This is a genomic window from Streptomyces sp. NPDC043861 (assembly GCF_056435905.1).
In genome coordinates this window covers 123,181-180,539 of the sequence record NZ_JBWKDP010000019.1, presented here as the reverse complement: position 1 = coordinate 180,539, position 57,359 = coordinate 123,181, and the positions used below count along the sequence as shown (strand labels likewise).

50 protein-coding genes and 1 pseudogene (1 of these 51 running past the window's edge) are annotated in these 57,359 nt (G+C 70.9%); 19 read left to right on the top strand and 32 right to left on the bottom strand.

Annotation, left to right across the window (positions count from 1 at the left end):
• Positions 1-36: 36 nt before the first annotated feature.
• The 4 genes from sigJ to AC068D_RS33050 all read right to left on the bottom strand — a co-directional run bounded on the left by sigJ (position 37) and on the right by AC068D_RS33050 (position 2,599).
• Positions 37-918, bottom strand: coding sequence for an RNA polymerase sigma factor SigJ (gene sigJ / locus AC068D_RS33065; protein WP_478826814.1), 882 nt, complete (start codon positions 916-918; stop codon positions 37-39).
• A gap of 130 nt (positions 919-1,048) precedes the next feature.
• Complete coding sequence (locus tag AC068D_RS33060; protein WP_478826813.1) at positions 1,049-1,606, bottom strand: hypothetical protein; 558 nt, start codon at positions 1,604-1,606, stop codon at positions 1,049-1,051.
• Between the two features lie 55 nt (positions 1,607-1,661).
• The gene (locus AC068D_RS33055; RefSeq protein ID WP_478826812.1) at positions 1,662-2,051 is read right to left on the bottom strand and encodes a peptidase; all 390 of its coding nucleotides are present in this window, start codon (positions 2,049-2,051) and stop codon (positions 1,662-1,664) included.
• Positions 2,052-2,284: 233 nt separating this feature from the next.
• Positions 2,285-2,599, bottom strand: coding sequence for a peptidase (locus AC068D_RS33050; RefSeq protein ID WP_478826811.1), 315 nt, complete (start codon positions 2,597-2,599; stop codon positions 2,285-2,287).
• Positions 2,600-2,727: 128 nt separating this feature from the next.
• Here AC068D_RS33050 and AC068D_RS33045 point away from each other — a divergent pair, with 128 nt between their 5' ends.
• Positions 2,728-4,884: a protein kinase domain-containing protein gene (locus tag AC068D_RS33045; RefSeq protein WP_478826810.1), complete on the top strand. Its 2,157-nt coding sequence runs from the start codon at positions 2,728-2,730 to the stop codon at positions 4,882-4,884.
• Between the two features lie 74 nt (positions 4,885-4,958).
• Here AC068D_RS33045 and ilvD read toward each other — a convergent pair whose 3' ends face one another.
• From ilvD to AC068D_RS33025, 4 genes are all read right to left on the bottom strand, one after another.
• Entirely contained in the window at positions 4,959-6,812 is a 1,854-nt protein-coding gene (ilvD, locus tag AC068D_RS33040; protein ID WP_478826809.1) for a dihydroxy-acid dehydratase, read from the bottom strand.
• 217 nt (positions 6,813-7,029) lie between these two features.
• Positions 7,030-7,641 carry a TetR/AcrR family transcriptional regulator gene (locus tag AC068D_RS33035; RefSeq protein ID WP_478826808.1) on the bottom strand — a complete coding sequence of 204 codons (612 nt, stop codon included), beginning with the start codon at positions 7,639-7,641 and terminating at the stop codon, positions 7,030-7,032.
• A complete protein-coding gene (locus AC068D_RS33030; protein WP_478826807.1) occupies positions 7,638-8,489 on the bottom strand; it encodes a sugar phosphate isomerase/epimerase family protein in 852 nt (283 codons plus the stop codon). Before AC068D_RS33030 ends, AC068D_RS33035 begins: the two co-directional genes overlap by 4 nt.
• Before the next feature lie 53 nt (positions 8,490-8,542).
• Positions 8,543-9,475: a Ppx/GppA family phosphatase gene (locus AC068D_RS33025; RefSeq protein WP_478826806.1), complete on the bottom strand. Its 933-nt coding sequence runs from the start codon at positions 9,473-9,475 to the stop codon at positions 8,543-8,545.
• Between the two features lie 40 nt (positions 9,476-9,515).
• Between AC068D_RS33025 and AC068D_RS33020 the strand changes: the two genes are divergently transcribed.
• Positions 9,516-10,388, top strand: a complete 873-nt coding sequence (locus tag AC068D_RS33020) for a DUF3109 family protein (RefSeq protein WP_478826805.1) — start codon at positions 9,516-9,518, stop codon at positions 10,386-10,388.
• A 358-nt stretch (positions 10,389-10,746) separates the two neighbouring features.
• On the opposite strand, the gene AC068D_RS33015 is transcribed toward AC068D_RS33020, so the two are convergent.
• Complete coding sequence (locus AC068D_RS33015; protein ID WP_478826804.1) at positions 10,747-12,483, bottom strand: BACON domain-containing protein; 1,737 nt, start codon at positions 12,481-12,483, stop codon at positions 10,747-10,749.
• Between the two features lie 295 nt (positions 12,484-12,778).
• On the opposite strand from AC068D_RS33015, the gene radA reads away from it, so the two are divergent.
• A complete protein-coding gene (gene radA / locus AC068D_RS33010; protein WP_478826803.1) occupies positions 12,779-14,188 on the top strand; it encodes a DNA repair protein RadA in 1,410 nt (469 codons plus the stop codon).
• Between the two features lie 324 nt (positions 14,189-14,512).
• A complete protein-coding gene (disA, locus tag AC068D_RS33005) occupies positions 14,513-15,646 on the top strand; it encodes a DNA integrity scanning diadenylate cyclase DisA (RefSeq protein ID WP_478826802.1) in 1,134 nt (377 codons plus the stop codon).
• Positions 15,647-16,085: 439 nt separating this feature from the next.
• Here the strand turns inward: disA and AC068D_RS33000 are convergent, their stop codons facing one another.
• Positions 16,086-16,892, bottom strand: coding sequence for a hypothetical protein (locus AC068D_RS33000; RefSeq protein ID WP_478826801.1), 807 nt, complete (start codon positions 16,890-16,892; stop codon positions 16,086-16,088).
• 434 nt (positions 16,893-17,326) lie between these two features.
• Between AC068D_RS33000 and AC068D_RS32995 the strand changes: the two genes are divergently transcribed.
• From AC068D_RS32995 to cseC, 5 genes are all read left to right on the top strand, one after another.
• Positions 17,327-18,259 (top strand): HhH-GPD family protein, encoded by a 933-nt coding sequence (locus AC068D_RS32995; RefSeq protein ID WP_478826800.1) that lies wholly within the window; start codon positions 17,327-17,329, stop codon positions 18,257-18,259.
• A 185-nt stretch (positions 18,260-18,444) separates the two neighbouring features.
• The gene (locus AC068D_RS32990; RefSeq protein WP_478826799.1) at positions 18,445-19,059 is read left to right on the top strand and encodes a SigE family RNA polymerase sigma factor; all 615 of its coding nucleotides are present in this window, start codon (positions 18,445-18,447) and stop codon (positions 19,057-19,059) included.
• Positions 19,047-19,739 (top strand): hypothetical protein, encoded by a 693-nt coding sequence (locus tag AC068D_RS32985; RefSeq protein WP_478826798.1) that lies wholly within the window; start codon positions 19,047-19,049, stop codon positions 19,737-19,739. The genes AC068D_RS32990 and AC068D_RS32985 overlap by 13 nt, the downstream gene beginning before the upstream one ends.
• A 160-nt stretch (positions 19,740-19,899) precedes the next feature.
• A complete protein-coding gene (gene cseB / locus AC068D_RS32980) occupies positions 19,900-20,604 on the top strand; it encodes a two-component system response regulator CseB (RefSeq protein WP_478826797.1) in 705 nt (234 codons plus the stop codon).
• On the top strand, positions 20,601-21,926 hold the full coding sequence (cseC, locus tag AC068D_RS32975) for a two-component system sensor histidine kinase CseC (protein ID WP_478826796.1): 1,326 nt from the start codon (positions 20,601-20,603) through the stop codon (positions 21,924-21,926). The genes cseB and cseC overlap by 4 nt, the downstream gene beginning before the upstream one ends.
• Positions 21,927-22,054: 128 nt before the next feature.
• On the opposite strand, the gene AC068D_RS32970 is transcribed toward cseC, so the two are convergent.
• Positions 22,055-23,632: an MDR family MFS transporter gene (locus tag AC068D_RS32970; protein ID WP_478826836.1), complete on the bottom strand. Its 1,578-nt coding sequence runs from the start codon at positions 23,630-23,632 to the stop codon at positions 22,055-22,057.
• 148 nt (positions 23,633-23,780) lie between these two features.
• Here AC068D_RS32970 and AC068D_RS32965 point away from each other — a divergent pair, with 148 nt between their 5' ends.
• Positions 23,781-24,344: a TetR/AcrR family transcriptional regulator gene (locus AC068D_RS32965; RefSeq protein ID WP_478826795.1), complete on the top strand. Its 564-nt coding sequence runs from the start codon at positions 23,781-23,783 to the stop codon at positions 24,342-24,344.
• A 3-nt stretch (positions 24,345-24,347) separates the two neighbouring features.
• On the opposite strand, the gene AC068D_RS32960 is transcribed toward AC068D_RS32965, so the two are convergent.
• Entirely contained in the window at positions 24,348-24,965 is a 618-nt protein-coding gene (locus AC068D_RS32960) for a M23 family metallopeptidase (RefSeq protein ID WP_478826794.1), read from the bottom strand.
• A 537-nt stretch (positions 24,966-25,502) separates the two neighbouring features.
• On the opposite strand from AC068D_RS32960, the gene AC068D_RS32955 reads away from it, so the two are divergent.
• Positions 25,503-28,394, top strand: coding sequence for an NACHT domain-containing protein (locus AC068D_RS32955; protein ID WP_478826793.1), 2,892 nt, complete (start codon positions 25,503-25,505; stop codon positions 28,392-28,394).
• A gap of 109 nt (positions 28,395-28,503) precedes the next feature.
• Here AC068D_RS32955 and AC068D_RS32950 read toward each other — a convergent pair whose 3' ends face one another.
• Positions 28,504-31,032: an ATP-dependent Clp protease ATP-binding subunit gene (locus tag AC068D_RS32950; RefSeq protein WP_478826792.1), complete on the bottom strand. Its 2,529-nt coding sequence runs from the start codon at positions 31,030-31,032 to the stop codon at positions 28,504-28,506.
• A 429-nt stretch (positions 31,033-31,461) separates the two neighbouring features.
• On the opposite strand from AC068D_RS32950, the gene AC068D_RS32945 reads away from it, so the two are divergent.
• Positions 31,462-32,109, top strand: a complete 648-nt coding sequence (locus tag AC068D_RS32945; RefSeq protein ID WP_478826791.1) for an SCO3374 family protein — start codon at positions 31,462-31,464, stop codon at positions 32,107-32,109.
• Here the strand turns inward: AC068D_RS32945 and AC068D_RS32940 are convergent.
• The 10 genes from AC068D_RS32940 to AC068D_RS32895 all read right to left on the bottom strand — a co-directional run bounded on the left by AC068D_RS32940 (position 32,088) and on the right by AC068D_RS32895 (position 40,860).
• Positions 32,088-32,423: a histone-like nucleoid-structuring protein Lsr2 gene (locus tag AC068D_RS32940; RefSeq protein WP_384242891.1), complete on the bottom strand. Its 336-nt coding sequence runs from the start codon at positions 32,421-32,423 to the stop codon at positions 32,088-32,090. The two genes, AC068D_RS32945 and AC068D_RS32940, sit on opposite strands and share 22 nt — an antisense overlap.
• A gap of 239 nt (positions 32,424-32,662) precedes the next feature.
• Complete coding sequence (locus AC068D_RS32935) at positions 32,663-33,202, bottom strand: amino-acid N-acetyltransferase (RefSeq protein ID WP_478826790.1); 540 nt, start codon at positions 33,200-33,202, stop codon at positions 32,663-32,665.
• Between the two features lie 78 nt (positions 33,203-33,280).
• Complete coding sequence (locus tag AC068D_RS32930; RefSeq protein WP_478826789.1) at positions 33,281-33,733, bottom strand: BlaI/MecI/CopY family transcriptional regulator; 453 nt, start codon at positions 33,731-33,733, stop codon at positions 33,281-33,283.
• Between the two features lie 141 nt (positions 33,734-33,874).
• The gene (locus AC068D_RS32925; protein WP_478826788.1) at positions 33,875-34,060 is read right to left on the bottom strand and encodes a hypothetical protein; all 186 of its coding nucleotides are present in this window, start codon (positions 34,058-34,060) and stop codon (positions 33,875-33,877) included.
• A gap of 14 nt (positions 34,061-34,074) precedes the next feature.
• Positions 34,075-34,731: a hypothetical protein gene (locus tag AC068D_RS32920; RefSeq protein ID WP_478826787.1), complete on the bottom strand. Its 657-nt coding sequence runs from the start codon at positions 34,729-34,731 to the stop codon at positions 34,075-34,077.
• A 467-nt stretch (positions 34,732-35,198) separates the two neighbouring features.
• Positions 35,199-35,996 carry a type III pantothenate kinase gene (locus AC068D_RS32915; RefSeq protein WP_478826786.1) on the bottom strand — a complete coding sequence of 266 codons (798 nt, stop codon included), beginning with the start codon at positions 35,994-35,996 and terminating at the stop codon, positions 35,199-35,201.
• Between the two features lie 4 nt (positions 35,997-36,000).
• On the bottom strand, positions 36,001-37,035 hold the full coding sequence (nadC, locus tag AC068D_RS32910; RefSeq protein WP_478826785.1) for a carboxylating nicotinate-nucleotide diphosphorylase: 1,035 nt from the start codon (positions 37,033-37,035) through the stop codon (positions 36,001-36,003).
• A complete protein-coding gene (locus AC068D_RS32905; protein WP_478826784.1) occupies positions 37,032-38,834 on the bottom strand; it encodes an L-aspartate oxidase in 1,803 nt (600 codons plus the stop codon). Before AC068D_RS32905 ends, nadC begins: the two co-directional genes overlap by 4 nt.
• A complete protein-coding gene (gene panC / locus AC068D_RS32900) occupies positions 38,831-39,925 on the bottom strand; it encodes a pantoate--beta-alanine ligase (RefSeq protein ID WP_478826783.1) in 1,095 nt (364 codons plus the stop codon). The genes AC068D_RS32905 and panC overlap by 4 nt, the downstream gene beginning before the upstream one ends.
• On the bottom strand, positions 39,922-40,860 hold the full coding sequence (locus AC068D_RS32895; protein WP_478826782.1) for a Rossmann-like and DUF2520 domain-containing protein: 939 nt from the start codon (positions 40,858-40,860) through the stop codon (positions 39,922-39,924). Before AC068D_RS32895 ends, panC begins: the two co-directional genes overlap by 4 nt.
• Positions 40,861-40,995: 135 nt before the next feature.
• Between AC068D_RS32895 and AC068D_RS32890 the strand changes: the two genes are divergently transcribed.
• A complete protein-coding gene (locus AC068D_RS32890) occupies positions 40,996-42,282 on the top strand; it encodes a threonine aldolase family protein (protein ID WP_478826781.1) in 1,287 nt (428 codons plus the stop codon).
• Positions 42,283-42,436: 154 nt separating this feature from the next.
• Here AC068D_RS32890 and AC068D_RS32885 read toward each other — a convergent pair whose 3' ends face one another.
• Complete coding sequence (locus AC068D_RS32885; RefSeq protein ID WP_478826780.1) at positions 42,437-42,664, bottom strand: hypothetical protein; 228 nt, start codon at positions 42,662-42,664, stop codon at positions 42,437-42,439.
• Positions 42,665-42,756: 92 nt separating this feature from the next.
• Between AC068D_RS32885 and AC068D_RS32880 the strand changes: the two genes are divergently transcribed.
• The gene (locus AC068D_RS32880; RefSeq protein WP_478826835.1) at positions 42,757-43,866 is read left to right on the top strand and encodes a DUF5937 family protein; all 1,110 of its coding nucleotides are present in this window, start codon (positions 42,757-42,759) and stop codon (positions 43,864-43,866) included.
• A 314-nt stretch (positions 43,867-44,180) separates the two neighbouring features.
• Positions 44,181-44,481 (top strand): annotated as a pseudogene (locus tag AC068D_RS32875) (NF041680 family putative transposase); the annotation flags it as partial.
• Here AC068D_RS32875 and AC068D_RS32870 read toward each other — a convergent pair.
• The 3 genes from AC068D_RS32870 to AC068D_RS32860 are packed head-to-tail and all read right to left on the bottom strand — an operon-like array spanning position 44,478 to position 46,999.
• Positions 44,478-45,080: an AAA family ATPase gene (locus AC068D_RS32870; RefSeq protein WP_478826834.1), complete on the bottom strand. Its 603-nt coding sequence runs from the start codon at positions 45,078-45,080 to the stop codon at positions 44,478-44,480. The pseudogene AC068D_RS32875 and the gene AC068D_RS32870 overlap by 4 nt on opposite strands.
• A gap of 7 nt (positions 45,081-45,087) precedes the next feature.
• On the bottom strand, positions 45,088-45,762 hold the full coding sequence (locus tag AC068D_RS32865; RefSeq protein ID WP_478826779.1) for a response regulator transcription factor: 675 nt from the start codon (positions 45,760-45,762) through the stop codon (positions 45,088-45,090).
• Positions 45,763-45,799: 37 nt separating this feature from the next.
• Complete coding sequence (locus tag AC068D_RS32860) at positions 45,800-46,999, bottom strand: sensor histidine kinase (protein WP_478826778.1); 1,200 nt, start codon at positions 46,997-46,999, stop codon at positions 45,800-45,802.
• A 96-nt stretch (positions 47,000-47,095) separates the two neighbouring features.
• Between AC068D_RS32860 and AC068D_RS32855 the strand changes: the two genes are divergently transcribed.
• Complete coding sequence (locus AC068D_RS32855) at positions 47,096-48,106, top strand: SAM-dependent methyltransferase (RefSeq protein WP_478826777.1); 1,011 nt, start codon at positions 47,096-47,098, stop codon at positions 48,104-48,106.
• Positions 48,107-48,913: 807 nt separating this feature from the next.
• Positions 48,914-50,056 (top strand): NADH-quinone oxidoreductase subunit D, encoded by a 1,143-nt coding sequence (locus AC068D_RS32850; protein ID WP_478826776.1) that lies wholly within the window; start codon positions 48,914-48,916, stop codon positions 50,054-50,056.
• A 99-nt stretch (positions 50,057-50,155) separates the two neighbouring features.
• Here the strand turns inward: AC068D_RS32850 and AC068D_RS32845 are convergent, their stop codons facing one another.
• From AC068D_RS32845 to AC068D_RS32830, 4 genes are all read right to left on the bottom strand, one after another.
• Positions 50,156-51,121: a hypothetical protein gene (locus tag AC068D_RS32845; protein WP_478826775.1), complete on the bottom strand. Its 966-nt coding sequence runs from the start codon at positions 51,119-51,121 to the stop codon at positions 50,156-50,158.
• Between the two features lie 568 nt (positions 51,122-51,689).
• The gene (locus AC068D_RS32840; protein WP_478826774.1) at positions 51,690-52,673 is read right to left on the bottom strand and encodes an ABC transporter substrate-binding protein; all 984 of its coding nucleotides are present in this window, start codon (positions 52,671-52,673) and stop codon (positions 51,690-51,692) included.
• A 28-nt stretch (positions 52,674-52,701) separates the two neighbouring features.
• Positions 52,702-53,397, bottom strand: a complete 696-nt coding sequence (locus AC068D_RS32835) for an ABC transporter permease (protein ID WP_478826773.1) — start codon at positions 53,395-53,397, stop codon at positions 52,702-52,704.
• The gene (locus tag AC068D_RS32830) at positions 53,397-54,080 is read right to left on the bottom strand and encodes an ABC transporter permease (RefSeq protein WP_478826772.1); all 684 of its coding nucleotides are present in this window, start codon (positions 54,078-54,080) and stop codon (positions 53,397-53,399) included. The genes AC068D_RS32835 and AC068D_RS32830 overlap by 1 nt, the downstream gene beginning before the upstream one ends.
• A 244-nt stretch (positions 54,081-54,324) precedes the next feature.
• Between AC068D_RS32830 and AC068D_RS32825 the strand changes: the two genes are divergently transcribed.
• A complete protein-coding gene (locus AC068D_RS32825) occupies positions 54,325-55,542 on the top strand; it encodes an ABC transporter ATP-binding protein (RefSeq protein WP_478826771.1) in 1,218 nt (405 codons plus the stop codon).
• Between the two features lie 39 nt (positions 55,543-55,581).
• Here AC068D_RS32825 and AC068D_RS32820 read toward each other — a convergent pair whose 3' ends face one another.
• On the bottom strand, positions 55,582-56,694 hold the full coding sequence (locus AC068D_RS32820; RefSeq protein WP_478826770.1) for an alpha/beta hydrolase: 1,113 nt from the start codon (positions 56,692-56,694) through the stop codon (positions 55,582-55,584).
• A 159-nt stretch (positions 56,695-56,853) separates the two neighbouring features.
• Here AC068D_RS32820 and AC068D_RS32815 point away from each other — a divergent pair, with 159 nt between their 5' ends.
• On the top strand, positions 56,854-57,359 hold the beginning of the coding sequence (locus AC068D_RS32815; protein WP_478826769.1) for a phosphatidylglycerol lysyltransferase domain-containing protein. 1,330 nt of this gene lie beyond the right edge of the window; the window shows 506 of its 1,836 coding nt (coding positions 1-506); the start codon lies at positions 56,854-56,856; the stop codon falls past the right edge of the window.

Genomic DNA, 57,359 nt, shown 5'->3' with positions numbered 1-57,359 from the left:
CGACACAGGCTCCGGAAGTGTGACACCGCCCCCGGGTCAGGTGTCCGTACTGGCGCCGAGGCCCAGGTGGCGGAGCTTGTCGGGGTTGATGACGGCGTCGATCTCGGTGATCCGGCCGCCGTGCACCGTGAACGCGTACACCCCGCCCTGCCCGCTCACGGGGTCGACGAGGACCAGCCCCGGAGCGCCGTTGACCTCCCGCACGAACATCTGCATCGCCGCCGCGTCGAAACCACGCATGAGTCGCTGGACGAAGCGTGCGACCTTCTCGTTGCCGAGTACCGGCAGCCGTGCGGCCATGATCTTGCCGCCGCCGTCCGACCGCCACACCACATCGGGGTCGAGGATCTCCAGCAGCCCGTCGAAGTCGCCGCCCATGACGGCCGTGAGAAACGCGTCGACGGCCTTCCGGTGCTCGCCGCGGTCGACCGACCTGCGGGGTGCCTCCGCGCGGACACGGCGGCGGGCCCGGGAGGCGAGCTGCCGTACGGAGTCGGGAGTGCGGCCGACGGCGTCGGCGATCTCGTGGAAGGGCACGGCGAACACGTCGTGGAGGATGAAGGCGGTGCGTTCGGCGGGGGTGAGCCGTTCCAGCACGGTGAGCATCGCCATGCCGACCGACTCGTCGAGCGTCACCCGGTCCTCGGGACCGTCCTCGCTGATCACCGGCTCGGGCAGCCAGGGGCCGACATACGCCTCACGACGGGCGCGGGCCGAGCCGAGCTGGTCGTAGCAGATCCGGCTGACGACGGTCGTCAGATAGGCGCGCGGGTCGCGGGCCTCCCCGTCCGGCAGGCCCTGCCAGCGCAGCCAGGCCTCCTGCACGGCGTCGTCGGCGTCCGCGACCGAGCCGGTGATGCGGTAGGCGATGCCCCACAGTCGGTCGCGCTGCTGCTCGAAGAGCGTGAGCTCTGCCATGGTCGGTTGCTCCTCCTTGGTGCGGGCGTGCGGGCCCGTAACGGCCCTTCTGGAGGAGACGTCGGGTGGGCGCCGAATGTGACAGTCGGATCGCCGTGCATTCCGGCGCCGACCGGCCGCGGGCCGGTCCTCAGCGGCGGCGGGGCTTCGGCTTCTTGCGGGCCGCCGGATTGCCGGTGCGTGTGGTGCGACGCTTCTCGTACTGCTCGAGCGCCGTCTCGTACTCACCGCGCAGCAGCTTCTCCCCCGGGGCCTCGGTGAGGGACCGGAGGGAATACGCGAGGAGCGAGCCGATGAAGCCGATCGCCTTCAGACTGCGCAGGGACTCGTCACGGGCGGGGTCGGCGGAACGGCGGGTGAAGCCCTCCCAGGTCTTGCGGAAGGCGATCGCACTGCAGATCGCGAACGTGACGATCACGAGCGTGTTGACGAAACCGCCGACCTTCGCGGTCTCCAGGCCCTGGTAGCCGAACCGGAGCACGAGGCACCCGGCGGCGGCCGCGACGAGCGATCCCACGGCGACGGCTGCACGGCGCAGCGCATAGCCCCCATCATGGCCGACCCAGGTGGTGCCGAAGAAGCGGATCGGCTCGGGCTGGGGCCCGGTGCGGCTGCCGGCGCCAGTGCCTTGACCGGCACCGGTGCCGGCGCTCTCGTCGTCCGGGGTCGCTGCGTGGTTCGCGCTCACGGGTCGATTATCCCCGTGCGCTCTCCCCGTGAGCCCCCGAGCCCTGCGTGAACCGTCAGGAGCAGCGGATGGTGACGTAGCCGTCACTGCCCGTCCGTACGAACGCATCGGAGACGAACTGGCCGTTGCCGATGTTGTCCCAGATGTTCGAGGTGCCGTAGGGACCAGTGACCGTCTCCCCCGGCTTCTGGCAGTTGATCGGCACGCTGGAGCCGTACGGCAGCATCCTGATGAGCTCGTACTGGGTACCCGGGCCACTGCGGACGTTCAGCCGGACATCCGGGGCCACCGGGTACCGCTTCGACCCGAGGAGCGGCGCGACCGCGGTCGCCGAGTCCGCAGCGGCTGCGGGGGCCGCCGCCGACGCCGCCGAGGCGGAGCCGACCACCAGCAGGGTCGCGATTGCCGCCCCACCGAGTGTCCGGGACCAGGTTCCGTCCTTCATGACCTGCATTGCTGTGCTGTCCTCCCTATTCCGCTTCATCGGGAACAACGCGGGGCGACGTCTCCGTCGGCGCCCGCTTTCACCTCTGCGCCCGCCGAACCCGTCGGCGCAGCCGTCCCGGCTTTCGTGGTCCCGGACCGGCCGGCCACCGGCCTCCCCGGCTTCCGGCATCGGCCCGGAACCTCGACACCGGTACGGCGCAGTGTCTTCCTCCCCGTTCCCGGGTCGCGCCCTCAGGCGCAGCGCACCGCGACGTAACCGTCGGTGCCCGTCTTCACATAGGCGTCGGAGACGAACTGGCCGTTGGCGATGTTGTCCCAGAGGTTCGTGGTCCCGTACGGACCGGTCACCGTCTCCCCCGGCTTCTGGCAGTTGATCGGCACTCGCGCGTCGTACTGCAGCACTCTGACGACCTGGTAGTGGGTGCCCGGCCCGCTGCGGACGTTCACCCGGTGGCCGGGAGCGATCGGATAGCGCCTCGTCGCGCGCGGCTCGGCCGAGGCCTCGACCTCCGCCCGTTCCGCGCTCCCGGTTTCTTCAACGGCCATGGCAGGCCTCCCCCGTCAGTACGAAAAACATTGCGCCGCGCAGGCTAGCAAGCCCCCCTCGGTCTCGTGCCGGCCATCGACTAGGCTCCGTGAGTCGCGCTTGCGGACAGACAACACGGGGGTGGGCGATGCCGCCGCTGCGCAGCACCGGGCCGGTCCCGGAAGCGGAACATCCGGAACACGCGGGGCAGTACCGTCTCGAGGAGACTCTGGGCTCGGGTGGGATGGGCGTCGTCCACCTGGCCACATCAGCGTCCGGGCTGCGCCTCGCCATCAAGGTCGTCCATGCGGAACACGCCAAGGATCCCGAGTTCAGGGCGCGCTTCCGGCAGGAGGTGGCCGCCGCCCGCAAGGTGAGCGGTGTCTTCACCGCACCCGTCGTGGACGCCGACCCGGCCGCCGCGCGCCCCTGGATGGCGACCCTGTTCATCGACGGGCCCACCCTTGCCGAACGCGTCAAGCGGAACGGGCCGTTGGGCCTCGATGAGCTGCGCAGGGTGGGTGCGGGGCTCGCCGAGGCACTGCGCGACATCCACCGGGCAGGGGTCGTCCACCGCGATCTCAAACCGAGCAATGTGCTGCTCGCGGCCGACGGTCCGAAAGTCATCGACTTCGGCATCTCCCGCCCCTCCGACAGTGATCTGCGCACGGAGACGGGGAAGTTGATCGGCACCCCGCCGTTCATGGCGCCGGAGCAGTTCCAGCGGCCGCGGGACGTCGGCCCTGCCGCCGATGTATTCGCGATGGGCGCGGTCCTCGTGCATGCGGCAACGGGGCGCGGGCCGTTCGACTCCGACAGCCCGTACATCGTCGCCTATCAAGTCGTCCACAGTGAGCCCGACTTGGCGGGAGTTCCCGCCGAGCTCGCACCGCTGCTGACCCGCTGCCTGGCCAAGGACCCCGACGACCGGCCCGCGCCGGGCGAGGTGATGGCCGAACTCCGCGCCCCGGCCGGGGAGGTGGCGACGGCGTTCATACCGCTGCAGCGGACGGCCGCGGGGGAGCGGGATACGGGCGACGCCGGCGCAGCCCCCGCGGACGAGCAGGAGCCGGACCCGACTGCCCGGCCGCAGCGGCGCTTTGTGCGGTACGCCGCCCTGGGCACCGTCGTCGCCAGCCTGCTCGCGGGCGCCTACACCGGTATCCGCGTGGCAACGGTCGACGACCCCCGCCCGGCGGGTGACCGGGTCGCCAGCAGCGAGCAGGCTTTCACACCGTGGCAGGCCGCCCTCTCGAACGGCACCGACGCGCAGCGGACGCCTGCGTGTTCCTCCCACGGCGAGGAGCTGTACTGCACGGCGCCGGGCACCATGGCCACCCGCCTGGGCGCGGTCGACGGCAAACCCCTGTGGACGCGCAAGGCCGTCGGCAACGGGACCGCCGCGGCGCCCGGGGGAAGCGAGGGGTACGGGGCAAGGCCCCCCGTGCTCTCCGGCGGGCTGCTGCACGTCACCACGGCCGACGGGCGGCGCCTCGAAGCCCTCGATCCGGAGTCGGGCGCCACGCGCTGGGGAGTGGATGTCGGCGCGTACACGGCGGTCAGCCACGCCGAAGGGTGCGTCCTCCTCATGAGCGCGGACGGCAACGTCCGGGCGCTGGACAGCACGACGGGCGAGGAGCGCTGGCGGAAGCGGCGCGGCGCGACGGGCACGCAATGGGTGCCTGGCCCGGACGGCTCGGGAACCGCCTTCGCAGTCACGCCGGGAGCCAACGGCGCCGGCACACTCGTCCGGGCAGTCGCCACCCAGGACGGCAGCGTGCGCTGGGAAAAGCGTCTGAACGGCTCGCTGTCGCCCGTACCTTCGGTCTCCGAGGGTTCGCTCTTCCTGCTGGCGGCCGATTCCGACGACTTCACGACCGCCGTCGTACGCCTCGACACCGCGACCCGCGAGGTCCGCCGGTTCCCCCTGCCGGTCGACGTCGACCAGGCCCAGGCCGCGGTGAGCGGAAGCACGGTCTACCTGGCGGGGACGGGAGGTTCGCTGCTCGCGCTGGACACGGCGGGCGGCGGCCAGCGGTGGCGGCTGGAGACGTATGTGGCCCAGTCCTCGCGGCCCGTGATCGACGACGGCCGGGTGTACCTGAGCGGAGCGGACGGGAGGCTGCTGGCCGTCGACGCCGAGCGGGGTGTGCAGCTCGGCCAGACGGACCCTCGGATGAGCAGGGGACGCTTCACCTACATGTCCTCGCTGCCGGCCCCCGTCACCGCCCCCGGCAAGGTCCTCGCCACTGCCCCCGACGGCTCCGTGTTCGCCGTGGACGCCGCCGACCCGGCGCGCTGGTAGACCGCTCGAGTACGGCGAAGCCCCGGCGGGGGATCCCGCCGGGGCTTCGCACGGCCGGGACGACCGGGGCGCACTCAGCCCAGCCGCGACACGTCCCGGACCGCACCCTTGTCGGCGCTCGTCGCCATGGCCGCGTACGCACGCAGAGCCGCCGAGACCTTGCGCTCGCGGTTCTTCTTCGGGGCGTACACGCCACCCAGCGCCTCGCGACGGGCGGCCAGCGTGGCTTCGTCGACGACGAGTTCGATCGAACGGTTCGGGATGTCGATCCGGATGAGGTCGCCGTCCTCGACCAGGGCGATCGTGCCGCCGGACGCCGCCTCCGGGGAGGCATGGCCGATGGAGAGGCCGGACGTGCCGCCGGAGAAGCGGCCGTCGGTGACGAGGGCGCAGGCCTTGCCGAGGCCGCGGCCCTTCAGGAAGGAGGTCGGGTAGAGCATCTCCTGCATACCCGGACCGCCCTTCGGGCCCTCGTAACGGATGACGACGACATCGCCCTCCTTCACGACCTTCGAGAGGATCTTGTCGACCGCCTCGTCCTGGGACTCGCAGACCACCGCCGGGCCCTCGAACGTCCAGATCGACTCGTCGACGCCGGCCGTCTTCACGACGCAGCCGTCCTCGGCGATGTTGCCCCTCAGCACGGCCAGGCCGCCGTCCTTGGAGTACGCCTGCTCGACGGAGCGGATGCAGCCGCCCTCGGCGTCGAGGTCCAGCGACTCCCACCGCTCGGACTGGGAGAAGGCTGTCGCGGAGCGGACGCAGCCGGGGGCCGCGTGCCACAGCTCGACGGCCTCGGCGGAGGGGGATCCGCCTCGGACGTCCCAGGTCTTGAGCCACTCCGCCAGCGAGGCCGAGTGCACGGTGTGGACGTCCTCGTTCAGCAGCCCGCCGCGGTAGAGCTCACCGAGGATCGCGGGGATGCCGCCGGCACGGTGCACGTCCTCCATGTAGTACGTGCCGCCCGGGGCGACGTTCGGCGCCACCTTGGCCAGGCAGGGGACACGGCGCGAGACGGCGTCGATGTCGGTGAGGTCGTAGTCGAGCTCGGCCTCCTGGGCGGCGGCGAGCAGATGGAGGATCGTGTTGGTCGAACCGCCCATGGCGATGTCGAGGGCCATGGCGTTCTCGAAGGCCTCACGGGTGGCGATGTTGCGGGGCAGAACCGACTCGTCGCCCTGCCCGTAGTAGCGCTTGGTGATCTCGACGATCGTGCGGCCGGCGTTCTCGTACAGGGCCTGGCGGGCGGTGTGGGTGGCGAGGACCGAACCGTTGCCGGGGAGGGCGAGTCCGATCGCCTCGGCCAGGCAGTTCATCGAGTTGGCGGTGAACATGCCGGAACAGGAACCGCAGGTCGGACAGGCGTTCTCCTCGATACGGAGGACGTCCTCGTCCGACACGTTCTCGTTGACGGCGTCCACAATGGCGTTGATCAGGTCCAGTTTGCGGACCGTGCCGTCGACCAGGGTGGCCTGGCCGGCCTCCATCGGGCCTCCGGAGACGAAGATCGCCGGGATGTTCAGGCGCATCGCGGCCATCAGCATGCCCGGGGTGATCTTGTCGCAGTTGGAGATGCAGATGAGGGCGTCCGCGCAGTGCGCCTCGACCATGTACTCCACGGAGTCGGCGATCAGGTCGCGGGACGGGAGGCTGTAGAGCATGCCGCCGTGGCCCATCGCGATTCCGTCGTCGACGGCGATGGTGTTGAACTCCCGGGGCACTGCACCCGCGGCCAGGATCGCGTCGGAGACGATCCGGCCGACCGGGGCGAGATGGGTGTGGCCCGGCACGAACTCGGTGAAGGAGTTGGCGACCGCGATGATCGGCTTGCCGATGTCCGCGCTCGCTACGCCCGAAGCCCGCATAAGGGCGCGGGCGCCCGCCATGTTCCGGCCGTGGGTGACTGTGCGGGACCTCAGCTCGGGCATCGTCGCTCGCTCCTTCAGACAGTTCTGGCTCTGGTCGAGCCTACGCCGCCGCTCCAAGATCTGGACGTCTGGTCCGGAATGCGGGACGGGGTTCCGCGTTTCGGGCAGCCCGGGCCCGGCCTTCGCGGGACCCGCCGTCGTGCCCCGGACCCGGGGCGGGACCCGCCGCCGTCCCCGACCCGGGCGGGGACCCGCACCCGGGCACCGGGAGGATGTCTCAGCCTTCCGTGAGGTACCGCTGGAGCGTCGGAGCGACCAGCACGATGATCTCCTCCGGATCCGCCGAAGCCAGCGGCTCCACACGGATCACATAGCGCAGGACCGCGATGCCGATCATGTGCGAAGCCGCGAGTTCGGCCCGGAACTTCGGATTCGGTACGTCGAGATCCGCCGCCACCCGCTCGAGCACCCGCCGCAGCACGAACCCGCGCAGCACCTTCGCCGCCGCCTCGTGCGTCAGCGCGGAGCGGATGATCGCCAGCAGCGGGGCACGGGTCGCCGGGTTCTCCCACACGCCGATGAAATAGCGGGCGAGCCGTTCGCCGATGCCTTCCGGGCCGTCACCGATCACCGCCGGAACGATGAGCTCGGGCTCGAACGACATCTCGATCGAAGCGGCGAAGACTTCGTCCTTCGTACCGAAGTAGTGGTGCACCAGGGCGGGGTCGACGTCCGCCGCCTTCGCGATGCCACGCACCGACGTCTTGTCGTAGCCGCGCTCCGAGAACTCGGCGCGGGCAGCCTGGAGGATGCGCTCACGGGCGCCGGGGCCGGTGTCCGCCTCCGCACGGGCGGGCCGGCCGCGCCGCCGCGGCGCCGCGGGGGTCATGAGCCGCCCGCGGTGTCCGCGGGACCGCCCTGGGCGGACACGTTCACCGATGCCAGGTGCAGCCTGGTGAACGCGAGCGCCTCCGCGAGATCGGCCTCACGCTCCGCCGCCGACATGGCCCGCCGTGTATTGACCTCGATGACCACGTGCCCGTCGAAGCCGGTGCGGGCCAGACGCTCGAGCAGCTCGGCGCACGGCTGGTCACCGCGTCCCGGAACGAGGTGCTCGTCCTTCGCGGAGCCCTTCCCGTCAGCGAGGTGGACGTGCCCGAGCCGGTCACCCATCCGATCGACCATGGCCAGGGTGTCCGTACGGGACGTGGCCGTGTGCGAAAGGTCGATCGTGAAGTGCCGGTAGTCCTCTTTGGTGACGTCCCAGTCGGGGGCGTAGGCGAGCATCTCGCGGTCGCGGTAGCGCCACGGGTACATGTTCTCGACGGCGAAGCGCACATCCGTTTCATTCGCCATCCGCCAGATGCCGGAGACGAAATCACGGGCGTACTGCCGCTGCCAGCGGAACGGAGGATGCACGACGACGGTCGACGCACCGAGCTTCTCGGCCGCCGACTGCGCGCGTTGCAGCTTCACCCACGGGTCGGTCGACCAGACCCGCTGGGTGATCAGCAGACATGGCGCGTGCACCGCCAGGATCGGCACCTCGTGGTAGTCGGAGAGCCGGCGCAGCGCCTCGAGGTCCTGGCTGACCGGATCGGTCCAGACCATGACCTCGACACCGTCGTATCCGAGGCGCGCGGCAATCTCGAAGGCCGTCGCCGTCGACTCCGGATAGACGGAAGCCGTCGACAGGGCGACCTTCGCATCCGGGATGCGCACCACTGGTTCTGCCACGAGGGACAGCGTACGGGCCTTGCGGGGCGGCATCAGGGGGTGGGGAGACGGCATCAGTCGGTGGGCAGGTGGTCCAGTCGCCGGAGGATCACGCCCTCACGCAGCGCCCACGGGCAGATTTCGAGATCGTCGACGCCGAAGAGATCCATGGCACCCTCCGCGACCAGGGCTCCCGCGAGCAGCTGCGCCGCGCGGCCCTCGGACACGCCGGGGAGCAGGGAGCGCTGTGCGGCGCCCATGGCGGCGAGCTTGGGGACCCACTCCTCCAGCGCCGAACGGCTCAGATCCCGCTGCACGTACAGCCCCTCGGCGGAACGCGCGGCCCCTGCGATACGCGCGAGCTGCTTGAAGGTCTTGGACGTGGCGACGACATGGTCGGGCGGGCCGAAGCGGCTGAACTCATGGACCGTGCGGGCGATCTGCGCCCGCACATGGCGGCGCAGCGCGCGTACGTCGTCCGTCTCGGGCGGGTCGCCCGGCAGCATCGCGGCCGTCAGCCGGCCGGCGCCCAACGGCAGGCTGACGGCGGCGTCCGGCTCCTCGTCGATTCCGAGGGCGATCTCCAGCGAGCCGCCACCGATGTCCAGGACCAGCAGCCGGCCCGCGGACCAGCCGAACCAGCGGCGGGCGGCGAGGAAGGTGAGCCTGGCCTCCTCCTCGCCGGTGAGGACCTGGAGATCGATTCCGGTCACGGTCCTGACGCGGTCGAGCACGGCGTCGACATTGGTGGCCTCGCGGACCGCGGACGTGGCGAAGGGGAGGACGTCCTCGCATCCCTTGTCCTCGGCTGCCTGCTGCGCGTCCTCGATGGTGGCGATGAGCCGGTCGACGCCTTCGACGCTTATGGCACCGTCCTCGTCGATGAGTTCGGCGAGGCGCAGCTCCGCCTTGTGTGAATGGGCGGGAAGGGGGCGCGCACCGGGGTGTGCGTCCACCACCAGCAGGTGCACCGTGTTCGAACCGACGTCGAGGACTCCGAGTCTCATGTACGGAACGCTACTGCGGCCGCGCGCATACCCTTGACTCGTGCCAAAGACGAAAAAGACGAAGCCGGGCAAAGCTGTCCGAGAGAAGTCCGCGCAGAAGGCGGCGGAGGCGGCGGAGGCCGCCGGCACCGGCTCCGGGCGCGGCGAGCCCGACGAGAAGGGGCTGGACTTCCCCCGCGCCTGGGTGGAGTTCGCCGACCCCGCGGACGACGAACAGATCTTCCGCTGCGATCTGACCTGGCTGACGTCGCGCTGGACCTGCATCTTCGGCAGCGGCTGCCAGGGCATCCAGGCGGGCCGCGCCGACGACGGCTGCTGCACGCTCGGGGCGCACTTCTCGGACGAGGACGACGAGAAGCGGGTCGCCGGGCATGTGGCACGGCTCACGCCCGATCTCTGGCAGTTCCACGATGTGGGGAAGGAGTCGGGCTGGGTCGAGGTGGACGAGGACGGCGACCGCCAGACGCGCCGCTGGGACGGCTCCTGCATCTTCCAGAACCGTCCGGGGTTCGCGGGGGGCGCGGGGTGCTCGCTGCACATCCTGGCCCTGAAGGAGGGGCGCGAGCCGCTCGAGACGAAGCCCGATGTGTGCTGGCAGCTGCCGGTGCGCCGCACGTACGACTGGATCGACCGTCCGGACGACACGCGAGTGCTCCAGATCTCGATCGGTGAGTACGACAGGAGGGGCTGGGGCCCGGGTGGCCACGACCTCCACTGGTGGTGCACGTCGGCGACCTCGGCGCACGGCGCGGGCGAGCCGGTGTACGTGACGTACCGCCCGGAACTCACTGAGCTGATGGGCGAGGCGGCGTACGAGGTCCTGGTGGAGCTGTGCGAGGCGCGTCTGGCCTCGCAGCTGCCGTTGGTGGCTCCGCACCCGGCGGATCCGGTGGGTCCTGCCTCAGGGCTGTGAGCCGGAGGACCACAGCACCAGGGACCCCAGGAGCGACGGGTCCGGGACCGGGACCGGCCCGGTCATCGTCCCGCCCGGTGCCCTCGCCCGTGCTGACGGGAAGGATCGCCGGCCGTGGCTCGGGCGGCGCTCGCGTGACTCCGGCCGTGCAGCGGGGCGCGGGTCGGCCTCGGGTCCACGCGGCGCCGCCGGCGGCGCTGCTCCCGGGGTCTCGCAGCACCGTCAGCCGCTCAGCACCTCGTGGCCATGCAGCCACAACACCTCGCTCGGGGTGCCGGGGCACCTCATGGCGCCGGTGCGGCGCTTCCGGCGTGTGGCGAGACCCCGGAAGCACCGCCTGGTCGGGAGAAACGCTTCCTCAGCCCGTCGACGCGGGCGGCGGCTCCGCGTCCGCGGGCGGCTCCGGTTCCGTGGGCGGCTCGGAGGGCTGCGGAGGTTCCGGGGACGGCGGGGGTTCCGTGGGTGGAGGCGGTTCGGTGGCGGGCGGAGGTTCCGCGGACGGCGGGGGCTCGGACGGCGGATCGGACGGGGCGGGCTCGGTGCCGTTCCCGTTGAGCTCCAGAACCGCGCCGGAGGGGTCGACTCCCACGCGGGCGGTCCATGGGCCGGCCGGTTCCACGGTGTGGTCGACGAACACCTGGACCGTGACGGACTCGCCAGGGCGAAGGACGCCCGAGGTGATGCTCGCGTAGAGCCACGGCGCGTCGGTCCACAGTGACCACGAGACCTGAGAGCCGCCGGACGCGGTCAGGGTGATCGTCGTGGTGTCGCCGGACGGCTGTGCCTCGACCGTGAGGTGGCCGCGCCCCCTGCCCGCGGAGGCCCCGGTCGGCCGCAGCCCGGGGCTGATGATCTCGACCGAGACCGCTCCTCCCGCTGCCCTCGCGCCGGCTGGACTCCCGGGCCTCCGGCTTCCCGCGATCACGCGCGCACCGGGGTCCCTGTGGGCGCTGCCCGCGTTCTCGTAGTGGTCGTACGGGTCCCCGTCCATTCCCACCGGTCCGGCGGCCTCGTTCGCGGAGACCGAGGAGCCGTCGTGGCCCTCGCCGATGACCGGGGCGCCGCGGTAGGCCGCCCAGAGTGCCAGCACGGGCGCCGCGACCACCGTCGCCACGACGGTCGTGGTGATGGCCCTGGTCCGCAGACGCTCGCGCCGGGCCGCGTGGTCCTTGGGGTCCATGGGGAATCCGTCGCGCCCGAACCGCGGCGCCCCCGCGCGCGCCCGCGGGACCTGCAGCATCGCCACGTAGGCCGCAGCGCGGGGCGCCGGCACGAGCGGCAGCCGGCCGTCGCCTTCCCCGGGCGCGGCGGGGGTGACGGACGAGCCCGGCCAGGGCGCACCGGCCCCGGCGCGCTCGGCGGTCCGGCGGCAACGGGGGCAGTCGTCGACGTGCCGCACCAGCTCGCGCCGCAGGGTGGCGGAGAGCAGCACCTGGTGGTCGCCGGTGAGCCGGGCGACGGAGGGACAGCTGCCGGTCTCGACCACGGCGAGCGCCGCGCGTGTGCGCTCCACCTCGCAAGCCGCGGTCGCGAGCAGCTCACGCGCGCGTGCGGAGTCCATGCCGAGGACGGCGGCGACTTCACGCGGGGCGAGCCCGTGCCGTACCGCGAGCTCCAGGGCCTCGCGCTGCTCGGGGGTGGTGCCCGCGGCTTCCGGCCAGGCCAGCCGGGCCAGTTCGGCACGGTGCTGCTCGGCGGCTTCGGACGACACCGGGGGGCCCGCCTCGTCGGGAACGGGACCGGACCGCCGGCCGTGGGCGCCTCCGGTCCCCTGGCGCCTTCGGCGCTTCTGTTCGCCCAGCTCACGCAGACAGGCCCAGCGGGCCACCGCGTACAGCCAGGCCTTCCGCTCGGACTCGCCCGCGGGGCAACGCCCGTGGTGCCGCTCGGAGATGGCCAGCACGTCGCCGAGCACGGCCGTCGCCGCGTCGTGGTCGCAGAGCGCGGACAGGCAGTACGTGAACAGCCCGTCCAGATAGGCCTCGTACCGGGCGGGCGGGGTCTGCCCGAGTGTGGGCCGATGGCCATGTGCACGGCGATGCGCCCGATGTGCACCGGTGGTGTGCGCGGGAGGCTCCAGCATGCTGCTCGTCACCCCGCGACCGTAGGCAGTGACAGGCACACCCATCGTGCCACTTGAGCGCATTTACTCCTTACGGGTGAACGTATCCCTCAAAAGGGGACAGAGGCTCTTGCTTCCTCCCGGGTGGCTGTGCTCGTGACGGTCGCCACGAGCGGTCCGGCTCCGGCGCCCGTCCGGCTGTGCGCGCACGGCGCCGCCCGGCGCCGTGACCCGTTCCCGTGGCCGCGTGGGCACGGCGGTCGACGGCGCCCGCACAGTGGGCACCGGCGCCCGCACGGGTGTCAGCGCCGCCCGCTACGGTTTCCGCATGGCTGCCCGTACGAAATCCGCCAAGGACAGGCCGTCCTACCGCTGCACCGAATGCGGCTGGACGACCGCCAAATGGCTCGGCCGATGCCCGGAGTGCCAGGCCTGGGGCACGGTCGAGGAGTACGGCGCACCCGCGGTGCGCACGACCGCCGCGGGGCGGGTCACCAGCGCCGCGCTGCCGATCGGGCAGGTCGACGGCCGACAGGCCACCGCACGCACGACCGGCGTCGACGAACTGGACAGGGTCCTCGGCGGGGGGCTGGTGCCGGGCGCGGTCGTGCTGCTGGCGGGAGAGCCGGGCGTCGGCAAGTCCACGCTGCTGCTCGACGTCGCGGCGAAGGCGGCGAGCGACGAGCACCGCACGCTCTATGTCACGGGCGAGGAGTCCGCGAGTCAGGTCCGGCTCCGGGCGGACCGGATCAACGCGCTGAATGATCATCTGTATCTCGCCGCCGAGACCGACCTCTCCGCAGTCCTCGGCCATCTCGACGCCGTCAAGCCCTCGCTGCTGGTCCTGGACTCCGTCCAGACCGTGGCCTCCCCCGAGATCGACGGGGCACCCGGCGGGATGGCGCAGGTGCGCGAGGTCGCGGGCGCACTGATCCGCGCGTCCAAGCAGCGCGGGATGTCGACGCTGCTGGTGGGCCATGTCACCAAGGACGGTGCGATCGCGGGACCGCGACTGCTGGAGCATCTCGTCGATGTCGTGCTGCAGTTCGAGGGCGACCGGCACGCCCGGCTCCGGCTCGTACGGGGTGTCAAGAACCGTTACGGGACGACGGACGAGGTCGGCTGCTTCGAGCTGCACGACGAGGGCATCACCGGTCTCGCCGACCCCAGCGGGCTGTTCCTGACCCGGCGCGACGAGCCGGTGCCGGGCACCTGCCTCACCGTGACGCTGGAAGGCCGCCGCCCGCTCGTCGCCGAGGTGCAGGCCCTCACCGTCGACTCGCAGATCCCGTCGCCCCGGCGCACGACCTCGGGGCTCGAGACGTCCCGGGTGTCGATGATGCTGGCCGTGCTGGAGCAGCGCGGCCGCATCAGCGCGCTGGGCAAGCGCGACATCTACAGCGCGACGGTCGGCGGTGTGAAGCTCTCCGAGCCCGCCGCGGATCTCGCGGTCGCGCTGGCGCTGGCCTCCGCGGCGAGCGACACCCCGCTTCCGAAGAACCTGGTGGCGATCGGCGAGGTGGGCCTCGCGGGCGAGGTCAGACGGGTCACGGGCGTGCAGCGGCGGCTTGCCGAGGCGCACCGGCTGGGATTCACCCATGCCCTCGTTCCGTCCGATCCGGGCAGGATTCCCGCTGGTATGAAGGTCACAGAAGTCGCCGACATGGGTGACGCTCTGCGGGTGCTCCCCCGGGGCCGCCGGGCGGAGGCCCCGCGGGCGGACGAGGCCCGGCGATGACGGCACCGTCCGCCCCGGGGTCCGGCCGACCCGGGACGGCGGACGGTGAGGGCTCGGGCCGTGAGGGCCGGATCACGCGGTGGGCGACGGCCGGACGCGGCACCACCGGGACAGGCCGGCCCATGGGGAGCAGCTGGATCCGGGGGTCCGCGGGGCGGAGGGGAAGTCGGTGAAGGGCCGGGGCGACGGTTGGCGCCACGGCTCGGACGAAGTCCCGGGCGAGGCTACGGGCGGCAGCCATCGTCGTACGACGCCGCCCGGGCCGGGCCGGGGTCGCTAGACTTTGCCCTGGTCTCGCCCATCCGTACGAGCCGGAGGAGTGCAGTGGCAGCCAACGACCGGGGCTCAGCACCCGGAAAGTCCGGCGGAGGCTCCGGGGGATCCGGCAAGGAGTGGCTGATGCGCGCCTCTCTGAGTGCGGTCGCCCCGGGCACCGCCCTGCGCGACGGCCTGGAGCGCATTCTGCGGGGTAGCACCGGCGGTCTGATCGTCCTCGGCATGGACAGGACGGTCGAGTCGATGTGCACGGGCGGCTTCGTGCTGGACGTGGAGTTCACGGCCACGCGACTGCGCGAGCTGTGCAAGCTCGACGGGGCCCTCATCCTCGACAAGGACATCACCAAGATCCACCGGGCCGGCGTGCAGCTGGTTCCTGATGCGTCCATCCCGACGGAGGAGACCGGCACCCGGCACCGGACCGCCGACCGGGTCTCCAAGCAGTGCGGCTTCCCCGTCGTGTCCGTTTCGCAGTCGATGCGGCTCATCGCGTTGTACGTGGATGGGGAGCGACGGGTCCTGGAGGAGTCCGCGGCGATCCTGTCCCGCGCGAACCAGGCGCTGGCGACGCTCGAGCGTTACAAGCTGCGGCTGGACGAGGTCGCCGGAACGCTCTCCGCGCTGGAGATCGAGGACCTCGTGACGGTCCGCGATGTCACGGCAGTCGCTCAGCGGCTGGAGATGGTGCGCCGAATCGCGACGGAGATCGCCGAGTACGTGGTGGAGCTGGGCACGGACGGCCGGCTGCTCGCGCTTCAGCTCGACGAGCTGATCGCGGGTGTCGAGCCCGAGCGGGAGCTGGTCGTCCGCGACTACGTCCCGGAACCGACCGCGAAGCGCTCCCGGACCGTCGACGAGGCGCTCGTCGAGCTCAACGCGCTGACGCACGCGGAACTGCTCGAACTGCCCATCGTGGCCCGCGCCCTGGGCTACAGCGGCTCGCCCGAGACCCTCGACTCCGCGGTCTCGCCTCGTGGTTACCGGCTGCTGGCGAAGGTCCCCCGGCTGCCGGGCGCGATCATCGAGCGGCTCGTCGAGCACTTCGGCGGCCTCCAGAAGCTCCTCGCCGCGAGCGTGGACGACCTCCAGGCGGTCGACGGCGTCGGCGAGGCGCGTGCACGCAGCGTCCGCGAGGGGCTGTCGCGGCTCGCGGAGTCGTCCATCCTGGAACGCTACGTCTGAGCCCGCGCGGGAAGGGCGGGGGACGGCTCCGCGCCCGGCCCCGCTCGTCCCGGCCCGCCTCGTCCTGTCCGGGGGCCTCCGGGAGTGACGGCTGCCCGGGCCCTGCCGGGACGCTCAGCGGAGGGGAAGGCCGCCGAGAGCGCGCCCGCTCACGGCTCACGGCGCCGAGCACCCGGCGCGCACCCGCCACCGGCATCGCGCACCGCGCCCGCTCACGGCTCACGGCGCCGAGCACCCGGCGCGCACCCGCCACCGGCATCGCGCACCGCGCCCGCTCACGGCTCACTCGCGGCGACTCCCCGTCGCAGGTCTGCCCACCGCCCACAGCGCTATCGGGCCCTGCAGCTCCCGGGTCCGGGCCCCGGACCGTGCCGCTGCGCACTTCTTCACTGCTTCTTCAGCTGCCCAGTGCCTTCGCGGCGTGCTTGCGCAGTGCAGGTCAGTCCTTGTCCAGGCGGAACGACGCCGGCGTCACGGTCGTGCCCGGGAAGGCGGCTTCGACCAGGTAGGTGCCGGGCGGAGCCTGGGACGCCGGAGGGGTGGCGCACCGGGGGGCGCTGCTACGACGGTCCCAGTCGACGGTGTGGGTGACTGTCGATTGCGCGGGGATACGCAGCAGCAGGCCGTCCGTGTCGCGCGGGCAGTCCTTCGAGGACCAGACCTCGTCGTCCTTGCTGTCGCTGATCGTCAGAACCGCGGCCTTCGGACCGAAGTCGGCCTTGCAGGCGGCGGTCGACGTGTTCTTCGCGATGAGCTGGAAGCGGGGCTTCTCGCCGGGAGCATAAGCGACCTTGACGCTGCGCAGCGTCAACTGCAACGCGGTGGAGGGGCAGTTCGGCAACGGGGATCCGGCGGGAACCTGCTGGCCCGCGGTTCCTCCGCCGTTGGACGCGCCGCCGGCGGCCGGGTCGCCGTTCTTGCCGGTGCCGTCGGAGCCGTCCGTGTCACCGGTGCCGTCGCTCCCGCCCGCGCCCTCCGGCCCGCCCGTCTCGTCCGACTCGTCGCGTCCGCCCGGCCGTTCGCTGATCGCGGGACCCGAGGGGTCGGCGCCCGGGGTGATGGAGGACGCGGGTCCTGCGCCGTTCGGCTTGCCGTCGTCACCGGTCCTGCTCCCGCCCCCGCCGCCCGAACCGACGGCCCATGCGATCAGCAGCGCGAGCATCGCCAACAGGGACAGCGCGACTGCCCTCCGTCGCCAGTAGATGGAGGAGGGGAGCGGCCCGACAGGATTGCGCAGAGATCCCACGCACCGAACTGTACGAGAGATCGGAGGCAACTCCCGCCCCACCCGCCGCCCATGACGCGCGATTTTGTCGATCATCATCACGGGTCGTACGGATCAGCCGCTTCGGGCAGACCGGTTGGCACCGATTTCGTCGGTGTGTTCGCAGTCGTCCGGGCCAGTGCCCCTGCCTGCCACACGCGTAGGGTCCCTGGTCCTGCGGTCCCGTCCATGCGGTCCCGTTCACGCGGTCCCGCTCATGCGGTCCCGTTCGTCGCACCGCACCCTGATCGCACTGCCCCGGCCGCACGGTCCGGGGCAGTGCGCGTGCGGCCGCTGCCGGCCGTGGCGGCTCGCGCTTCCGTGCCGCGGTCACGGTGACATGTACGCCGCCACGGCCCGCGTCACGGAGCGTATGCACCGCGCACGCCCCTGAACATGCCAGGATCGGACGTGCCATGACTGCGACCGAGATCCCCTCCCCCGCCGTCGACGTCTCCCTCGACGCGACCGAGCACGCCGCCGTCCTCCATGCCTCCGTCCTCGCCTGGTTCGACCAGCACGCCCGCGATCTGCCCTGGCGCCGTCCCGATGCCGGTGCCTGGGGCGTGATGGTCAGCGAATTCATGCTGCAGCAGACACCGGTGAGCCGGGTGCTGCCGGTGTACGAACAGTGGCTGGCCCGCTGGCCGCGCCCCGCCGATCTCGCCGCCGAGCCACCGGGCGAGGCAGTCCGTGCCTGGGGCCGGCTCGGATATCCGCGCCGTGCACTGCGTCTGCACGGCGCCGCGGTGGCCATAACGGAGCGGCACGGGGGCGACGTACCCCGTGAGCACGCCCAGCTGCTCGCACTGCCGGGTATCGGCGAGTACACGGCGGCGGCCGTGGCGTCGTTCGCCTACGGGCAGCGGCATCCGGTCCTCGACACGAATGTCCGCCGGGTCTTCGCCCGCGCCGCGACCGGCATCCAGTACCCGCCGAACGCGACCACGGCAGCCGAACGCCGCCTGGCCCGGGCTCTGCTGCCCGAGGACGACGCGGCCGCGGCGCGCTGGGCGGCGGCCTCGATGGAGCTCGGCGCACTCGTCTGCACCGCACGCAACGAGGACTGCGGGCGCTGCCCAATCGCGGGACAGTGCGCGTGGCGACTGACCGGGAAGCCCCCGCACGACGGGCCGCCGCGCCGCGGGCAGACGTATGCGGGAACCGACCGCCAGGTGCGCGGCAAGCTGCTGGCGGTGCTGCGCGACGCGGTCGCGCCCGTACCCCGGGCGGTACTGGACCGGGTCTGGGACGAACCGGTCCAACGGGCTCGTGCCCTGGACGGGCTGGTTACGGACGGTTTGGTCGAACCACTGGAGAATGACCGGTTCCGGTTGCCTCTCACCTGAGAATCTCCGGTAAACCCCGGCCCGTGCCGTTGTTACACAACCGATGGATGGCCGTGCGCACTCCGACGGCTGCTCCGCACAGCCTCGTGACAACAGCTCCGTAGCTTCTTGTGGCGTAGGGACCACGAGAACGCAGGCAGCACACGGCTGTCACGGGGCTTGTTACGGGGACGGAGGCGGTTGGAATGGCGCACGGCGAGGTGCTCGAATTCGAGGAGTACGTACGCACCCGGCAGGAGGCGCTGCTGCGCAGCGCCCGGCGCCTCGTCCCCGACCCGGTCGACGCCCAGGACCTGTTGCAGACCGCTCTCGTCCGGACGTACGGCCGGTGGGACGGGATCGCCGACAAGTCGCTCGCCGACGCCTACCTCCGCCGCGTCATGATCAACACGCGGACCGAGTGGTGGCGGGCCCGCAAGCTCGAAGAGGTCCCGACCGAGCAGCTGCCCGACGCAAGCGTCGAGGACGCCACCGAGCAGCACGCGGACCGCGCCCTGCTGATGGACGTCCTCAAGGTGCTCGCTCCCAAGCAGCGCAGCGTGGTCGTGCTCCGGCACTGGGAGCAGATGAGCACGGAGGAGACCGCCGCCGCACTCGGCATGTCGACAGGTACGGTGAAGAGCACGCTGCACCGGGCCCTCGCGCGGCTCCGCCAGGAGCTGGAGAGCCGTGAGCAGGAAGGCCGTGGGCTGCAGAGCCGCGGGGCCGCATCCGCCCCCGCTCGCGGGCCGCGGATCCCCGGACAGCGTGGGGAACGTACGTACGCACGTCATGAGGGGCGGGAGCGGTGCGCGGCCTAGCGGATGACGGCGCCGAGGACGGCGACAGCGCCAGAGGCGGCATCTGCCGATGGGCGGCGAGTGGCACGGCATTGGCCGCCCTCGCCGCCTTCGGGCTGCTCACGGCCGGTTGTTCGACCGGGGGGACGGGGGCCCGGGACGAGGGCCGCGCGCGCACCGATCCGGTGGCGCAGTCACCGTCCACCGCCCAGCCCTCGGTCACGTCCTCACCGGTGAAGAAGGTCGACGCGGCCCAGCTGGTACTGGACGACCCCAAGGTCAGCAAGCGGGTCAAGGCCGATCTGAAGGAGTGCGCGGAGGACGCGTACCCCGTGGACACCTCGTACGGGAACGTCACCAGCAGTCCGGTGCCCGATGTCGTGGTGAACGTGCTCACGTGCGGAGATGCCGTGGGCATCGGCACATATGTGTATCGGGACGGGGACGAGGGCTACGAGAATGTCTTCGCCGCCGAGGAGCCTGCGGTCTACTCGACGATCGACCGGGGCGATCTCGTCGTCACCAAACAGGTGTACGCGAAGGGCGATCCGGTCTCGTATCCCTCCGGTCAGATCGTGATCACGTATCGCTGGCAGGGAAGCAAGTTCATCGAGCACGACCGGGTCGAGAACGAGTTCAGCAGGTCGATGGAGGGCGGAGTCGCGGACGATGCGGATCCGACCTCGTCGCGCGACAACTGACACCGGGCAGTGCGCCCCGGGCCGGGACAACGTCCGGCCCGACCACGGCCGGCCGAAACGACAGCCGGGTACCGGCGACCACACCGACCGCACAGGCACCGAAGACACACAGAGCCGACGACAGCCGAGCGGGAACCGAGAGAGCAGCGGAGTACGCAGGATGGCCGAGACACATGTCCTGTTCGTCGAGGACGACGACGTGATCCGGGAGGCCACCCAGCTCGCGCTGGAGCGCGACGGCTTCACGGTGACCGCGATGCCGGACGGGCTGGCCGGGCTGGAGGCGTTCCGGGCGGACCGCCCCGACATCGCACTGCTCGACGTGATGCTGCCGGGGCTGGACGGCGTCAGTCTGTGCCGGCGGATCAGGGACGAGTCCACCGTTCCCGTGATCATGCTGTCGGCGCGGGCGGACTCGATCGACGTGGTGCTCGGCCTCGAGGCCGGCGCCGACGACTACGTCACCAAGCCTTTCGACGGGGCGGTCCTGGTCGCCCGGATCCGCGCAGTGCTGCGCCGATTCGGGCACGCCGGTGGTGTCGCGGGCGACTCGGGCGAACCCGGACAGCACGGCGAGGGCGGCGTCCTCACCTTCGGCGACCTCGAGGTCGACACGGAGGGGATGGAGGTGCGCCGGGCCGGCAAGCCGGTGGCACTGACCCCGACGGAGATGCGACTGCTGCTGGAGTTCTCGTCCGCGCCGGGCACGGTGCTGTCGCGGGACAAACTGCTGGAGCGGGTCTGGGACTACGGCTGGGGCGGGGACACCCGGGTCGTCGACGTCCATGTGCAGCGGCTGCGTACAAAGATCGGCCAGGACCGGATCGAAACGGTCCGCGGCTTCGGCTACAAGCTCAAGGCATGAAGCGCGTCGCCCTGCGCACCGGGGTCCGGTGGAAGATCAGCGTCGCGATCGCCGGGGTCGGGGCGCTGATCGCGTTCGCGCTGAGCCTGGTCGTGCACAACTCCGCCCGGGTCTCGATGCTCGAGAACGCCCGCGATCTGCAGATGAAGCGTCTGCTCTTCGCCCAGAGCATCTACGCGACCACCAAGCCGAAGACCGAGCCCAAGTTCGGCACGAAGCTCAACGATCCCGCGCTGCCCCGCGAACTGCGGTATCTGCTCGAGGACGGACGCCGGGGCACCTTTGTGCAGGAACACCACGACGGCGCCCCCGACATATGGGCCGCCGTCCCGCTCGGCAACGGCGATGTGCTGTCCCTGCACGGCCGCATCGGCGACCGTAGCGCCGCGATCATGCATGACCTCGACCGGGCGCTGATCATCGGCTCCGTCTCTGTGGTGTTCGCGGGCTCCGCGCTCGGCGTGCTCATCGGCGGCCAGCTCTCGCGCAGACTGCGCAAGGCCGCTGCCGCGGCCGGCAAGGTCGCCGAGGGCAACACGGAGATACGCGTCCGGAAGGCTGTCGGTGGTGTCGTACGCGACGAGACCGACGAATTGGCCCGGGCCGTGGACGCCTTGACCGACGCGCTCAACGAGCGCATCGAAGCGGAGCGCCGCGTCACCGCAGACATCGCCCATGAGCTGCGTACCCCCGTGACCGGGTTGCTCACCGCCGCCGAACTGCTTCCGCCCGGACGTCCGTCCGAGCTGGTGCGGGACCGGGCGCAGGCCATGCGCACACTGGTCGAGGACGTGCTCGAGGTCGCCCGTCTGGACGGTGCGTCGGAACGGGCCGAGCTCCAGGAGATAGCCCTGGGCGAGTTCGTCAGCCGTCGTGTCGCCGTACTGGATCCGCATGCGGTCGTGCGCGTCGTGCACGACTCCTGGGTCAACACCGATCCCCGGCGACTCGAACGCATCCTGGGCAATCTGCTGGCCAACGCGGCCAAGCACGGCAGAACACCGGTCGAAGTCTCCATCGAGGGCCGGGTCGTGAGGGTGCGCGACCACGGCCCCGGTTTTCCCGAGGCGCTGCTGCGCGAGGGGCCGAGCCGGTTCCGCACCGGCGCGAGCGACCGGGCCGGGCAGGGCCACGGGCTGGGTCTGACGATCGCGGCCGGCCAGGCACGCGTCCTCGGCGCCCGGCTGACCTTCCGCAACGCGTGTCCGGAGGGCACAGCGGCCCCCGGTGACCCCGCGAGCGGGGCGATCGCGGTGCTCTGGCTCCCCGAGCACGCCCCCACCAACAGCGGCAGCTTCGCGATCCCCCGGCTCGCGGAATGACGCGCCGAAGGCCAGGGTCCGTCCCGGTCCCGTCCGGACGCATCAGCCGCCTCGGCGGCACGCCCCGCCGACAACGGCCCCGGGTGCTGTGCACCAGGGGCCGTCGTGCTGCCGGGGTTGCGGGCCGGTCAGACCGCCTCGGCCAGCTTGGACTCGTCCTGCGGAGTACCGGCCGACGGCTTCGCGGGGCCCGCGCCCTTCAGCGGCTCCTCCTTGACGAAGAACGCCGCCAGGAAACCGATCACCGCGACGGCCGAACCGAGCAGGAAGGCCGCGTGCGTGCCGGACGACACCGCGAACTGGTACGCCTCGCGCACCTGTTCCGGCAGCTTCGCCAGGCTCGCGGCGTCCAGCTGAGCGGACTGCTGGGTGATCGCCGACCCGCCGTGGGCCGCCATCTCGCCCTGTACCCGTGAGGTGAAGAGCGCTCCCATGATCGCGACGCCGAAGGAGGAGCCGAGCGTACGGAAGAGGGTGGTGGCGGAGGATGCGACCCCCATGTCCTTCAGCTCGACGCTGTTCTGTGCGACCAACATCGTGATCTGCATCAGGAAGCCCATGCCCGCGCCGAGGACGGCCATGTAGAGCCCGGAGGTGAGCCGGGACGTACCGGTGTCCATCTGCGCCAGCAGGAACAGTCCCGCGACCATGAGCGCGCCACCGACGATCGGGAAGATCTTGTACTTTCCGGTGTTCGTGGTGACCCGGCCCGCGATCAGCGAGACGACCATCATCGACAGCAGCATCGGCAGCAGGAGCAGGCCCGAGTTGGTGGCCGATGCACCCTGCACGGACTGCTGGAACAGCGGCAGGAACAGGACCGCGCCGAACATCACGAAGCCGGTCAGGAAGCCGATCACCGACATCAGGGTGAAGTTGCGGCTGCGGAAGACGTGCAGCGGAATGACCGGCTCGGCGGCCCTGGTCTCCACGAGGAGGAAGCCGATGAGCGCCACGACCCCGAGCGCGATGAGCTCCATGATCACGGCCGAGTCCCAGGCGTACTCCGTGCCTCCCCAGGTGGTGACGAGGACGATCGAGGTGATGCCGACGGTGAGGAGCGCGGCGCCCGGATAGTCGATGCGCCCCTTGTCCGCACCCCGCTCCCGCCTCGGCAGGTGCAGCACGATGGTGATCATGGCGAGCGCCACGGCCCCCAGCGGCAGATTGATGTAGAAGCTCCAGCGCCAGCCCCAGTGGTCGGTGATGGTGCCGCCGACCAGCGGCCCGCCGATCATCGCGAGGGCCATGACGCCGGCCATCATGCCCTGGTACTTGCCGCGCTCCCTGGGCGGTATCAGGTCGCCGATGATGGCCATGACTCCGACCATCAGACCGCCGGCGCCCAGGCCCTGCACGGCGCGGAAGCCGATCAGCTGGCCCATGTCCTGCGCCATTCCGCTGAGCGCCGACCCGACGAGAAAGATCACGATCGAGGTCAGGAAGACGCCCTTGCGGCCGTACATGTCGCCGAGCTTGCCCCAGATGGGCGTGGAGGCGGCGGTGGCCAGGGTGTAGGCCGTGACCACCCAGGAAAGGTGCTCGAGGCCGCCGAGGTCGCCGACGATCGTCGGCATCGCGGTACCGATGATCATGTTGTCGAGCATGGCGAGCAGCATCGCGATCATCAGCGCGAGGAGGACGACGCGGACGCTGCGCGGCTGCGCCCCGCCCGCCCGCTGCGCACCCGGCTCCTCGGATGCCACCTTTTTCACCGGTTCCTGTCCTGCCACCGCTCCCACTCCCCTGCGCCTTACTTGCCGCCCGGCTAGTTCACTAGACTCGGGGAAGGTAGACCCGTCACTAGCCGGGCGTCAAGTAAGTAAATGCATCCGTGCGCCCCCAGGAGAGTCCATGGCGAGAGGCAACACCCGACAGCGCATTCAGGACGTCGCCCTGGAACTCTTTGCCGAGCAGGGCTACGAGAAGACCTCGCTCCGCGAGATCGCGGAGCGGCTCGAGGTCACCAAGGCCGCGCTGTACTACCACTTCAAGACCAAGGAAGACATCGTCATCAGCCTCTTCCAGGATCTGACGAGGCCGATCGACGAACTGATCAGCTGGGCGGAGGTGCAGCCGCGCACCCTGGAGACCAAACGAGAGATCCTGCGCCGCTACCAGTCGGCACTGGCCGGAGCGGCCCCGCTTTTCCGCTTCATGCAGGAGAACCAGGCCACCGTGCGCGAGCTGAGCATCGGCGAGACCTTCAAGGAGCGCATGATCACCCTGACCGGGCTGGTCCAGGAACCGGACCTGAGCATGACCGACCGGGTCCGCTGCGTCAGCGCGCTGTTCACGATGCACGCCGGCACGTTCTTGCTGCAGACCGTCGAAGGCGACCCCGAGGAGAAGCGTGAAGCCGTCCTCGAGGTCGCCATCGATCTGGTGACACAGGCCTTCCAGGCGCCGCGGGGGTGAGCGTCAGATCTTGACGCCGACACCGCTCAGGAATGCGGCGGGGTTGAGCGCAGAGCCGTAGTTCGGGGTCGTACGGATCTCGAAGTGCAGGTGGGGGCCGGACGAGTTGCCGGTGTTGCCGGACAGGGCGATGGTCTGGCCCGCCTTCACGGTCTGCCCCGCCGAGATGTTGATCTTCGACAGGTGTGCGTACTGCGAGTACTTGCCGTTGCCGTGCTTGATCACGACGGCGTTGCCGTACGCGGGGCCGTCGCCGCCGCCGTTCGGGCCGGCCTTCACCACGACGCCGGAGCTCGCGGCCTTGACCGGGGTGCCGACCGGAACGGCGAAGTCCTGGCCGGAGTGCTTGTGGGACCACATGGCGCCGCCCTGGTTGAAGCTGGCGGTCAGCGTGTAGCCGGCGACGGGCTTGACCCAGGAGCCGGCCTTCTTCGCGGCTTCGGCCTTGGCGTCCGCACCCTTGGCGACGGCGGGGGTCGCGGCCGGAGCGGTCTTCTCCGCGGCGGCGGCGACACCGGAACCGGCCCCGACGACCATCACGGCGCCGATTCCGGCGGCCACGACGGCACCACGGGTACGGAGCACGGACGAGCGGAGACGGTTGATGTTGCGCTTCGACATGCGGGAAGAACCTCCGGGCTGATCGGACATGAACTGACCCGGCGCAGGAGCACCGGGTGCCCCACCTTGGTAACCCGGCCCCCCAATCCACCTCAAACCCCCCATCTACGACATTGCGTCGTAGCCGCCGCCTTGTGAGCGGGACCCTTGACGGCTCGCCGTTTCCCAGTCCCGCCTTGTCCGAAATCTCCGGACGAAGTGTGGTTTAGGCCCATGTAGAGGCCGTGCACATGCGGACTGCGCCCCGACGGCCTCCGGACACCCTGCCGCGCGGCCAAAGGTCCCGCCCTGAACGGCCTGCAGAGCCCCGAACTTCGCCCCGCATCCCCACTAAGCCGCCTAGTAGGCTCTGAAGGGCCTGTGCGCCTTGTCACGGCCGGTGGGACCGAAGTCCTTCCGATTCGGGACCAAAGTCCCGTTAGCCACGGCGGGGTCAATGCGGCGTAGGTCACGCCGGAGGCAGCATTTTTCGGGGGGCAACACCCCCGTGGGGATCTGGTGGATCCCGGGGATCCGGGAATCCGGGGGGGAACGCTTATGGAGCCCGCACTCATCGGCACCCGGCTGGCTTCGGCGGCCGTCGCGCCCCTGCTGAAACAGCTCCTGGTCCGTGAGGGCAGCGGCGCCGCCCTCACGGACCGGCCCGTACGGCTCTCCGGGCTCGTGTCGTTCCGCGGCGAGCAGCGCACCCTGACCGAGAAGGACGTACGCAAGCTCGCCGCCACCCTCGTCGGCCGCTCGGTGACCGGTCCCGGAGAGCGCCCGTTCCCGCCCGACGAGACCGAGGCCGTCTCCGCCGCACTTGCCCGCACCCTGCTCGCCCTCGGCGACCTCGACATGGACGACGTCCAGGCCGTGCGGCACGGCCATCGGGAACTGGCACGCCGACTGCGCACCGCAACAGCGGGCCGCGCCGCCGACGGGCTCTCCGCGGACGCCACCGTCTACCTCGACTCGATCACCGAGTGGGCCTGCCTGCACGTCCTCCAGTTCTTCACCCAGCGCTCGTCCTTCATCGCCCGCACCCTGGTCGAGCAGAGCCGGGTCCAGGGCGAGCTGGTCGCGAAGCTCGACGAGCTGATCCTCCGCACTCCGCGGGCCGACGGCCGCGACGTGACCTTCGAGCGGCGCTATCTCTCCTACGTCGCGAAGAAGCACGGCAGTCTGACGATCTACGGGGTCGACCTGCACCACTCACCGCATGTGTGGCCCCTCGACCTGGCGTATCTGTCGCTGGAGGCCGCCACACCGATGGACCCCACCGCATCTGCGGCGGGGCGTCGGGAGCCGCGGGCCGGGCACGAAGCAGCAGTCCCTGCCGATGAGGCACTCGCGCGCCAGGACAGGGTCCTGCTGCGCGGCGTCGCGGGTTCCGGCAAAACCACGCTCGTCCAGTGGCTCGCCCTCTCGGCCGCCGCCCAGGACCCCGACGAGCGGATGGACCACCTCCGCGACCGCATCCCCTTCGTCCTCCCTCTGCGCACCCTCACCCGCCACGGCGAGCGGCTGCCGGCCCCCGACGGCTTCCTCGCCGCGGTCGGCTGCCCGCTCGCCCCGCCCGACGGCTGGGCCGACCGCGTTCTCTCCGGGGGCCGCGGCCTCATCCTGGTCGACGGGGTCGACGAGGTCCCCGAGGCCGAACGCGAGCGCACCCGCCGCTGGCTGCGCGATCTGCTCGCCGTGTACGACGCGGGCAACCGCTGGCTCGTCACCTCACGGCCGTCCGCCGTGGGCGACGACTGGCTCTCCCCCGACGGCTTCGCCGAGCTCACGCTGTCTCCCATGCGCCGCAACGAGGTGGCGTCGTTCATCCGGCGCTGGCACCGGGCCGCGGGCCCGGGGGCCGAGTCGTACGAGCAACCCCTGCTCGATGCCCTCCGTACCAAACAGGATCTCGCCCGCCTCGCCACCAACCCGCTGATGTGCGGCCTCATCTGCGCCCTGCACCGCGACCGCCGTGGCTTTCTGCCACGCGGCCGCAAGGCGCTCTACGAGGCCGCCCTCTCGATGCTGCTCGACCGCCGCGACCGCGAGCGGGACATGGGAACACCGTCCGGGATCGACCTTCCCGAGGCCCCGCAGATCCAGCTGATCCAACGCCTCGCGTACTGGCTGACACTCAACGGCCGTACCGAGATGGACCGTTCACGCGCCGAATCGCTCGTCCTCGGCGCGATTCCGGCGGTTCCCGAGGCAGCGGCCGTCAACGACCCCGCGGCCGTGTTCGCCCACCTGCTGCACCGCAGCGGACTGTTGCGTGAACCGTCCCCGGGCGCCGTGGACTTCGTCCACCGCACATTCCAGGACTACCTTGCCGCCAAGGCCATCGTGGACGAGTGGCACATCGGAGTGCTGACCCGCCATGCCGCTGACGACCAGTGGGAGGACGTCATCCGTATGACCGTCGCCCACGCCAGGCCCCGTGAATGCGCCGAGATCTTCGGTGAGTTGCTGGCGGCGGCCGACGCGGCCGAGGACCGCTCCACCCAGTTGCGCGTCCTGGTGGTCGCGGCGGCGGCGATGGAACAGGCGACGGAGATCTCGCCGGACGTCCGCCTCGCCCTGCTCGGGCGTACGGCGGAAGTCATCCCGCCCCGCACGTACGAAGAAGCCCGCGAACTGGCCTCGGCGGGCCCTCTCGTCCTCGACCTGCTGCCGGACTCCACCGCCGCGCACGATTCCGTGGCCGCCCATATGGCCGTCGTCGCCGCATCGCACATCCCTGCCGACGCGTCGATCCACTTCCTCGCCGGATACGCGTCACACCCGTCGTTGCTGGTCCGGTCCCAGCTCGTCTGGGCCTGGGATCGCTTCGACACCCGGCAGTACGCCGCCGAGGTCGTCGCGGCCGTGGACCCGGACGGCCTGCAGTTCACGATCCGGGACGCCGAACAGGCCGAGGCCCTGATCGCGCTGGGCGGCCGGGACTGGATCCACTTCAGCGGCGACCTCCCGGAGGAGCTGATCAACAGGACCGTGCGGGCGTGTGCACCGGCGATGATCCGCATCTCCGGGAACAGGAAGATCACGGACCTCGGCTGTCTGCACGGATCACAGGCGCCGGCATTGCTCGAAGTGGACCGCTGCACGGCGCTGACCGACCTGTCGATTCCCGGGGGCGTCCCGGTTTCGGAACTCGTGCTGGACAACGTCCAGCTCGGACTCGCCGAAGTCGTGCCACAGGCCGGCAGGCTCAGACTCGAACTGAGGAGCCGGGGGCGGTCTCTGCATCGGATCCCCCGGCTCTTCCCCGACATCACCGAGGTCGTCGTCGACCACCGCCTCCGGCAGAACTTCCTCGCCGATCTGTCGCCGCTGCACGAGCTGGAGAAATTGCGCAGCGTTCGGGCACTCGGGGCACGCGACCGGTTCTCCGGCGTGGACGGTTTCGCTCCGCACGTCCGGGTGAGCCTCGGCACATCACCGTAGGGCGGCTCCGGCCCGTGCGAAGGGGGCTGCCCCGGACCTGAGTCCGGGGCAGCCCCCTTCTTTGCCTGCTCGCCTCGCCCCAGGGGCCCGGCTCAGCCCGCTACGGGCGTCACGCGTCCTTCGACAGGTTCGGACCCGAGCTGCCGCCCGCCGCCGACTCGATCGGGGGAACGTCGGGCAGGGCCGACTTCTCCTCGCCGCGGAAGGTGAACTTCTTCTCCTCACCCTCGCCCTCGGTGTCGACGACCACGATGTGACCCGGACGCAGCTCGCCGAAGAGGATCTTCTCCGAGAGCAGGTCCTCGATCTCGCGCTGGATCGTCCGGCGCAGCGGCCGGGCTCCGAGCACGGGGTCGTAGCCCTTCTTCGCCAGCAGGAGCTTCGCCTCCTGGCTGAGCTCGATGCCCATGTCACGGTCCTTCAGACGCTCATCCACCTTGGCGATCATCAGATCGACGATCTGGATGATGTCCTCCTGCGACAGCTGGTGGAAGACGACCGTGTCGTCGACACGGTTGAGGAACTCCGGCCGGAAGTGCTGCTTCAGCTCTTCGTTGACCTTCGCCTTCATCCGGTCGTAGGTGCTCTTCGTGTCGCCCTGGGCGGCGAAGCCCAGGTTGAAGCCCTTGGAGATGTCCCGGGTCCCGAGGTTGGTCGTCATGATGATGACCGTGTTCTTGAAGTCCACGACCCGTCCCTGGGAGTCGGTCAGACGACCGTCCTCCAGGATCTGGAGAAGGGAATTGAAGATATCGGGGTGGGCCTTCTCGACCTCGTCGAAGAGGACGACGGAGAACGGCTTCCGGCGCACCTTCTCGGTGAGCTGGCCGCCCTCTTCGTAACCCACGTATCCGGGCGGGGAACCGAAGAGACGGGAAACCGTGTGCTTCTCGCTGAACTCCGACATGTCGAGGGAGATCAGCGCGTCCTCGTCACCGAAGAGGAATTCGGCGAGCGTCTTGGACAGCTCGGTCTTACCGACACCGGACGGGCCGGCGAAGATGAACGAGCCACCGGGACGCTTCGGGTCCTTCAGACCGGCACGAGTACGCCGGATCGCCTGGGAAAGCGCCTTGATGGCGTCCTTCTGGCCGATGACGCGCTTGTGGAGCTCGTCCTCCATCCGGAGCAGACGGGAGGACTCCTCCTCCGTCAGCTTGAAGACCGGGATGCCGGTGGCCGTGGCGAGGACCTCGGCGATGAGCTCGCCGTCCACCTCGGCGACGACGTCCATGTCGCCGGCCTTCCACTCCTTCTCCCGCTTGGCCTTCGCCGCCAGCAGCTGCTTCTCCTTGTCACGGAGAGAAGCCGCCTTCTCGAAGTCCTGGGAGTCGATCGCGGACTCCTTGTCCCGGCGGACGGCCGCGATCTTCTCGTCGAACTCGCGGAGGTCCGGCGGCGCGGTCATCCGGCGGATACGCATCCGGGAGCCGGCCTCGTCGATCAGGTCGATCGCCTTGTCCGGGAGGAAACGGTCCGAGATGTACCGGTCGGCCAGGGTCGCGGCCTGGACGAGCGCCTCGTCGGTGATCGAGACACGGTGGTGCGCCTCGTACCGGTCGCGCAGACCCTTGAGGATCTCGATGGTGTGCGGCAGGGACGGCTCCGCGACCTGGATGGGCTGGAAGCGGCGCTCCAGGGCCGCGTCCTTCTCCAGGTGCTTGCGGTACTCGTCGAGCGTCGTCGCACCGATGGTCTGCAGCTCGCCTCGCGCCAGCATCGGCTTGAGGATCGAGGCGGCGTCGATCGCGCCCTCGGCGGCACCCGCACCCACCAGGGTGTGGAGCTCGTCGATGAACAGGATGATGTCGCCGCGGGTGCGGATCTCCTTGAGGACCTTCTTCAGGCGCTCCTCGAAGTCACCGCGGTACCGGGAGCCGGCGACCAGCGCACCGAGGTCCAGGGTGTAGAGGTGCTTGTCCTTGAGGGTCTCGGGCACCTCGCCCTTGACGATGGCCTGCGCCAGGCCCTCGACGACCGCCGTCTTGCCGACGCCGGGCTCGCCGATGAGGACCGGGTTGTTCTTGGTCCGGCGGGACAGCACCTGCATGACCCGCTCGATCTCCTTCTCGCGCCCGATGACCGGGTCGAGCTTGGACTCACGAGCGGCCTGGGTGAGATTCCGGCCGAACTGGTCGAGGACGAGGGAGGTCGAAGGCGTGCCCTCGGCCGGGCCGCCCGCCGTGGCGGCCTCCTTGCCCTGGTAACCGGACAGCAGCTGGATGACCTGCTGCCGCACTCGGTTGAGATCGGCGCCGAGCTTCACGAGGACCTGGGCGGCGACACCCTCGCCCTCGCGGATCAGGCCGAGCAGGATGTGCTCCGTGCCGATGTAGTTGTGGCCCAGCTGAAGAGCCTCGCGGAGCGACAGCTCCAGGACCTTCTTGGCGCGAGGAGTGAAGGGGATGTGCCCGGACGGGGCCTGCTGGCCCTGGCCGATGATCTCCTCCACCTGCTGGCGGACCGCCTCGAGCGAAATCCCGAGGCTCTCCAGGGCCTTAGCGGCGACACCCTCACCCTCATGGATAAGGCCCAGGAGGATGTGCTCGGTGCCGATGTAGTTGTGGTTGAGCATCCGGGCTTCTTCCTGAGCCAGGACGACAACCCGCCGCGCGCGGTCGGTGAACCTCTCGAACATCGTTAATCGCTCCTCAGAGCGGTCAGTCAGTTAGGGGTCGATCCCCTCCCTGTCCTTCCGCAGCTTAGTCCCGCAAGCGGGGACCGCTCATTCCAACTGCCGACACCCGTCGCTGGCCTCCTGCCCCGAACGCCGACAAATGCTCCAACCTGATGGTGCGAGACGATGTTCCCGCAGGCCAAGTCATTACCCCCGCCATGAGTACGCCGATGGCGAACGTGGGACTCAAAAGCCTGCGTGTCGTCCGTCCCCACTAGGGATGTCTTACCCGTCAGCAGTGACACTCCATGCGGGGAACGCCGGTTCCCTCAGCTATGGGCGAACATCCTTGCGTCGTCGAACATCCCTGGCCCGCACACGTTCGTGCACTCTGCGCGATCAGGACCCCACACCGCGTAACCAATCGGCGGACGCGGGAGTTCCCGGAGTGTGCCCTCCGCCGTCCCGCCGCCCCGTGCGCCACTGCCACAGGCGTTGCCGCCCGACCACGGCATCGCACGGTGGTACGAGCACGAGCTCGGCTGGGCGACTGCCGCCGGGCCGCCCGTACAGCTGCTGACGGGGCTGCGCTTCGACGTGCTGGAGCTTCCGGCCGATGCGGGCTTCGCCCTGTTGGCGCGGTACGGCCGGACCGGTCCGGTTGCCCTCACGGGCCGGCGGATGCGGCTGCTGGTGGCCGCGGGCAGCGCCGACGAACTGCCGGGGCTGCTCGACTGGCTGGAGTGGGGCGGGATCGCCCTCGATCTGACCGCCACGGGCACGGGCGGACGCATGGCCGCACCGGTGCCGCCCGGCCTCCCGGCAGGCCTGTCCGGCGCCCCGGGGCCACGGGGGACCTCGGTCCCGCAGGGGGCCGCCGAATGGCTGCGGCCCCCTGAAGCGGGGCGGGAGGTGGAGCCTTCACTGCCGGCGCCGGGCCTGGTCGGGCGCTGTGCCGGGTCCGGGGGCGGTGGGGGCACCCCCGACCTCGTACGACTCGTGGACGCGGCGGCCAATGCCTGCCACCGCGCCCGGCTGCTTCGCACGAATGTTCATGCGAATGCTCGCACGAACGCTCAGGCGTTGGCCTTCTCGTAGGCCTCGCGGATCTCGGCGGGGACGCGGCCGCGGTCGTTGACGCTGTAGCCGTTCTCCTTGGCCCACTTGCGGATCTCGGCCGTGTCCTTGTTGCCCGTGGCGACGGCGCGGCCCTTGCCACGGCCCGTCGCGGCACGGCCGCCGGTCCGCCGGCCGCCCTTGGTGTACGGCTCGAGAAGGCCGCGCAGCTTGTCGGCGTTGGCGGTGGTGAGGTCGATCTCGTAGGTCTTGCCGTCCAGAGCGAACGTCACGGTCTCGTCCGCCTCGCCACCGTCGAGGTCGTCGACAAGAAGGACCTGAACCTTCTGTGCCACCGGATTTCCTTTCATCGAAAATGCAGTACGCGGAAAGGAAACCGCTTTTCCCTGAAAAACACAAACCCCTGGCAGAGGTTCAGAACCTCGAGAACGCGGGAAACGTACGCGATTCGGACATAGGGATCGGCCTTGCTTCCGGCACGCGTTCCCGCCCGCCTTCCGCAGCGCGTTCCCTGCCGACTTCCGGGCAGCCTTACGAGGCGCGTTCCGCGCCGTCTTCCGCGGCCCGGGTTCGTTCACAGGTGCAGAAGCATCCGGCTGTTGCCCAAGGTGTTCGGCTTCACCCGTTCGAGGCCGAGGAACTCGGCCACGCCCTCGTCATAGGAACGCAGGAGCTCACTGTAGACATCTCCGTCCACCGGTGTCTCACCGATCTCCACGAAGCCGTGCTTGGCGAAGAAGTCGACTTCGAAGGTCAGGCAGAATACGCGGCGCACACCCAGCCAGCGGGCGGTGTGCAGCAGCTGGCCGAGCACATGATGGCCGATGCCCGAGCCCTTGAACTGCGGGTCCACCGCAAGAGTGCGGACTTCGGCGAGATCTTCCCACATCACATGGAGAGCACCGCAGCCGACCACTTGGGCATCGGTGTCCCGTTCCGCGACCCAGAACTCCTGGATGTCCTCGTAAAGCGTCACCGTCGCTTTGTCGAGCAGGATGCCTTCGCTCACGTAAGGGTCGACGAGCCGGCGCACGGCCGGCACATCGCTGGTCCTGGCCCGCCGGACGGTGACGGCATTTGCTGCGGCATTGGGAAGCGGTTGCGCGGAGGACATGACGGGACGCTATCGCCCCGCTCCCCCGGCGTCACCGTCGGTCCGGTCGACCCGTTCCGCAAGGGCTTGTCGAGCGGCTCAGGGAGCCTCTTCGGGGGTGCGTTCCCCGGGCACTTGCGTCCCCCGTTCCGTTGTCCCTTCCCCGGTCCCTTCCGGGTCACCTTCAGGGATCTGGGGCTGAACGATGCGGATCGCGTCCTGGAGTGCCTCGCGCTGCTCGGACGACATCATGCCGAAGAAGGCAACAAGGGCCGCCGCCGGGTTGTCGCTCTTCGACCAGGCTTCGTTCATCAGTGCGGCGGAGTAGGCGGCCCGGGTGGAGACGGCCGTATATCGATAGGCGCGCCCTTCGACTTCCCTGCGCACCCAGCCCTTCTGATGGAGATTGTCCATAACGGTCATGACGGTGGTGTAGGCGATGGAGCGTTCCTGCTGCAGATCTTCCAGGACTTCCCGCACCGTCACCGGGCGGTTCCATTGCCAGATGCGCGTCATGACGGCGTCTTCGAGCTCTCCCAATTGGCGGGGCACATTGCCACCATAGTGGGAGATGCCGGAATGACTGACTATTGACGTACTTCACGTACGAAAAAGGACGTACGGCCATGGACAGCCGTACGTCCTGCGGGACCTGCCCCGGAAACAGGGCCGCCCCGGGAACAGACCCTGGGATCAGACTCCGGTCGGGCGGTCCGCCGGAGCGGACGGCCGGCCTTCCGCGCGGGCGATCGCCGCGTCCACGGCGGCGTCCTCCTTGGCCTTGTTCGGGCCGCCCTGGCTCTTGATGATCGTCACGACGAGACCGATGAAGAAGGCGGCCATCACGACGGGGGGCAGGAGCGCGGATACGTAGTCCATGCGCCCCAGGGTAACTATCCGGCGGCCCGCTCCTGCGGCGGGGGCGCGGGCTTTCGGCGGGGCGGGAAGACCTCGCCGGGTGTGGGGATGGGACGGTCCGGTCGCGGCGTGGGGGCAGGGGTAGGTTTCGGCGCCGCCGGCCGGGGCTGCTGCTTCTCGTCGGCCGCGGCACGACCGCCAGGGAGCGCGTGCAACCGGGCACGGAGGGCGGCGGGCGACGGAGCCCGCGCGGTCACGGCGGACGCGCGGACGGCGCCGGGCAGACCTCGCCCGGCGAGACGCGCGCGCACCGCCCGTTCCGCCAGGTCCTCACAGCGCTCCAGCAGGGCTGCGGCGGCAGGCGTGCACAGCTGCAGCGCACGCAGGGCCGCGAGGTCCTCGGGGCGGGGGGCGTAGCCGGCGGTCAGGGCGTCCTGGAGGAGTTCCAGATAGCCACCGGCGGAGCCGGGAAGCGCGTCTCGGTAGCGGACGAGGTCGGCGAGGAGGAACGCGCGCAGCCGACCTGCCTCGCGTACGGCTTCGTCCACGGATTCAGCGAGCCGCAGACAGTCCAGGGCGACATCCTCGTGGGGCTGGGCGGGGTTGAGGGCGACGGCGAGGGCGCGTCGGAGCACACGCAGCTCGTCTGCGCTGAACGCCATGCCGCCGCGGGATCCGTATGGCGTGGGCATGGGCCGACGATACGCGCTAATCGGACAAAATTTGTTTAGCGGGCACTCGCGGCGCGGCGTGCCGTATACGGGCCCCTGCGGCCCGTACGGGGGCGCGCGTGACGCGAAGGAGCGCGAGGCACGGGCACGTACGTTTCCGTCGTACGGGGGCACTGGAGCGGGGCCGCCGGCCGAGGCGGTCGACGCATGCCGGGCCGCCGGGGGATGGCGAACCCGAGCCGTGCCCGGGCCGGGATGAGCCGGGGCCGGACGAGCGGAGTGCCGTCCCGGCCGGCCCCGGGCGGACTGCGGCGCCCCTGTGAGGACCCCGCCGGGATGAGCCGGGGCGAGGTGGACCCGGGCCGTACCCCGGGCCGGTCCGGGCCGCCCACGGCAGGGCCGGGGCGGCCGAATCGGGGCGGCCGGCCGCAGCCCTGTGCGAGGGCCCTGCCGGGGCACCTGCGCCCGGCGGGGCAAGCCCGGCAGGATCAGATGCGGGAGACGTTCCGCTCGTACACCAGGCGCAGTCCGATCAGCGTCAGCCACGGCTCGTGTTCGTCGATCGCCGAGGACTCACCGAGCACGACCGGCGCCAGGCCGCCGGTGGCGATCACGGTGACGTCGTCGGGGTCGTCGGCCAGCTCGCGCTTCATGCGCTCCACAACACCGTCGACCTGGCCCGCGAAGCCGTACACGATGCCGGCCTGCATCGCCTCGACCGTGTTCTTGCCGATCACGCTGCGCGGGCGGGCCAGCTCGATCTTGCGGAGCTGGGCACCTCTGACACCGAGCGCGTCGACCGAGATCTCGATACCGGGTGCGATGACACCGCCCGCGTACTCACCGCGGGCGCTGACCGCATCGAAGGTCGTGGCCGTACCGAAGTCGACGACGATCGCCGGGCCGCCGTAGAGCTCGACGGCAGCGACCGCGTTGATGATGCGGTCCGCGCCGACCTCCTTGGGGTTGTCCGTGAGGACGGGCACGCCCGTCTTGACGCCGGGCTCCACGAGAACGGCGGGGACGTCGCCGTAGTAGCGGCGGGTCACCTCCCGCAGCTCGTGGAGCACGGAGGGGACGGTGGCGCAGATGGCGATGCCCTCGATGCCGTCGCCGAGCTCGTCGCCGAGCAGCGGGTGCATACCCATCAGGCCGTTGAGGAGCACCGCGAGCTCGTCGGCGGTGCGGCGCGGGTCGGTGGAGACACGCCAGTGCTCCACGATGTCGTCGCCGTCGAAGAGGCCGAGGACGGTGTGGCTGTTGCCGACGTCGATGGTGAGCAGCATGAGGTCAGTCCCGGGCCTCTCGGAGATCCAGGCCGATGTCGAGGATCGCGGACGAGTGAGTGAGGGCGCCGACCGCGAGGTAGTCGACGCCCGTCTCGGCGTAGGCCCGTGCGTTGGCGAGGGAGAGCCGGCCCGAGGACTCGAGGATCGCGCGGCTCTTCACCAGGGCGACGGCCTCCTCGGTCTCGGACGGGGTGAAGTTGTCGAGCAGGATGAGGTCCGCGCCGGCGTCCAGGGCCTCACGGACCTGGTGGAGCGTGTCGACCTCGACCTCGATGGCGAGGTCAGGAGTGCCCATCGCGGCCATGGTCTCGCGCACGGCCTTGAACGCCTGGGCCACCCCGCCCGCGGCGACGACGTGGTTGTCCTTGACCAGGGCTGCGTCGGACAGGGACATGCGGTGGTTGACGCCGCCGCCGCAGCGGACGGCGTACTTCTCCAGGGCGCGCAGCCCGGGGGTCGTCTTGCGGGTGTCGCGCACACGCGCGTTGGTGCCGTCGAGGAGGTCGGCCCAGGCGCGGGTGGCCGTGGCGATGCCGGAGAGACGGCACAGGATGTTGAGGGCGCTGCGCTCGCCGGTGAGGAGGTCACGGGTGCGGGTGGTGACCGAGAGCAGCTTCTGCCCGGCCTCGACGCGATCGCCGTCCTCGACGTGCCGTTCCACCGTGAACTCGTCGGTGCAGACGATGGACAGAACGGCCTCGGCGACGCGGAGACCGGCGACGACACCCGCCTCCCGGGCGGTGAAGTCACCGGTGGCGACGGCGTCCTCGGGGACGGTGGCGACACTGGTGACGTCGACGCCGCCGTCGAGGTCCTCCTCGATCGCCAGGTGGGCGATGTCCTCGACCTGGACGGGGTCGAGCCCCGCCTCGGCGAGGAGTTCGGCGAGGGCAGGGTCCAGGCCGCACTCGTACACCTCGTCGGCACAGCCGCAGCCCTCACCGCAGCCCGCCGAGTCGTCGACAGCGGATGCGGGGGCGCCGATCTGGATCAGCGGTACGTCCACGGGCTCCGGACGTTCTTCGGGCGTGCTCACGGTTGCGGCTCCCTGGGGGCATGGGGGGTTACTGGGGGAAATGACTCGGTGCCGGTCCGGCGCACCACGAGGCGCCGGTCAGGGGTGAGCCGTACGACAATATGGCGACGCCACTGCGTGTCGTCGCGGTCGGGGTGGTCCTCGCGCCAGTGACACCCGCGGGTCTCCGCGCGCTCACGGGCGGCGGCGACGAGAACCCGGGAGACGAGCAGCAGATTGCTGGCCTCCCAGGACTCCACGCCGGGCTCGGCGGCCTTGTCGAACTCCGCGGCGTCGTGCAGGGCCGACAGATACAGCGACTCCAGCGCTCGTGCCGCGGCATCCAGGCTCGCCGCGGACCGGAGCACGCCTGCGCCCCGGGTCATGATCTGCTGGATTTCGTGGCGTGCCTCGGGCAGGAGCAGCGGCACGGGCCGTCCCGCCCCGCCGTCCTCGGCCTCCGGTCCGGGCCGACGGCCTCCGGCACCCGTCGTGCCCGGCTCGGCGGCGACCACGACTGCCGGGTCCTGAGGGTCCCGAGGATCCGTCGCGATCGCGGTCGCGATGCGCTCGGCGAAGACCAGACCCTCCAGGAGGGAGTTGGAGGCCAGGCGGTTCGCGCCGTGGACGCCCGTGCAGGCGACCTCGCCGCAGGCGTAGAGGCCGGGAACCGTGGTGCGGCCGTGGAGATCGGTGCGGACGCCGCCGGACGCGTAGTGGGCAGCGGGGGCGACCGGGATCGGCTCGCGCACCGGGTCGATGCCATGGGTGCGGCATGCCGCGAGGATCGTGGGGAAGCGGGTCTCCCACATCTCGGCGCCGAAGTGGCGGGCGTCGAGGAACATGTGGTCGGCGCCCTGCTCCTGCATCCGGCGCATGATGCCCTTGGCGACGATGTCTCGCGGGGCGAGCTCGGCCAGTTCGTGCTGCCCCACCATGAAGCGGATGCCGTCGGCGTCGACGAGATGGGCGCCTTCGCCCCGTACCGCCTCGGACACCAGGGGCTGCTGGCCCTCGGAGTCCCGGCCGAGGAAGAGCACCGTGGGGTGGAACTGGACGAACTCGAGGTCGCTGACCTCGGCCCCCGCGCGCAGCGCCAGTGCGACCCCGTCGCCCGTCGATACGGACGGGTTGGTCGTGGCGGAGAAGACCTGGCCCATGCCTCCTGTCGCCAGGACCACGGCGGGCGCGTGCACCGCGCCGACGCCGTCGTGCTGGCCTTCGCCCATCACGTGCAGGGTGATGCCGGCCGTACGGCCTTCCCCGTCCGTGAGGAGGTCGAGGACCAGCGCATGCTCGATGATGCGTATCGCCTGCTCGCGTATCGCGGCGACGAGGGCCCGCGAGATCTCCGCGCCCGTCGCGTCGCCACCCGCGTGGGCGATCCGCCGCCGGTGGTGACCACCCTCGCGGGTGAGGGCGATGTCCCCGTCCGCCTCGGTGTCGAATCGCGCGCCCGTCCCGATCAGCCGTCGCACCGCGTCCGGTCCCTCGGTGACCAGCGTCCGTACGGCCTCTTCGTCGCACAGCCCGGCCCCGGCGACCAGCGTGTCGTCCAGGTGCTGCGCAGGCGTGTCGCCCTCGCCGAGGGCCGCGGCGATACCGCCCTGGGCCCAGCGCGTGGAACCGTCGTCGAGCAGGGCCTTGGTCACCACGACCGTGCGCAGGCCCTCGGCCGTGCACCGCAGCGCGGCTGTCAGGCCCGCAACACCCGAGCCGACCACGACGACGTCGGCGTCGATGGCCCAGCCCGGTGCGGGGGCGTCCAGCCGTATTCCGGTGCCTGGGCCGGGGCGGGGACCGGTCGTGGTCGCGGTCATGCGGGCACTCCGAAGGTGAGAGGAATGTTGTCGATCAGCCTCGTCGTCCCGACCCGGGCGGCAACCGCCATGATCGCCTCGCCCTCGTACGCGTCCGGGACCTCGGTGAAGTCGGCGGGGTCCACCAGTGCCAGATAGTCCAGGCCGAGCGCCGGGACGGCCTTGGCGGCCTCGTCCAGGACGGCGTGGGCCGCCGCTCGTACGGCATCGGCCCCACCACCTGGCTGTGCCACGGCCACCGCGTGTGCGTCGGCCGCCGCGCGGGCCTCCCCGAGCGCGGAGAGCGCGGCCGCACGTGCCGTCGGTGCCGGGGCGGACTCGGCGCGGGCGCGCAGGGCCTGCTGCGCGGCGAGCCGGTCGCGGGCGGCGAAGAGTGCCCGGGACAGCGCGAGTGCGGTCCGGCGCTCTTCGGCCGACAGATAGCGGTTCCGGCTGGACAGCGCGAGGCCGTCCGGCTCCCGCACCGTCGACACGCCGACGATCTCCACCGGGAAGTTCAGATCGCGGACCATGCGGCGGATCAGTGCCAGCTGCTGGGCGTCCTTCTGTCCGAAGAACGCCGCATCGGGCCGTGTGAGGTGGAGGAGCTTCGCGACGACCGTGAGCACGCCGTCGAAGTGTCCGGGGCGGGAGGCTCCTTCGAGGAGCTCGCCCATCGGCCCCGCCGTGATGCGGACCTGCGGCTCGCCACCGGGATAGACCTCGTCGACGGACGGTGCGAACACGGCGTCCGCGCCCGCCTCCCGAGCAGTCCTCAGATCGGCGTCCAGGGTGCGCGGATAGCGGTCGAGGTCCTCGCCCGCCCCGAACTGGAGCGGGTTGACGAAGACGGTGACCACGACGAAACCGTCGGGTCCGACGTGCGCACGGGCCGTGCGGACGAGGGTGGCGTGGCCGTCGTGGAGGGCGCCCATGGTCATCACGACGGCGGTGCGGCCGCGGGGCGCGATCGCGTCCAGGACGCGATCGAGGTCCTCGCGGGTACGGACCGGCTCGACGTCGTGGCGTCCGCGTCGCCCGGGGTTCCCGCCGCCGTCGCCGCCGTCGCCGCCGTCGGGGTGCTCGGGGCTCACGCCGGTCCCACTGCTCATCGGTTGTCTCCCTCGGCGAGCACACCGAGGAGTTCCTCGGCGAACTCGGGCTTGAGCAGTCCGTGCGCGAGGGCGCGGTCCGCGGTCGTACGGGCCATGGCCAGATACCCGGCGACGGCCCCGGGAGCGTGTTTGCGCAGCTCGGCGACGTGTGCGGCGACCGTGCCCGCGTCGCCACGGGCCACCGGGCCCGTCAGTGCAGCGTCGCCCGAGCGCAGCGCGTTGTCGAGTGCGGCGCCGAGGAGGGGGCCCAGCATCCGGTCGGGGGCGGACACGCCCGCGGTGCGCAGCAGCTCCATGGACTGGGCGACCAGGGTGACCAGATGGTTCGCGCCCAGGGCGAGGGCCGCGTGGTAGAGCGGGCGGGCCTCCTCGTCGATCCACTCGGGCTCGCCGCCCATCTCGATGACCAGCGCCTCCGCGGCGAGCCGCAGCTCGTCCGGAGCGGTGACCCCGAAGGAGCAGCCGGCCAGCCGCTGCACGTCGACGCTCGTGCCCGTGAAGGTCATGGCGGGGTGGAGCGCGAGCGGGAGCGCGCCGGCCCGACGGGCAGGGTCGAGCACGGCCGTGCCGTACCGCCCGGAGGTGTGGACGACGAGCTGGCCCGGACGCACGGCGCCGGTCCCGGCGAGGCCCTCGACCAGTCCGGGCAGTGCGTCGTCGGGAACGGTGAGCAACACCAGTTCGGCACGGGCGAGCACATCGGCGGGCGACACCAGGGGCACATCGGGCAGCAGGGCCGCGGCTCGCCGCACGGAGGCGTCGGACACTCCGGAGACGGCGACCGGGCGATGGCCGGCAAGTTGCAGGCAGGCGGCGAGGACGGGGCCGACACGGCCTGCTCCGACCACACCCACGGTGAGGCGGGCAGGGCGGTCCCTGGGGTCGACGGGTTCGGGTCCCGACGGGGTTGCTGACGGTGGTGGTGCGTTCACGCGGCGATGGCCTTCCGTTCCAGTCCGCGGGGGGTACCGGACGATTCTTCGTCATGCTACGCCAGCGTTTCGACGGGCCTTCCGCTTGTCCACAGGCTGTGGAGGCCTGTTGGGCGGGTGGGCGATGATCGCAGCATGGCGGACACGGAAGAGACGGCGGACGCGGAGCAGGCGATCCCGGGGATGACCGGACCCGAGCAGGCCGGACCGGACCGGAGCGGACCGGAGACCGGAACCGGGGAGGGCGAGCAGGACGAGCGGTTGCGCAGACTCGCCGCGTGGCGCGCATCCGGGCGGGTGCTGTGGCGCACGTCGTCGGAGGGCCGGCTCGGTGAACGGCTCGCCGCGCTCGCGGCGGACGCGGGCACGGTCCACGACCTGGACGAATGTGTGGACGTCTACGGGGACGGGGTCGTCGCGGAACTCGAGGGCCGGGTGGCGGCGCTGCTCGGGTTCCCGGCGGCGGCGTTCTTCCCGACCGGGACGATGGCGCAGCAGGTCGCGCTGCGGTGCTGGGCGGTGCGCACGGGGAACCGCGTGGTCGCGCTCCATCCGCTCGCGCACCCCGAGGTGCACGAACGGGGCGCGCTCGGGGTGGTGAGCGGGCTGCGCACGGTCCATCCGACGCAGGCGCCCCGGCTCCCCACGGCCGAGGAGGTGCGGGACCTGGACGAGCCGTTCGGGACGCTGATGCTGGAGCTGCCGCTGCGTGACGCGGGCTTCGTCCTGCCCTCGTGGGACGAGCTGGTGGACGTGGTGGAGGCAGCGCGCGAAGTGGATGCGGTGGTGCACTTCGACGGCGCACGTCTATGGGAATGCGCCCCCCATTTCGGCCGTCGCCTGGACGAGATCGCGGGGCTCGCCGACAGCGTGTACGTCTCGTTCTACAAGTCCCTGGACGGAATGTCCGGTGCGGTGCTGGTAGGCCCCGAGCAGCTCGTCGACGAGGCACGGGCATGGCGGCACCGGTACGGCGGGCAGCTCTTCCAGCAGTACCCGGCGGCGCTGGCCGCCCTGCTCGGGCTGGAGCGGGAACTGCCGCGGCTGGCGTCGTACGTGGCCCATGCGAGGACCGTCGCAGAGGCCCTGGCGGAGGCGTTGGGGGCCGCACCCGGGATCCCATGGTTCCGGGTCCACCCCGACCCCCCGCACACCCACCAGTTCCAGGTGTGGCTGCCGTACGGGGAGGAGGTGCTCAACGCGGCCTCCCTCCGCCAGGCGGAGGAGACGGGAACGACCCTGTTCCGCCGCTGGTTCGACGCCGGGCCCGGCGGCCCGCCGGACGTCTCGGTGACGGAGGTGACGGTGGCGTCGCAGGGACTTTCGTGGACCGGCGAGGACGTTCGCGCGGCGGTGGCGGACTTCGCGGAGCGTGTGCGGGACACCACGGAGGGAGCGGAAGCGGGCCCACGGACCTCATGAGACACGCCATCGGGGCCCGTGCGTCCCGGATCCACCGTCATCAGGGCGTCGCGAGCCGGCGCACGTGCCCGGACAGGACCCAGGGCCTCTCGTTTGGATCCTGCCGGGCTCGCGTGCCCCGGCCACTGATCCAGCCCGATCCAAACGAAGGACCCTAGGTGCAACGAGGGAGCCGGGCGTCCCGGCGCACGAGGTGCAGGAGACGCGCGGCGGCCGTACGGAACGGATGGAGGGGCCGACCGGACAGGACCACGGTGAAGCGGTGGTGGTCGCGGAGCGACCGGAGCGTCCGCCAGTCGTCACGACCCGGCGGCGGAGGCGGCGGTTCACCGTTCAGGCCGGCACGGTAGGTGTCCAGAAGGTGCTGCTGGATGGCGTCCATGCACCTCAGCCTGCCTCCGGCCCGCGCCGGACCGCGCATCGATTGACCAGCAGCGTCAAATGGGCACCGGGCCCGCCCGGCCAGCCCGCACCATGGAGGGTGTGAGCGTCACCATCGACATCGCGGGCATGCCGCCCGAGCGGATCCGCTTCGAGATCTCGCCCCTCGCCGAGCTCGGCGTCGCGTTGCACGCGCTGTCCCAGCCCGCACACCATCCCGGAGTGCACGGCTGGACGACGGCCACCGCGGCCGGGCTGAAGCCGGACCTCGCCGACCGGCTCCACGAGGCGGACTTCCTCTGGAGCACCACGTTCTCCGACATCTTCACGCCGTTCGCCGGCCTGCCCGGCCACGACGGCGGCACCGGGGCGACCCTCGCCGAGGAGCTCGACCTGCTCGACCGGCTCCCCGACGACCGTTTCATCTCCGCCGCGCTGGAGTTCGCCTGCTCCAGCACCTACGGCGCCAGTGGTCCCGTGGACACCGGTCGTGCGCTGGAGCTCGCGGCCACCCGCGGCCCCCAGCAGCTCGACTTCGCCAGGAGACTCCTGGACGACCCCGCTCCCGTCCGCGCCTGGGTGCGGCGCCTCCTGGAGGACTGCGACCAGGCCTTCTTCGCAGAGACCTGGCAACGCATCCGCACCCAGCTCGCCGCCGACGCCAGGCACAAGACCGAGATCCTGCGCCGCAAGGGCTTCGTGGAGGCGCTTCGTGCAGTCTCTCCCGCGCTCGCGCTCAACGAGGCGGCGGGCAGGATCGAGGCCGACAAACTCGCGGTGGGTCACACGACCGCCGTCGACCCGGCCGTGGGAGTCGGACTCTCGTTCGTGCCGTCCAGCTTCGGCTGGCCGCATCTGATGGTGCTGCACGCCCCCGGCTGGCGTCCCGTCGTCCACTACCCCGTCGGAGTACCGGAACTTCCCGGTCCTGCATCCGTCGAGCTGCTCAAGCTCCGGATGGAAGCGCTGGCCCACCCCATGCGGATGCGGCTGTGCCGCAATCTCGCCCGCGCTTCCTACAGCACCGGCGAGCTGGCCGACGCGCACGGCATAACGGCGCCGGAGGTCTCACGCCATCTGTCGGTCCTGAAGAAGGCAGGGCTGATCACCACCCGCCGACGCGGCCGCTATGTGATGCACCAGCTGGACGTCTCGGTCGTGGCGCGACTCGGCAGCGACTTCCTGGAGACGGTCCTGCGCTGACCGGAACCCGGCCGGGGACCCCGGGACCCGGGGAGTCGGAAGCGGGGGACCACCGACCGGAGGCCGGGTCGGAGGCCGGGTCGGAGGCACCCCCGCATCGACGCAGTCGGGCGGCTCCGGCAACACGGCCCGATCCGAAAGGAGGGCCCAGGGTCTTTCGTTCGGATCGGGCTGGATCGGTGAGCGGGGTCCGGTGCGTGCGATCGCAAGGCGGAGGAAGGAGCCCACGCGGAGCCGCAGTCGACCGACGACAACGCGGCGAGCGTGCGTGCCGGGGCACGCGAGCCCGGCAAGATCCAAATGAGAGGCCCTGGCTCCGTCTGGTCCGCCCCCTGGCGGCCGACCTGCGACGGCCGTGGGAGAGACCGAGCCCGTCCGACACGATCACTCCCGCCCGAGTCCGCCGCGATTTCCGGCGCCTCCGCCCGAAGGCAGCCTGTCCTGCCGAAGCACCGAAATCCTCCCGCCCCGGCCCAGGCCGGCCATCCGGTCGCAAGAACACCCGGCCCACTCCACGCGATGACGTGCACACCGTCGGCAAACCGGGCCCCAAACCGACGCACGAAGAAGTCAACAACCCCGCGTCCACGCCGCACAGGTCAAAGATCACGTTAGTCGAAGCGCATGTGGGACAGCCCGATCCCGATACGCCGCAGCCTGTGCCGCAGCGGCCCGTAGGTGTTCGGCAGGAGCTCCAGCCCCGCCGACCCGGCGACACGGTCCGCCACCTGGGGGATCGTCAGCCGGTCGGTACGGATGTGCTCGGCAAACCCGGGGCCGCCGAGCCGCTCCAGACAGTGGTCCAGCTTCTGCACCGCGAAGCTCTCCCGCTTCAGGCCCCGCCCGAGCCCCCGCTCACTGAGCCTGCGCAGCACCGTCGCGCGCTCCGCCAGCAGCGCGAAGTGGCGCACATCGTGCCCGGCTCTCCGCAGGCCGCCGAGGATCTCGTCGAAGTAGCGCGGTTCGACCACCGTCATCGGGGCGATCACCACGCCCCCTTGAGCCCGCAGGGCCAGGTCCAGCACGTCGTACACGCCCTGCCGCCACGCGGGAAGGTCCTGGAAGTCGCCCCTCAGCCGGGGCGGAGCCATTCGGTGCAGGCCGAAGCCGACGTGTTCCGGGTCGCAGACGACGCTGCCGGGCAGCCGCCGCCGGAGCTCGTACGCCGTCTGCGTCTTTCCGCCCCCGAAGGGACCGTTGATCCAGAGCAGCACGGGGCGCTCAGGCAGCGCCGCCACCGGCCCGCACCAGGCCGCTCTCGTACGCCAGCACCACCACCTGCACACGGTCCCGCAGGCCGAGCTTGGTGAGGATGCGGCCGACGTGGGTCTTGACCGTGGCCTCGGAGAGCACCAGCCGTGCGGCGATCTCACCGTTCGACAGTCCCTGTGCGACCAGCAGCATGACCTCGCGCTCGCGGTCCGTGAGCTTCTCCACCTCCTTGTGCTGCGGCGGCCCGCCGGGGGACGGCAGCATCGGCGAGAAGCGGTCCAGCAGCCTGCGGGTCGTGGACGGGGCGACGACGGCGTCCCCGCTGTGCACGGAGCGGATCGCGCCGAGCAGTTCGCTTGGCGGCACGTCCTTGAGCATGAAGCCGCTCGCACCTGCCTTGAGCCCCGAGAAGGCGTACTCGTCGAGGTCGAAGGTGGTCAGGATGAGCACCTTCGGCGCGTCCGGCTGGGCACAGATGAGCCGGGTCGCCTCGACACCGTCCACCCTGGGCATGCGCACGTCCATCAGGACCACGTCCACGGCCGTGGAGCGCAGGAGTTCGATCGCCTCACCGCCGTCGCCGGCCTCGGCGACGACCTCCATGTCCGGCTGCGCCGCCAGCACCATCCGGAAGCCGGTGCGCAGCAGCACCTGGTCGTCGACGAGCATCACGCGGATCGTCATGTGCAGAGTCCTTGTCTGGGGGGCGTGCGTGGTGAGCCTAGTGGGCGGGCTTGAGCGGCAGCAGGGCGCTGATCCGGAATCCGCCACCCGGGCGGGGCCCCGCATCGAGGGTGCCGCCGACCATGCCGACGCGCTCACGCATGCCGATCAGTCCGTGTCCCTTGCCGTCGGCGCCGCCGTCCTCGTACATCTCGTGCGACGCGCCACGGCCGTCGTCCTCGACGAGGAGTCCGAGCCCGTCGTCGAAGTACACGAGCCGCACGCTCGCCCCGACGTCGGGGCCGCCGTGCTTGCGGGTGTTGGTGAGGGCCTCCTGCACGATGCGGTACGCCGTGAGCTCCACGCCGCTGGGCAGGGGCCGCGGAGTGCCCTCGATCTTGAAGTCGATCTCGAGGCCCGCAGTCCGCACCTGCTCGACCAGGACCTCGATCTGCTCGACGTCGGGCTGGGGTACGTACTCCCCGCTCTCCGGGGCATCACCGGTGCGCAGCACGCCGAGCAGCCGGCGCATCTCGGCGAGCGCCTGGCGCCCGGTGCCCGAGATGGTCTCCAGCGCCTGCCGGGCCTGGTCGGGCGCGGTGTCCAGGACGTACGCGGCTCCATCGGCCTGCACCACCATCACCGAGACATTGTGCGCAACGACGTCGTGGAGCTCGCGGGCGATCCGGGCCCGCTCGGCGGCGACCGCCACCTTGGACTGTGCCTCACGCTCCTTCTCCAGCCTGGAGGCACGCTCTTCCAGCTGGGCGAAGTAGGCGCGGCGGGTGCGCAGGGAGTCACCGAGTACCCAGGCGAGTGCGAACGGAACGCTCATGACGACGGTGATGAAGATCCGCTGACCGACTCCGGCGTTCCCCTCCGGCCACCGGATCTGGGACAGCGTGGCCGCGGCGAGTCCGCCGACGAGCGCGAGCCGGGAGGCCCAGCGCGGGCCGTCGTGCGCCGCGACCGTGTAGATGATCACGAGCATCGCGAAGTCCGCCGGGTTGACCTGGATGTCCAGCACGAGCTGGGCGACACCGAGGGCGGCCACGAGCAGGAGCATCTTCTCGGGTGCGCGGCGGCGCAGCGCGACCGTGAGACAGAGCAGGAGGACGATTCCGGCGGCCACGACCCTGGGGTCGTTCCCGACGGTCTCCTGGACGACCCACAGCATGGAGAACCCGAAGAGGACGACCGCCCAGAAGGTGTCGACGCCCGTCGGGTGTCTGCGGATGAAGTCATAGAGGCGCTGCACGTGACCCAGCGTAGGGAAGGCAGAAAGGTGCAGGGGTCAACCGGAGGGTCGATCCGGTCGGGAGCCGCCTACTCCGCAAGGTGGAGACTGGCACGCGTGACGAATGAGGCAACCGAAGAACCGGACCGCTGGCTCCCCTGGCGGGAGGCGACGGAACGCGCGCTGTACGGCCCCGAGGGGTTCTACCTCCGCCCGGAGGGCCCGGCGGGACACTTCCGGACCTCGGTCCATGCCTCGCCGCTGTTCGCCGCCGCCGTCGCCCGGCTTCTCACCCAGACCGCGGAGTCCCTGCCGGACGCTCCCGAGATCACGTTCGTGGACATGGGCGCCGGGCGCGGGGAGCTGCTGACGGCCGTGCTGGCGGCGCTCCCCGAGGGGCGGCTGCCCGACGGTCGCCCGGTAAGGGCGTGTGGTGTCGAACGTGCCGGGCGCCCGGCCGGGCTCGACCCGCGAATCGGCTGGACCGAGCGGCCCCCGTCCGGGGTGACCGGGCTGCTCTTCGCGAACGAGTGGCTGGACAACGTTCCGGTGGATGTCGCGGAGGTGGACGGGGCGGGTGTCGCCCGGTACGTCCTGGTCCGGCCCGCGGACGGCAGGGAACGCCTCGGGGACCCGGTGGGGGGAGCGGACGCGGAGTGGCTGGACCGCTGGTGGCCGCCGGGCGGGCCGGGCACGCGCGTGGAGATCGGCCGGCCGCGCGAGGAGGCGTGGGCGGCGGCGGTCGGGATCCTGGACGCGGGTTTGGCCGTTGCCGTGGACTACGCGCACCGCACCGGCGACCGGCCGGCCTTCGGGACGCTGACCGGCTTCCGCGGCGGGCGCGAGGTGCGCCCGGTCCCGGACGGTGGCTGCGACATCACGGCGCACGTGGCCATGGACGCGTGCGCGGGGCCCGGCGCCGAACTGGTGTCCCAGCGCGAGGCCCTTCACCGCCTCGGCGTCTCCGGCACCCGACCGCCGCTCGCTCTGGCCTCGTCGGACCCCACGGCATACGTACGCGCCCTGGCATCGGCGGGCGAAGCGGCCGAGCTGACGGCCCGCGGCGGCCTCGGCGACTTCCTGTGGCTGCTCCAGCCGGTCCCGGCAGCGGCGGGCCCGGCGGTATGAGCACCCCCGCCCCCCGGCCCCGAACCTCGGCGCCACGGACCTGACCTGCACAAACCTGACCTGCACGGACCCGACCTGCACGGACCCGGCCTTCTTGGCGGCCCCCTGCCCGGCCGCCGCCGACGGAGCCGCGGACAGCAGCCACGAACCTCCACGCCCCACCGCACCGGCCGCCAGTGGCATCGCCGTGCCGGTGGGCCGGAAACGGCCCGGTGCAGGGCGCACGGGCGCGGCCCAGAGGCACACGGGGCGGCAGGGCCGGGGCAGACATTGCCTGGGCCCTGCAACGCCGACCGGTGCGCCACGTGCGACGTGTCCCGGTCGGTGCACACCGCAAGCGCGGCACTCCCGGAATGCCGGTCGATACGCGGCCGGCAGCGCCAGAGCCCCGTTCCGAACACACGCCGCGCACCAGAGCCCCGGTCCGAACACACGCCGCGCACCAGAGCCCCGTTCCGAACACACGGCCACACGCCAGGGGGCCGGTCCGAACACACGGCCACACGCCAGGGGGCCGGTAGGGACGCATGCCGGCGGGGCCGGGCCGGGATCCGGGCATCAGCGGGTGGTGACGGCCGTGTCCCCCGAGCACGGCCGTGCTGCCCGCGCACTGCGCCGATGGACTCCACGCCGTCGGATCGCCACCGGCGCCCACCGGCCGCCCGGCCGCCCGGCCCCGAGTTCCGGGCTTTCACCGCCGCACGCGGTCCGGCCACGTGGCCGGGACGGTGCCGTGCCCCGGGCCGGCGGTGTCCGGCACTCGGGCCGGGCCGCGGCCCCTCGCCCGGGCGAGGGATACTGTCGCCCATGACGGAGACGACGGTCGGCATCGGCGGCGCGGCGGAGAGCACCGACATGGTGCTGAACATCGGCCCGCAGCACCCTTCCACGCACGGCGTGCTCCGGCTCCGGCTCGTCCTGGACGGCGAGCGCATCCAGCATGCCGAGCCGGTGATCGGCTATATGCACCGTGGCGCGGAGAAGCTCTTCGAGGCGCGCGACTACCGCCAGATCGTGATGCTGGCGAACCGCCACGACTGGCTGTCCGCGTTCTCGAACGAGCTCGGTGTCGTCATGGCCGTCGAGCGGATGCTCGGCATGGAGGTCCCCGAACGCGCCGCCTGGACGCGGACGCTCCTCGCCGAGCTGAACCGGATCCTCAACCACTTGATGTTCCTCGGGTCCTATCCCCTCGAACTGGGCGGAATCACCCCGGTCTTCTATGCCTTCCGCGAGCGGGAAGAGCTCCAGAACGTCATGGAGGAGATCTCCGGCGGCCGGATGCACTACATGTTCAACCGGGTCGGCGGTCTCAAGGAGGACCTCCCCGCAGGCTGGGCCGGCCGTGCCCGGCAGGCGGTCGCCGATGTGCGCTCACGGATGGACGTGTACGACCGGCTCGTGCTCGGCAACGAGATCTTCCGGGGCCGTACGCGCGGAATCGGCGTCCTGACCGAGCAGACGGCGCACGCGTACGGCGTCTCCGGTCCGATCGCCCGCGCCTCCGGCGTCGATTTCGACCTTCGACGTGACGAGCCGTACCTCGCGTACGGCGAACTCCAGGACACCCTCAAGGTCGTCACCCGGACCGAGGGCGACTGCCTGGCCCGCTTCGAGTGCCTGCTGGACCAGACGCACAATGCGCTCGAGCTGGCGGACGCCTGCCTGGACCGGATCGCAGAGCTGCCGCCCGGCCCCATCAACCAGCGCCTGCCCAAGGTCCTGAAGGCGCCCGAGGGCCACACCTACGCCTGGACCGAGAACCCGCTCGGGATCAACGGCTACTACCTGGTCTCCAAGGGCGAGAAGACGCCGTACCGTCTCAAGCTCCGGTCGGCCTCGTACAACAACATCCAGGCACTGACCGAGCTGCTGCCCGGCACGCTCGTCGCCGACATGGTGGCGATCCTGGGGTCGCTGTTCTTCGTGGTCGGGGACATCGACAAGTAGGCAGACACGGGGGCCGATACACCGGCGGCGCCGCCCCACGGGCAGCGCCGCCGCACGGCCGGCCCATGCACGGCCCCGTGGGGCCCGCTGCCCATCACATCAGGAGATCGCGCTGCGCAACTCCACGACGTCCAGCTGCTCCGTCTCGTCGTGCACGGTCAGGTCGATGACTTCGCCCACGGCACGGTCCTGCGTGCGCTTGCTGTCGGCCAGCGCCTCCTCGCCGACCACGTCCGCCAGGTCCTCGTCCTGTACCGACACCAGCTCGGCGCGCTGTCCGCCTCCCGTACCGAAGAAGTCGAAGCCTCCGAGGGGACGGGACTGGCGTGCGGTGTAGGGGACGATCGCCGAGGCGATCGGCACCGGCCTCCTCGCAAGGTTGGCGGACGACGGGCGGGTGTGTTCCTCCCCGGCGACCGCCGCGTGCTTCCCCTGCGGCTCCTCCGCCTCCCTCGCCCGCTCTGCGACATCGCGCTTGCGGGCCTCCTCGACGGTGCGCTTGGCCTCCTGGGCCGCGGCGTTGCGTGACAGGTTCTCCAGCGCCTTGGCGGCCCGCAGGTACGCGGACGGCGTGGGCGTGGAACCGGCCGGGAGAAGTTCCTTGGGCGCGGACGCCTCGATCGCGAGCTGCCGACGGCCTTCGAGCGCACTGGCACGCTCCGTCTCGGCGTTGGCGTACCGCCTCAGCAGCGCGGCATGCTCGTTGCGCAGCCCTGCCAGCTCGACCCGCTTGGAGCGGAGCTTCGCGTCCAGCTTGGCGCGCAGCTCGCGGGACTCGTCGAGATCGGCCTCCAGCTCGGCCAAGCGCTCCTCGGTCTTCCAGGCGTCGCTGGCACGGGCGCGGGTGAGCTCGGCGACGCGGCGGCCCGCGCTCCGGTCCCAACTTCGCATGAGCACCGCGCCGGTGACAGCGGCCGCCGCCGCTGCCGCGACCATGATGCGGAGCACGACGGGATCCGCGAACAGCCATGCACCGGTGGCACAGAGAACCGAAGCTCCGGCGACCGCGGCGGGCGGGAGAAGCCGGTGCAGAGGTGGGGAATGGCGGTGGCGTCCTCGTGGCATGGCCTGAAATTTACCGTGCGTAGGTGACGAATGGGGGGTCGCATCGGCAATCTCTTCGTCAGTTCGAGCCGTACTTCGATCCGGCCGGGGCCACAGCCGGATCGAAGTCACCCCGAAGCCGTGCCTGAGCGCCTGTCCGACCCCTCTCCAAGCCCCTGGCCGGGCCCTTCCGGGACCGATGCAAAATCCGGACGAGGTCATTCCGATTCGGCTTCCGAGCAGGCCGGGCCTGTTGCCCCACCCACCCCCAGGACCAAATCCCCTCTTGCCGCGACCCACTGCGGCGACCGGAAAGTTTCACCGGCTCGCGCCGCCCGCACCGCGGCACCGCCGCACCGTCGCACCGCGGCATTGGCGGAGTCGCCAGAGCACTTCCCGAAGCCACGCCCGGGAGGCACCCCCACCCGTACGAGGGTGCTCTCCCCCGGCCCCCGTCCGAGTGGGGGACTCCCGGCGAAGCCAGGAGGAGTGCGCCACCCCCTGATGATCCGCCTGGCGATCCTTCCCCTCGGCCCCGGCACCGGCACCGGACACCGCGATCCTCCCGGAACTACCCCCGGTCAGCTCATCAGTTCCCGATCAGGCCCTTGGACACCAGATATTCCCTGGCCACGTCCTGCGGCTTCACCCTCTCCGCGTCCACCTTCCGATTCAGCTCCACAAGATCCTGCGTCGTCAGCGCGCTGGTGAGCTTGCCCAGAATGTCCGCTATCTCCTTCGTGCCCGCGTCCCTCGCGTTGAGGACCGGCAGCACGTTGTCCGCGTTCTGGAGCTTCTTGTCGTCCTCCAGCAGCACCAGCCCGAAGGTGTCCAGCGTGGCATCGGTCGTGGTGGTGAGCACCAGCTGGTCCTCGCCGTCCTTGACCGCCTGCTTCGCCTGGGGCGTCCCGACGCCCTTCGGGTCCACACCCGCCACATCGATGCCGTAGACCTTCTTGAGGCCGGGCGCACAGAAGGGCCGCACTTCGCACTCGTCCCCGGCTGCGATCTTGACCTCGAGCTTCGACCTCCCGAGATCGGAAAGGGTCTTGAGCTTTTTCTTCTCGGCGAATTCCTTGCTCACCGCGAAGGCATTCTGATCGACGGCCGCTCCGGCGGGCAGCACTTTGAGCCCACGTGGCTCGGCGAGCTTCCGGAGTCCGGCGACGGTGCGCGCGACATCGCTGGAGGCGACCGGCTTCTCCTCGGGGGCCTTCGGCCCGTTCGCCTTCGCGTTCAGGAATTCGGCAATCGTCGCCGCATATTCCGGTACGACGTCGATCTCGCCCTTCTCCAGTGAGGGTTCGTAGAGCTCACGGTTTTTCACCGTGGTGACGGACGTGCTGTATCCGGCGGCTCCCAGCGCCTGGGCGTAGAGCTCGGCGAGCACCTTGGACTCGGTGAACGCTGCGGCCCCGACGACGAGAGTGCCCTTCTTCCCACCGCCCGCGTCACCGCCCGTGCCACCGGAGCCCTTCTCCTGCTCGAGGCTCGCGCCGCCGCACGCGGCGAGCGAGCCGACGAGGCCCACGACGCCCAGCACCGCACCCGCGATACGCGAGGTCTTGCTCATGAGGTTCACCATCCAAGGGAGTGAGTCGTCACACGGATTTCCGCAGGGCACGTCCGGGCCCCCGCAGGCGCTGAGGACTGCACACGCGGTCCACCAGCACCAGCACGACCTCGACAAGGAGGGCGAGCACGGCCACGAGCAGGGCGCCCGCGACCACTTGAGGGGTGTTGTAGGTGTTGAAGCCGGCCGTGATGATCCGGCCGAGACCGCCCTGACCGACCATCGCCGCGATCGTCGCGGTCGCGACGACCTGGACCGCGGCGGACCGCAGCCCGGTCATGAGCATCGGATACGCGAGGGGAAGTTCGACCCGGGCGAAAAGCTGCCGACCCGACATCCCCATCCCCCGTGCGGCCTCCACAACCGCCCGGTCCACCTCCCGCATCCCCACATAGGCGTTGGTCAGCAGCGGCGGCACGGCGAACAGCACCAACGCGGTGATCGTCGGGACATAGCCGGCGCTGCGCAGCGGCGACACCATGAAGAGCGCGAGCACAGCGAAGACGGGGACGGCCCGGCCGACATTGGAGACATTCACCGCGAGGGCGCCACCTCGGCCGATGTGCCCGAGATACAGCGCTGCCGGCAGGGCGATCAGGCAGGCGAGTGCGAGGGCGGCCCCGCTGACGTAGAGGTGCTCGCCGAGACGATTCCAGGCCCCGTTCTCTCCCGACCAGTTGGAGCCCGTGGTCAGCCAGGACCAGGCTCCGTCCAGTACCCCCATCAGCGGGCCTCTCGTGTCCGTATTCGCGTCCAGGGCGTCAGCAGACGCTGGACGCCGAGCAGCAGCAGATCGGCGGCGACGGCCAGCAGCACACAGAGGACCGAAGCGGTCAGTACCTGGGCCTTGAAGAAGCTGGGCAGTGCGTCCTCGATGAGATTGCCGAGACCGCCGCGGCCGACGATCGAGCCGACCGTGGTGAGGGCGACCGTCGACACCGTGGCGATCCGAAGGCCCGCCATCAGGGCCGGGAGCGCCAGGGGAAGCTCGACCTCCCACAGCAGCCTGCCCGGCCCGTACCCCATCCCTCGCGCCGCCTCTCGTGCCTCGGCCGGCACCGCTTCGAGACCGGCCAGGATGTTCCGCACGAGAATCGTCAGCGAGTACAGCACCAGGCCGGTGATCACCAGCGCGGCGGACAGCCCGAAGAAGGGCAGCAGCAGCGAGAACATCGCGAGCGACGGAATCGTGTACAGCACGGTGGTCAGGCCGAGGACCGGGCCGGTGAGACGGGGGCTGCTGCGGGCCAGCAGTGCCAGGGGGAAGGCGACGGCCAGTCCGATCAGCACGGAACCGACGGTGATCCAGACGTGCTGGACCGTGGCATCGATCAACTCCTGGCTGCGGGAACGGAGATATTCACCGCAGATCCAGTCGTTCGTCACCAGGCAGTTCTGCCCGCTCATTCGGCGCCCCCGTCACCCGTCTCGTCTCCCTCTCCGCCGATCCGGATCTCCGGCTCGGCGGGTTTCCGCAGCGGCAGAACCGCAGCTGCGGAACTCCACGGCTTCGGAACCCACAGCTTCGGAGCTGCGGAACTCCGTCCGGAAACCGACCCTAACCCCCACCACTGACAACCACCGAGGAGCTTCGCGTTCCGGCAACACGGCCTTCACACTTGGCCGTCCCCCACCCGCCACAATGGAGGCCATGATCCGATTCGAGCATGTCACCAAGCGCTATCCGGACGGCACCACCGCCGTCGACGACCTCTCCTTCGAGGTTGCCGAGGGCGAACTGGTCACGCTCGTCGGACCCTCTGGCTGTGGCAAGACGACCACGATGAAAATGGTCAACCGGCTGATCGAGCCCAGCAGCGGCCGGATATTCCTCGACGGCGACGACATATCCACCACCGACCCGGTCGAGCTGCGCCGCCGTATCGGCTACGTCATCCAGCAGGTCGGGCTGTTCCCCCACAAGACCGTGCTGCAGAACACGGCAACCGTTCCCCATCTGCTGGGCTGGAAGCGGGGAATGGCCCGCACCCGGGCCGCCGAGCTTCTCGACCTGGTCGGCCTGGACCCGAAGAAGTACGGCGACCGCTACCCCGACCAGCTCTCCGGCGGGCAGCGGCAGCGGGTCGGCGTGGCCAGGGCGCTGGCGGCCGATCCGCCGGTCCTGCTGATGGACGAGCCGTTCGGCGCGGTCGACCCGGTCGTCCGTGAGCACCTCCAGAGCGAGTTCCTCAGGCTCCAGGCGGCCGTCCGCAAGACCGTCCTGTTCGTCACCCACGACATCGAGGAGGCCGTCCGCCTCGGTGACCGCATCGCCGTCTACGGGCAGGGCAGGATCGAGCAATTCGACACCCCGGCGACCGTGCTGGGCGCGCCCGCGACCGCGTATGTCGCGGATTTCGTCGGCGCGGACCGCGGGCTGAAGCGACTGTCCGTGACCCCCGTCGAGGAGGGGGACCTCGAACAGCCGCCGGTCGTCGGGCTCGACGACGCGCTGCCACGGGAGCTCGGGGCCCCATGGGCCGTCGTCCTGGACGGGGCGGACGGTCCGTACGGCTGGATCACCGCCGAACGGGCGGCGGGCGCCACGGGATCCGTACGTGACCATGCGCGCCCCATGGAGGCCCGGCTGCCGGTCGGTGCCTCGCTCAAGCAGGCGCTCGCAACGATGCTGCAGCACGACGCGGGCTGGATCGCGGTCACCGACCGGGCGGAGACGGGACGTTTCCTCGGTGTGCTGACCCCGGCACAGTTGCACCAGGCACTGCGCCGCTCCATCGACGCCGACGCACAGGACGTCCCTCGCACCGAGGCAGAGCTGAAGACCACGAGCGCGGAGAAGACCGCAGGCGCGGAAAAGACCGCAGGTGCGGAAAAGGCGGCAGGCGCGGAGAAGACCGGGCCGCGCTGAGGGAGTCCCGACGCCGGCCGTGCCGGGCGCCGGAGCGCGTCACGACGCGCTCAGCCGCCCGCCCATCCACACGAGCGCGGGCGGAACCTCACGGCGCCAGGTGTTGAAGTTGTGCCCGCCGCTGTTGAGCGTGATGGAGGAGACACGGGCCGGCGCCTTCACCTTCTTGATGAACTCGCGTGTGGCCTTCAGATTTCCCTCGCCCTGCTCCGACGTCGTGACCAGGAACGAGGACGCGCCCTGGGGGCGGTGGTCCAGGCTCCACAGCAGATTCGCCCGCTGCCGCTCGGTCTTGCTGCCCTGGAAGAGATCACCGGTCGTCGGATCCTCGGCGGCCTTGTAGTAGGCGGACAGTCCCGCGCCCACCGCGAACTGCTGCGGATGGTGCAATGCGATCTTCAGCGCGCAGTAACCCCCCGTGGAGTTCCCCATGAACCCCCAGTTGCGCGCCTTGTTGCCCACGCGATACGTCTCCGAGACCGCGGCCGGCAGGTCCTTGGCGAAGAACGTCTCGGTCTGCGGCCCGCCCGGGACGTCGACGCACTCGGTGTCCCGGGGCGGTGCCACCGTCGGACGCAGCATCACCAGGATCATCGGCTGCATCTTCCCGTCTGCGGCCTGCTGGTACGCCGTTCTCGGATACTTGAGACCCTTGATCAGGTTCTCCGCCGTGCCCGGGTAGCCGGTGAGGACGACCGTTGCAGGGAAGGTCCTCTTCGCGTACGCCGGCTGGAAGTACTCCGGCGGCAGATACACGTAGGCCGGACTGTCGATCCCCGACTTCTCACCCGCGATCACGATCTTCTGGATCTGACCGCCGACCGACGGGCGGGAGCCGTGCGGCACGTCCAGCCTCTCCTTGCCGATCACCTTGATGTGCTTGCTGCTCGCCGAGTGGTCCACGACGACGCCCATCTCCTGTTCCTGGCCGAAGAGGTCGGCCCAGGACCCGTAGAACAGGAACGACTTGTTGGCGGCGAGCCCGACCGAGGCGAACAGTGCCAGCTGGGTCGCGAGCAGGAGCCCCACCCGGCCGAGGACAGCGCGCCAGCTGCGGCGGGACAGCCGCGGCCACAGCCAGATCGTCGTGGCGAAGAGAGCCACGGCGGCCAGTACGGCCAGCGCCAGAACCTTGTTACTGGTGAGACCCATGGGACGATCGTGCTTCTTCCGTGAGAGGCGAACCTGAGAATTTCCTGATGACGGATGAACCCGCTACCCGGAAGTGTCGTCCTAGAGAGCGCAAATTGTCCGCGCCGACTGTTCTACGGCGAGGGGCTTCACGATCTCTCTCGGAGCTACGGGAAAGCGATGTCTGTCACGGTAGATGGGGATAAGTCGGGGTTGGTTCCGGTTCGGGTGCGCCGGATCCTCAGCGGGCCGCGCGCCGAATCCGTACCCGCACTGGTGGGGACGGCCTGCGCCTTCATCGGCCTGATCGACATCGCGGCCGGGGTGTTCCCGCGGTTCAGGCACAGTCGGATGCACGCCTTCGCCGAAGTACTGCCGGGCGCCCTGGGCCCGTTCGCCGCCGCGCTCTCGCTGAGCGCGGGCGTCCTCCTGCTGCTTCTGGCGCACGGTCTCAAGCGGAACAAGCGGCGCGCCTGGCGGGCCGCAGTGGTCCTGCTGCCGGCTGGGGCAGTCGCCCAGTTCCTGTACCGCAACTCCGTCATCGGGGTACTGCTGTCGCTCGCGCTGTTCACGCTTCTGCTCCGCCACCGCGGACAGTTCGCGGCGCTGCCCGACCCGCACAGCCGCTGGCGCGCACTCGCCAACTTCGTTCTGATGGGCGCCGGTTCGATCGGCCTCGGCCTGGT

Coding starts and splice junctions, on each gene's coding strand:
- AC068D_RS32925 (WP_478826788.1), bottom strand. CDS start 34,060: ATGGACTACGTATCCGCGCTCCTGCCCCCCGTCGTGATGGCCGCCTTC.
- sigJ (WP_478826814.1), bottom strand. CDS start 918: ATGGCAGAGCTCACGCTCTTCGAGCAGCAGCGCGACCGACTGTGGGGC.
- AC068D_RS33050 (WP_478826811.1), bottom strand. CDS start 2,599: ATGGCCGTTGAAGAAACCGGGAGCGCGGAACGGGCGGAGGTCGAGGCC.
- AC068D_RS32965 (WP_478826795.1), top strand. CDS start 23,781: ATGGCGAGAGGCAACACCCGACAGCGCATTCAGGACGTCGCCCTGGAA.
- AC068D_RS32960 (WP_478826794.1), bottom strand. CDS start 24,965: ATGTCGAAGCGCAACATCAACCGTCTCCGCTCGTCCGTGCTCCGTACC.
- AC068D_RS32885 (WP_478826780.1), bottom strand. CDS start 42,664: ATGGACGCCATCCAGCAGCACCTTCTGGACACCTACCGTGCCGGCCTG.
- AC068D_RS32935 (WP_478826790.1), bottom strand. CDS start 33,202: ATGTCCTCCGCGCAACCGCTTCCCAATGCCGCAGCAAATGCCGTCACC.
- cseC (WP_478826796.1), top strand. CDS start 20,601: ATGAAGCGCGTCGCCCTGCGCACCGGGGTCCGGTGGAAGATCAGCGTC.
- AC068D_RS32915 (WP_478826786.1), bottom strand. CDS start 35,996: ATGCTGCTCACCATCGACGTCGGCAACAGCCACACCGTCCTCGGCCTC.
- AC068D_RS33055 (WP_478826812.1), bottom strand. CDS start 2,051: ATGAAGGACGGAACCTGGTCCCGGACACTCGGTGGGGCGGCAATCGCG.
- AC068D_RS32955 (WP_478826793.1), top strand. CDS start 25,503: ATGGAGCCCGCACTCATCGGCACCCGGCTGGCTTCGGCGGCCGTCGCG.
- AC068D_RS33035 (WP_478826808.1), bottom strand. CDS start 7,641: ATGACCCCCGCGGCGCCGCGGCGGCGCGGCCGGCCCGCCCGTGCGGAG.
- AC068D_RS32850 (WP_478826776.1), top strand. CDS start 48,914: ATGACGGAGACGACGGTCGGCATCGGCGGCGCGGCGGAGAGCACCGAC.
- cseB (WP_478826797.1), top strand. CDS start 19,900: ATGGCCGAGACACATGTCCTGTTCGTCGAGGACGACGACGTGATCCGG.
- AC068D_RS32840 (WP_478826774.1), bottom strand. CDS start 52,673: ATGAGCAAGACCTCGCGTATCGCGGGTGCGGTGCTGGGCGTCGTGGGC.
- AC068D_RS32825 (WP_478826771.1), top strand. CDS start 54,325: ATGATCCGATTCGAGCATGTCACCAAGCGCTATCCGGACGGCACCACC.
- AC068D_RS32890 (WP_478826781.1), top strand. CDS start 40,996: ATGGCGGACACGGAAGAGACGGCGGACGCGGAGCAGGCGATCCCGGGG.
- AC068D_RS32820 (WP_478826770.1), bottom strand. CDS start 56,694: ATGGGTCTCACCAGTAACAAGGTTCTGGCGCTGGCCGTACTGGCCGCC.
- AC068D_RS32905 (WP_478826784.1), bottom strand. CDS start 38,834: ATGACCGCGACCACGACCGGTCCCCGCCCCGGCCCAGGCACCGGAATA.
- AC068D_RS32920 (WP_478826787.1), bottom strand. CDS start 34,731: ATGCCCACGCCATACGGATCCCGCGGCGGCATGGCGTTCAGCGCAGAC.
- ilvD (WP_478826809.1), bottom strand. CDS start 6,812: ATGCCCGAGCTGAGGTCCCGCACAGTCACCCACGGCCGGAACATGGCG.
- AC068D_RS32845 (WP_478826775.1), bottom strand. CDS start 51,121: ATGCCACGAGGACGCCACCGCCATTCCCCACCTCTGCACCGGCTTCTC.
- radA (WP_478826803.1), top strand. CDS start 12,779: ATGGCTGCCCGTACGAAATCCGCCAAGGACAGGCCGTCCTACCGCTGC.
- AC068D_RS32995 (WP_478826800.1), top strand. CDS start 17,327: ATGACTGCGACCGAGATCCCCTCCCCCGCCGTCGACGTCTCCCTCGAC.
- AC068D_RS33045 (WP_478826810.1), top strand. CDS start 2,728: ATGCCGCCGCTGCGCAGCACCGGGCCGGTCCCGGAAGCGGAACATCCG.
- AC068D_RS32880 (WP_478826835.1), top strand. CDS start 42,757: ATGGAGGGTGTGAGCGTCACCATCGACATCGCGGGCATGCCGCCCGAG.
- AC068D_RS32990 (WP_478826799.1), top strand. CDS start 18,445: ATGGCGCACGGCGAGGTGCTCGAATTCGAGGAGTACGTACGCACCCGG.
- AC068D_RS32835 (WP_478826773.1), bottom strand. CDS start 53,397: ATGGGGGTACTGGACGGAGCCTGGTCCTGGCTGACCACGGGCTCCAAC.
- panC (WP_478826783.1), bottom strand. CDS start 39,925: ATGAGCAGTGGGACCGGCGTGAGCCCCGAGCACCCCGACGGCGGCGAC.
- AC068D_RS32830 (WP_478826772.1), bottom strand. CDS start 54,080: ATGAGCGGGCAGAACTGCCTGGTGACGAACGACTGGATCTGCGGTGAA.
- AC068D_RS33025 (WP_478826806.1), bottom strand. CDS start 9,475: ATGAGACTCGGAGTCCTCGACGTCGGTTCGAACACGGTGCACCTGCTG.
- AC068D_RS32950 (WP_478826792.1), bottom strand. CDS start 31,032: ATGTTCGAGAGGTTCACCGACCGCGCGCGGCGGGTTGTCGTCCTGGCT.
- AC068D_RS32865 (WP_478826779.1), bottom strand. CDS start 45,762: ATGACGATCCGCGTGATGCTCGTCGACGACCAGGTGCTGCTGCGCACC.